Genomic DNA, 57671 nt, shown 5'->3' on the forward strand with positions numbered 1-57671 from the left:
ATTACCGAGTGATTTAATCCTACAGTGTGATGCTTCAAGCTGCATTGCAGATGTTTTAGCACAAGTGGAACTGTTATATCCGCATACGCAAAAAATGCTGGAACGCTGTGCCTGCGCTATTGGTGAAGATATTGTGTCACGGCAAATGCTACTCAATCATGACAGTACCCTTGTCATGCTGTCACCTGTTGCAGGAGGTTGATTATGCAAGCTCTAAAACATTTTGCAAGGATTCAAACCCATGCATTTTCACAGGATATTTTTGATGGCATTCAACATTTTCCTGAATGTGGGGGCATTGGTATATTTATTGGTACGGTACGCAATCATCATGAAGGTAAATCCGTTCAAGCATTGAAATATACTGCTTATGCACCTGTTGCGGAAAAAATGATTCGTCAAATTGAACAGGACATTCAACAAAAATACGGCGTGTCTTATGTACGAGTTGTTCATAGAGTTGGAGCTTTGGGTATTGGTGAAACGGCGATTATTGCCATTGCCTATGCAGCGCATCGCCGTGAAGCATTTCAGGCGTGTGAAGAAGCGGTGGAACGGGTCAAACATGAAGTGCCCGTGTGGAAAGAAGAGTTTTACTGTGATGGGACAAGTCAATATGTGGAAGGTTGTTGTATTCGTCAGGATTTAGATCAAAGTTTAGATCAGCATCACTCACATAGCCATCGTCACATGCATGAACATTGTCATGATACAGCACATTAATAAAGTGATGAATTACATCAACAGCATTCACTTCAACCCTGATTTAAGTGAATGCTCTAAACCTATAAAGTTTTATCAGCACTGAAGGATATTGTCATGAAAAATGTAGGTATGAAGGCGGAAAGCTATCGGACTGCAATTGCATCGGGTATTTTGTACGCACCGCCACATTGCATTGAATTGCTACGCAATGGCAATACCGAAAAAGGCGATGCGCTTAAAACAGCACGTATAGCAGGCATTTTAGCGGCAAAACGAACTGATGAGCTGATTCCATTGTGTCATCCATTACCCATTTATCGTGCAGATGTGGATTTCGAACTATTTGAAAATCATGTAAAAATTATTGCAACTGTTGAAACGATTGGCCCAACGGGCGTAGAAATGGAGGCATTGACAGCAGTCAGCCTTGCAGGTCTAACTCTCTATGACATGCTGAAACCACATTGTGATCCTGAAGATCTAAGTTTGGATCAGTGCAAATTAGACAAGAAAAAAGGCGGTAAGTCGCATTTTACCCGTGCGCTGAAAGAGGCGTTATCTGCATCGGTGATTGTACTGTCAGATACAGTCGCTTCAGGTAAAAAACCCGATACCGCAGGACAAAATGTTTTGGAAATTTTACAGGAAGCGAATTTTAGCAATATTAGCTATCAAGTGATTGCAGATAGCCATGAACAATTATTGGCTTTAATTGAACAGCAAAAAAATCAATATCCGCTAATTTTAACCGTGGGTGGTACTGGTTTAGGGCCAAAAGATTTAACCGTGGAAACTATTCAACCCTTATTGAAGCGTGAAATTCCCGGTTTAATGGAAGCTTCTCGTAGTTTTGGACAGAAACGCACGCCTTATGCTGCACTCAGTCGCGGAGTTGCAGGTTATATTGATAACAGTTTAGTGATTACTTTGCCGGGAAGTCGTCAGGGTGCCAAAGAGTCCTTAATCGCAATTTTACCTGCGTTGGTTCATTTATTTGATGTGCAAAAAAATATTCCACATCAAGGTGGTTATGAATGAGTGGAAGCATCAATGAAATAATTTCGTTTCAAGCAGAGTCTGCCACACATTCTAGCTGTGGAACGGAATCAGGACTGATTTCGATTGATCAGGCTTTAGCTTTGATTTTGGAAAAAATACAACCTTTAGGTACTGAAACACTTGCATTGAATGCTGCCTTAAACCGTTATTTAGCCGAAGATATTTTTTCAACTATACAGTTACCTTTATTTTCACAAAGTGCTGTCGATGGCTATGCGCTTAATTCAGCTGATCCTTTAGAAACTCATTTAGAAGATGTTATACAAGCGAATAGCCAATTTACATTAATCGGTGAAATTCGTGCAGGGCAAAGCGCAGAATTAACTTTACAGGCAGGGCAGGCGCTACGGATTTTCACAGGTGCTGAAATTCCACAGGGCACAACGACTGTGGCAAGGCAGGAAATTATTCAAATTATTAATCCTGAATCTATCGAAATAATAGAACATTTAAAAATTCATGCCGATATTCGGGATGCAGGTGAAGAAATTACTGTTGGGCAACTTTTGGCACAAGCAGGACAACAATTATCAGTCGGTGCCGTTGCTTCACTGAGTATGGCAGGCGTGCAACAGGTTCAAGTCTATCAATATCCTAAAATCGCAGTGGTGATTACAGGGGATGAAGTCGCAAAAAGCAGTTCAGATTTTGAAGCAGGGAAAATTTTTGATGCCAATGCACCGCTTATTCAAGCATGGTTTCAACAACAAAATCAAAAAGTTGATATTTTTCATGTCGCAGATACGGCTGAGGTCGTAAACAATTTATTAGGTGATTTAAATCAAAAATACGATCTGATCCTAACCACAGGTGGTGTATCTGTCGGTGACTATGATTTTATTCGACCTGTCGCTTTGGATTTAGGTTTTCAGCAAATATTTTGGAAAGTGAAACAAAAACCTGGCAAGCCGATGTTGTTTGCAGAATTTATCAGAACAGATGGATCTGTTTGTTCTTTATTAGGGTTACCAGGAAACCCTGCTGCGGTGTATGTTGGAATGCACATTTATACTCAAACGATTTTAAATGCTTTGCAGGGGCATCGACACATTCCCAATGGTTTTAAAGCAACATTGACCCACGACTTAAAAGCCGATGCACGAGAACGCATTTTACGCATGAGCGTCAGTTTTGCTCAGGCAACATTGAAAGTCAGTAGTTTGTCCAATCAACAATCACATATGTTGAGCAATTTGATGCACGCCAATGCTTTGGTTCGCATTCCTGCTAGGGAGAAAATACATGCAGGGCAAATTGTGGATGGATTTTTCATCTAATTTAAATCATTTATTACGCTAAATATCAATAATTTGTAATTGGAGAACGCATGAAAAATTTAATGATTGGAGTAGCATTATTCAGTCTATGCAATTTAACTCAAGCTGAAACTGTCAAGGTATATGCCGCTGCGAGTTTGACCAATGTAATTTCAGATATTGCTGTAGTTTATAAAAAGCAACATCCTCAGACCGATATTGTACCTGTTTTCGGTGCATCATCCGCATTGGCTAAACAGATTGAAGCGGGGGCAAAAAGTGATCTTTTCTTTTCTGCGGATGTCGATTGGATGAGTTATTTAATTAAAAAACAAATGATTACTGAAAATAAAAGCAAAGCTTTATTGTCAAATCAATTGGTTCTGATTAGCCCAAAAAAATTAAATATTGCATTTAAAGCACAACCCAATTTTAATTTTGCACAATCCTTTAAAGGACATGTGTGTACAGGACAAATGGAATCTGTTCCTGCGGGTAAATATGCCAAACAAAGTTTAATCAAACTCAATTGGCTCGACAGTTTGAAAGGGAGAATTGTCGGTACAGATGATGTTCGTTCTGCTTTAGCATTTGTAGAACGTGGTGAATGTGATGTTGGTATTGTTTATAAAACCGATGCACTCATCAGCAAAAAGGTAAAAGTGATTGGGACGTTCCCTGAAAACTCACATCATCCGATTCTTTATCCTTTGGCTTTAACCCAACAGGGTGAAAAGAATGGGGATGCTGTACAGTTTGAAAAATTTGTAAAAAGCAGCCCACAAGCTAAAATTATCTATCAAAAATATGGTTTTAGCATTAACCAATAAGATCAAAAAAATTAATAAAATAGGCAAAGAGTGAGAGGGATGTAAGATGCTAAGCCCTGAAGAACTAAGTGCACTCTACCTTTCGGCAAAAGTTGCCTGCTTTGCAACACTGTTTTGCATTCCCTTTGCGATTGCATTGGCGTGGTGTTTAGCACGTTATGAATTCAGACTTAAATTTTTAGTGGAGGCGATTTTACAATTACCCATGGTATTGCCACCTGTGGTTTTAGGTTATTTACTTTTGATTTTATTTGGCAATAAAGGTTGGATTGGACAATATTTACATCAAATGGGTATTGAATTGGCATTTAATTGGAAAGGTGCAGTATTGGCCTCCATGATTGTGGCTTTTCCTTTAATGGTGCAGCCCATCAGACTGTCTTTTCAAATGATGAATCAACAACTTGAACACATTGCAGGCTCTTTAGGAGCAAGTCCAATCAAAGTTTTTTTCAGTATTAATTTGCCTTTGGCACTGCCAGGGATTTTGATTGGTAGTATTTTATGTTTTAGCCGTAGTCTAGGCGAGTTTGGTGCAACCATGACATTTGTTGGCAATATCCCTGATGAAACTAGGACGATACCCATCGCTATTTATTCCTTTTTACAACAACCTGACGGTGAACAAATGGCGATGCGTTTGGTCACTCTTTCTTTAATTCTTGCCTTTTCTGCACTGATAGCCAATTACTTTATCTTGCAGAAATATCAAAGTAAATTAATGGGATAAGCGTATGCTACGTTGCGATTTTCAATATCAGAGGGCAGATTTTAAGTTAAATATTCAGCTTGAAATGCAAGATCAACTATTGGGCATCGTCGGTGCATCGGGTAGTGGAAAAAGTACATTTTTAAAAAATCTTGTCGGTTTATTACATCCAACACAGGGCTCTATTCAGTTTAATCAACAGGTTTTATTTGACCAGCAGAAAAACATTCATGTGCCCATGCATCAACGAAAAATTGCGATGATTTTTCAAAATGCACTATTGTTCCCACACATGAATGTACAGCAAAATTTAATGTATGCAGTAAAACAGGTTAATCAAGAAAATCCTAAATTTCATTTTAATGAGATTGTTGATTTGCTTGAATTAATGCCTTTAATTCATCGTAAAGCACATCAGCTTTCTGGTGGAGAAGCACAACGGGTATCAATTGGCCGTGCCTTGTTGTCTTCACCCCATTTATTACTGCTAGATGAACCACTGACAGGGTTTGATCATCAACTAAAACAGCAAATTTTACCATTCTTCAAAAGGTTAAAAGAGGAGATTGATTTGCCGATGATTTATGTGACGCACCATGTAGATGAGTTAGTATTTTTACACGCTGAAATATTGATGTTAGAACAAGGAAAATTAATGTCTGCAACTTATTAATTTTCATCATAGACAAGGGGGGTCTTTGATATGTGTGATGAATTAACAGCAGAGTTACACATTGGAAACTCTAGATGGTGGATATTTAAAAGCTCTACGGTTTTCGTTTAATTTTAATTAAAACTATTCTATTTATAATTTTTTTTTATTGCCCGTGTTTCTACTCCATATACAATTTTGGATGGTGTTTCAAAAAGTATGCTGGCATTAAATAAATCCATTATTGATATAAAAGAAGGTTAAATCGTAGGTTCTAAAATGATTTTCAAGCTTTTTTGAAAAACAACAGGTTTTAGTTTTTTCTAACAACTCATTTTATTCAATGCCTTACACGACAAATGGATTAGGAAGTAAACATATTTAAATTGTATGAAACTTCCCTGGCAAAGTGAACTTAAAGGCTTTAATAATACGTTTCCAACGGTCACTAGTAATAAACCTAAGTAATATTTAGTCTTCAATTCGATCCTTTAACTTTTGTGCTGTAATGGTGTTTCTATCGCCACATACAAAAGCTACCATTTCTACGCTGCTTCTTTCAAAGGCATACGGCAACCAACGCTTACTTTTCTTATTACTAAAAAACGCCAAAATTCATCTACTTCTGAATCTTTATAGTGTGATTGCTTTGGAGTAAGCTCATCATTTTACTCTGTTAACGTTTTCAGGATATTCCCAATACTAACCCTTTATGATCATTGAAATATCCCGAATTCCGCAACATTAGGCAAGCATAAGTAAAGTCAATTTACATCCTTTACAACGGTAATTCTGCTTATCATCGTGTTTGATACCATTCTTCTTTATATAGGTCTTTCAGTGCTTCTCATTATTCGCAACATACAATTTAGAGTAACACCAATTTTTTCTTCCTTAGATTATTAGAGGGAGTGTAATAGGATTAGTATGAGTATACCCAATATAATCCGATACCAAGCAAATACTCTTAATGTATGTTTTTCTACAAATTTAACTAAAGCTTTGACCACAAATAATGCCGCTATAAATGCAGCGATAAAACCGATTGCAATATTCATCATATTGTCTGTAGTTAATACATTTGCGTTGCGTATAAGATCATAAGTTGCCGCCCCAAGCATGGTTGGCATGGCAAGGAAAAACGAAAACTCTGTAGCAGCTTTACGTGATAAACCCGATAACATACCACCAATAATGGTTGCACCTGAACGAGATGTACCTGGAATCATCGCAAGGCATTGTGCAAAGCCAATCAAAATAGCTTGTTTCAAGTTAATGTCCGTTGCTTCTATTGTCTTGGGTTCAAACTTTCTACCTTCTACCGCAAAAATAATAAAACCACCAATAATTAAAGCAAAGGCGACCACCAGTGGGCTAAACAAGATTTGCTTAATAAAGTCGACTGCTAAAACGCCAATAACCACAGCGGGAAGAAAAGCGATAAAAACATTGATGGCAAAGCGTCTGGCATGTACATCACCCGAGAAAAAGCCTTTGACTAAATTGATAATTTTTTGACGGTAGAGCCAGCACACAGCAAGAATAGCACCAAGCTGAATGACAACTTCAAAAACACGCCCTGTATCTGAATGAAAATCAATTAGATGCCCAAATAAAATTAAATGTCCTGTACTTGAAATTGGTAAAAACTCGGTTAACCCTTCAATAAGCCCTAAAAACAAGGCTTTAAGCAGTTCAAAATTTTCCATAAGTAAACGAACAACGTCATAAAAATAGGCATCTGTTGTAAGGCATTTCACATGATTTATAAATGGTAAAAGACAAATTTTTACGTAATTTTTACGTCATATACTGTTTCGTGAATAGAGAGTTTACGCATACTTTTCTCATACTAAATCGTGGAATATCCCAAAGTTTAGGATGAAAAAGATGAGTGCTACATTCATAGCGCATCAAAAAGTACAGCATCCCCAAATGTGCCTCGTACAAACACTTAAAAATCAAAAATGTATCAATATCAAAAATAGATTTATTGCTCACTGTTTAACGGGGAGTGAGATGCCATGTTAATGCTTATTTTACTCTTGGTCATGGTGACCACTTTGGCATATCCCTTAGGGAAATATCTCGCTGCGATTATGCAAAATCGTGAGATGAAAATTGACCCATTATTTAATTGGATCGAAAAACCAATTTACGCCATTTTAGGGACAAACCCAAAAATTGGCATGAACGTGAAGACCTATACACTGAGTTTTGTACTGAGCTGTTTACTACTTGGTTTAGTGACTTGGCTTTTATTTATGACACAAGCCAGTTTGCCACTGAATCCAAACAATGCACCGAATATGTCATGGGATTTGGCATTGCATACCATGATTTCGTTCTTGACCAATACCAATCAGCAACATTATTCAGGGCAAGCTCAACTGTCTTATTTGTCGCAAATGGTCGGGATTGTGGGTCTGCAAATTATTACCCCAATGATGGGTTTGGCGATGGTTGTCGCAACGATTCGTGCACTATTTTATCAGCAATCGAATGTTGTGTCAGAAGCAGATCAATATGCAAGTTTTAGCACCAAAGTTAAAAAGATTAATATCGGAAACTATTGGGCAGATGTTATTCGTCCAACTTTTCGCTTTCTAATACCGTTGTGTATGGTGTGGTCGCTCTTACTCACTAGCCAAGGTGTGCCATCTACTTTTCAAGGTGGTCCTGAAGTTCAAGTCCGCGACCAAACTGCCGAATTACACACGCAAAAAATTCCTTTAGGTCCTGTTGCACCGATGGTGGCAATCAAGCAATTAGGTAGTAATGGTGGTGGTTGGTATGGACCAAACAGTAGTGTGCCATTGGAAAATCCAACGCCTTTATCTAATTTTTTAGAAATGTTGGCAATTTTACTGATCCCTGTTTCTGTCATTTTTATGTTGGGCTTTTTCACTAAACGTGCCAAATTTGCAGGCTTTGTTTTTGGTTCAATGTTGCTGATGTCAGTGGTTTCCGCAAGCAGTGCGAGTTGGTCTGAAAGCCTTTCTTCTACAGCATCACAGATTTATGCAATGGAAGGAAAGGAGGTTCGTTTTGGTGAGTATTCTTCGGCACTTTGGTCTGCACTGACGACACAAGTCAACAACGGCTCTGTCAATATGATGCATGATTCATCCGCACCACTGACAGGCTTGGTTCAGTTTTCTAATATGCTGATCAATGCCATTTGGGGAGGAATTGGTTGTGGCTTACAGCAATTCATTATCTACCTATTTTTGGCTGTATTTATTGCAGGTTTAATGACAGGACGTACACCTGAGTTGTTTGGTCGAAAAATTGAAGCAGGAGAAATTAAATTACTTGCCGTGGTCATTCTTATACAGCCAATTGTGATTTTAACTTTAACCGCTATAACTTTATTTTTCCCAGAATTGACTGGCAATAGTAATCCGCAATATCACGGCGTTTCCCAAGTGCTATATGAATACGTTTCTGCATTTGCCAACAATGGTTCAGGCTTTGAGGGATTGGCAGATAACACCGTATGGTGGAATGTGACCTGTGGTTTAGCTTTGTTATTGGGACGCTTCCCAACCTTAATTATTCCATTATGGATTGCAACACGTTTAGCAGCTAAACGTCAGGCACCTGAAAGTAGCGGAAGCCTAAAAGTTGAAACACCAACCTTTGCATTAACTTTAATTGCCATCGTGATGATGTTGACCTTATTACAATTTATGCCAGTCCTCGTCTTGGGGCCAATCGCTGACCATTTGTTATTGGTTCAAGGTTAAGGGTGAGTACAATGAAGCATTCAAAACAATCTATTGAAGCACAAAAAAACACATTATCTTCGACTTTATTTCAAGCTGAAGCGTGGAAAAATGCCTGTGTTAAATTATTACCGAAACATATGATTAAGAATCCTGTGATGGCGATTGTTTGGCTTGGAACAAGCATTACATTTATTAGTACTTTAATAGGTGAAGCTAGTTTGGTATTTGGTTTATCGGTGACGTTTATTTTATTGATCACTGTTTTATTTGCCAATTATGCAGAAGCGATTGCAGAAGCCAAAGGACGTGGTCAAGCGTCTTCTTTAAGACAAGCACGGCAGAATTTAACCGCCCGTCGACTCAGTTCTAAGGATAGTTTAGAGGGCGTGCAAGTTGCTGCAACAGAGTTGCAAATGAATGATTTGATTGAAGTCCGTGCAGGCGAGCTGATTCCTGCTGACGGTGAAATTATTCAAGGTTTTGCCACCATTAATGAAGCGGCTGTTACGGGTGAATCTGCACCTGTATTACGTGAAGCAGGTACAGACAAATCAGGTGTGATTGGCGGTACTAAAGTGCTTACCGATCGTATAGTCGTACAAGTGACTGCTGAAGCTGGAAATAGCTTCCTTGACCGAATGATTGCCTTGGTCGAAGGTTCGAACCGCCAAAAAACGCCGAATGAAATTGCATTGGGTATTTTACTGACTGTCATGACCGTGACGTTTATTGTCGTGGTGATGAGTTTGCCTTTTATTGGACATTTCCTGAATATTGAAATTAATCCAATTGTCTTGGTAGCGTTGTTGGTGTGTTTAATTCCAACCACAATTGGTGGCTTATTACCTGCAATTGGGATTGCGGGAATGAATAGAGCTTTAAAAGCCAATATTATTGCCAAATCAGGTAAAGCGGTTGAGGTCGCAGGGGATGTCGATGTATTGCTCCTCGATAAAACAGGAACTATTACCTATGGTGATCGTCAGGCAACGGCATTTTATCCGCTTTCAGGCGTTACCGAGTCTGAACTTCGTCAAGCAGCAGTGTTGACCTCACTTGCAGATCCGACCCCTGAAGGTAAGTCTGTGGTGGCTTTGGCAAAAGATCAAGGTGAGCGAGTCGTAGAACCTGAACATGCTGAATTTATTGCTTTTAATGCTTCAACTCGTATTTCAGGGATTAATTTGTCCGATGGTCATCAAATCCGAAAAGGTGCTTTAGATGCGATTTTGAAATTCGCAACACAAAGTATTGAAAATCATAGTGAGCTTAAAACTCGTGTTAAACAGGTTGCATCGAAAGGGGCTACACCTTTAGTGGTTACAAAAGACCAAAACATTCTTGGTGTAATTGAGCTTTCTGACGTGATTAAACAAGGTATTAAAGAAAAGTTTGCTCGTTTACGTGAAATGGGCATTAAAACGGTCATGGTGACGGGAGATAATCCTTTAACGGCAGCGGCAATTGCAGCAGAAGCAGGGGTAGATGACTATATTGCTGAAGCAAGACCAGAAGATAAACTGAATTGTATTCGAGATGAACAGAATAAAGGGCATTTGGTGGCAATGGTCGGTGATGGCACCAATGATGCACCTGCTTTAGCACAAGCCGATATTGGTTTAGCCATGAATTCAGGTACGCAAGCGGCTAAAGAAGCAGGCAATATGGTGGATTTAGATTCTGATCCAACTAAATTATTGGCTGTGGTTGAAATTGGTAAACAACAGTTGATTACCCGTGGCGCATTGACCACGTTCTCATTGGCAAATGATGTATCGAAATATTTTGCAATTTTACCTGCATTATTCGTGGCTAGCATTCCACAAATGAGTGTTTTAAATGTGATGCAATTGGGTAGTTCTGAAAGTGCAATTCTTTCAGCCTTGATTTTTAACGCCATTATTATTCCCTTACTGATTCCAATTGCCTTACGTGGTGTGAAATTTAAACCCTCTACCTCTACTCAATTGTTGCGCCGTAATATGTTGATTTATGGTGTGGGTGGGGTGTTATTGCCTTTCGTTGCAATCAAAGTGATTGATCTGATGATTAGTCCATTACTGTCCCTTTAATTTTTTGAGGATGATAAAAATGAACATTGAACATTATGCAGATAAGAACGATTCATTGGAAAATCAGCAACTCATGGATTCATCATGGGCAGATTTAACACGTGCATCTGTAGGCTTAAGTATTGTTGCTTTAACACTTTGCGGTTTTGTATACAGTTTAGTTGCCACAGGGCTTGGTCAGGTCATCTTTCCAGATCAAGCCAATGGCAGTTTAATTTTGGAAAATGATCGGGTTGTGGGGTCACGTCTAGTTGCACAACCTTTTATTCAGACCCAATATTTTCAGCCACGTCCATCGGCTGTACATTATGACCCAATGGCAATGGCAGGGAGTAATATGGCAGTCACCAATCCTGCTTTACATCAAGCCATAGATACGCGGTTGAATAAAATTGCTGTAAAGGAACAGATTGAAAAATCAAAAATTCCGGCGGATTTGGTGACCGCTTCTGGCAGTGGAATAGACCCTGAAATCTCTGTGAAGTCTGCATCTATTCAGGTGAAACGTGTTGCGCAAGTAAGGCAGATCTCTGAGCAAGAAGTGACTAAATTGGTACAGCAATATACAGTGCAGCCTACTTTTGGGATATTGGGAGAGGCGCGTGTGAATGTACTTGAATTAAATTTAGCTTTGGATCACATTGGAAAGTGATTTTGAGATTTGAATAAGTTAATTATTCTTTCTCCCTTTGAGGGGCAAGGCTAGAAGAGGTAATTTTAAATAAAAAATCTTTCCCTAGCCCGCTCTTAAAGGGAGGATTAGCTCGAATTTAAGATTCCGATTGTTTAAAATTCAACATACATAAGCAGACATCGATGACCGATCAACGAACGAATAAAGCAGATGTTTTGTTGCAACATACGCAGCGCTATCAATCTGGACGTTTAACAATATTTTTAGGGGCTGCGCCAGGTGTCGGGAAGACTTTTGCGATGCTCGTTCGCGCACATGAATTGGCTTTGCAAGGCAACAACATTGTCATTGGTTATGTCGAAACACATGCGCGCGCAGAAACCGAAAATTTGGTTTCAGGTCTTGCTATTATTCCCCGTAAAATTATTGCATACCAAGGGCATCAACTAGAAGAAATGGATTTGGATGCGGTGCTGGATAAAAAGCCAAGCATTGTTCTTGTTGATGAATTTGCCCATACCAACATGCCAAGCAGTCGTCATGAAAAGCGTTGGCAAGACATCAATGAATTATTAGATGCGGGTATAGATGTTTTTACTACCATGAACATTCAGCACTTGGAAAGTTTGAATGATGTGGTGTATCAAATTACAGGCATTCGTGTGACAGAAACTGTGCCGGATCGTGTGTTTGAAAGGATTCGTGATATTCGCTTAATTGACTTGCCTGTCAATGAGTTGTTGGAGCGTTTAAATCAAGGCAAAGTTTATGTGCCTGAGCAAGCAGAACAGGCTTTGCAACGTTTTTTTAATCATTCTAACTTGACTGCTTTACGTGAGTTAGCAATGCAAACCGTTGCGAGTTATGTCGATAGTGACGTGCGTGAAAATTTTGCCATTCAAGGGCTTGCGCAAATTCCATTGAAAAATCATATTTTAATTATGGTGGATGGCTATGGACATTCTGAGGCTTTGGTGCGTGCAGGCTGTCGAATTGCAGAACATCGTTTGGCGAATTGGACAGTAGTTGCATTTTCACATGATTCTCAAAGCGTTAAAAATAAAGACTATTCGCAAAATCAGTCACAAAGTCGAGAAATCGAACGTGCATTAAATTTAACAAGACAATTGGGTGGAATGACAGAAATCTTACATGGTAAACAGCATGCAAAGACCTTGTTTGATTATGTGATGGATCGAGGTATTTCCACTTTGGTTTTGGCGCAAACTGTTCAGAAAAAATATGCGACTGCTTTTTATTTCAAGCCGAATTTGATTGAACAACTGTTGAGATATCAACCGAGTTTTGAACTCAGTATTGTGCCTATTTTTTCTGAAAATAAACCATTATTTATTCTCAACCAAAGTGCTTTTCTGTCACTGCGAGAAATATGGTATGTACTTGCAACAGTCGTTGTGAGTATTGTGATTGCCAGTTTTGGGGAAAAATATCTTGGTATTGAAGAACTTTCTGTTATTTTTATTACCGCCGTGGTTTTTGTGGCATCAAAAACAAGAATGCTCGCTGCAGTGCTTTCGGCACTTTTATTCTTCTTGGCGTATAACTTCTTTTTTATTTCCCCAAAATTTACGTTGCAAATTTCGGCACATCAAGGGGTGATCACTGTAGTTGCTTTCTTAGGTGCAGCCTTAATTTCTAGTCGTTTGGCTTCTCGACTCAAAGAGCAAGTCACGGCACTAAAAACGGCAAATAGCTATAATAGTATCATGCAAGATTTAGGGCAGAAGTTGTCTACAGCAGTCGATTTAAAACAGGTGCAAGAAATTGCAGAAAATAGCCTAAGCAAAAATTTAAATGCACACGTTTGGATTTATTTTCCTGAAACTTTATCTAGGGAAAACTCACAAAATGCAATTAATCAGAAAGATAAAATTTCAGCAGATTGGACATTTAAAAATCACCTACCTTCAGGGCGATTTACTCAAACTTTAACTAAAAATGAATGGTGGTTTTTACCGTTATTAGCCTCAAAGCAATGTTTAGGTGTGATTGGTTTGAAATTTCCACCTACACAATCTATTTTGAATACTGAACAAAAACAATTAGCCGAAACAATGGTGGAATATATTGCCCAAGCGATTTCTCGTACTCAACTCACCAAAGCCTTAGAAATAGCCAATGTGAATTCTGAAACTGAAAAATTACGTTCAGCATTACTCTCATCTGTTTCGCATGACTTACGTTCGCCTTTGGCTTCAATTATTGGTGCTGCAGACACTTTAAGCAATTATCGTCATTCGATGGATGAAAAAGACCAAGATGATTTATTGGAAGCGATTCATCTGGAGGGTGAGCGTTTAGATCGATATATTCAGAACTTGTTAGATATGACACGTTTAGGACATGAGGGTTTAAGCCTAAAACGGGATTGGATTGGTGTAGATGAGTTGGTTGGTTCAGCGGTACGTCGTTTAAAACGTTATATGCCACAAGCCATTGTCAATGTAAAAATGCCTGCAGAAAGTTTGAGCTTATTTGTGCATGCTGCTTTGATTGAACAGGCGATTTTTAATGTATTGGAAAATGCAGCCAAGTTTTCACCTGAACTTCAGGCAGTCATTATTGATGTTGCAAAATTCAGTGAAAATGAAATCGAAATTGCCATTACTGATCAAGGTCAGGGTATCCCTGAAGATGAAAGAGACCGTATTTTTGATATGTTTTATACCATGCAACGTGGTGATCGTGGGCAGTATGGGACTGGTTTGGGTTTAACTATTGTCAAGGCCATTATTGGTGCGCATATGGGGGAAATCGTGGCATCATCAGCTAAGAAGAATCAAGGGACGTGTATTCGAATGCGGTTGCCGATTCAGCAAATTGCTTAACTCGCTCTATTATCAATGTTTTGAGGGAAAAATGTCAGAGCAAAATGTATCGACCAGTTCTATGACCAATATACTGATCATTGATGATGAAAATCAGATTCGTAAGTTTTTAGACATTGCACTTCGTGCACAAGGTTATAAAACACTTTTGGCTGAAAATGGTCAAAAAGGCTTGGAACTGTTGGCATTACAAGGCGCAGATTTAGTTATTCTAGATTTAGGTTTACCAGATTTAGATGGATTTGAGGTTTTATCTGAGCTTCGTGAGTGGTCAAATGTTCCTGTCATTGTATTATCTGTGCGTTCCGATGAGCTTGAAAAAGTGAAACTTTTAGATGCAGGTGCAAATGATTATGTGACCAAGCCATTTAGCATACAAGAGCTTATGGCTCGAATACGTGTATTGTTACGGCAGTTTCAAAATACGGTCATTGAATCTACAATTTATGATGATGGCTTATTGAAAATCGATTTTTCACACAGGCGAGTATTTTTAAATCAGAAACTTATTTCACTTACACGTAAAGAATATCAGTTGTTGAGTTTGTTGGCACAACACAAAGGGCAATTGATTACACAGCCACAAATTTTGAAAGATTTATGGGGACCTACGCATCAGGAGGATACGCATTATTTAAGGATTCTTGTCGCAAAATTACGAGCGAAATTGAATGATAATGCGATACAACCCAAATATATTATTACGGAACCAGGGGTTGGATTACGGTTTCTTAATATAAACGAGATCTATTAATGAGGTTATTCTGTATCGAATTGGGATTGATATTTGCTGATAGACACAGAAATTTTAATTTGGTCAGCGATATATCCTCATGAGGCATTTTTATTGTCTAAAGTTTTAAAGTATCTTTTTAAATAAGCGCTAAAACATTTTTGGAATTTTAATGAATTTGCATTTCAAAAATTAAAACTTCGGCATAATCGACAGAGCAAAAATGTATATTGCCACAGTCAAGGATACGAGCAGCATCACCTATATTCAAAAATTGCTCATTGACCTGAATATGACCTTTGGCAATATGTAAATAAACATAATACTTTTCAGGAATGGTGGAATTTGCAGTTTCCTCAGTATGGAATTAACCTGTATACATATTGATATCTTTCTGAATAGATAATCTTTTTTTACTAGGGCGTGTCCTCATTTGGCTTTACACCAAATGAACAAGCAAGCGATATAAACCATCGACTGATAATTACGTGCTAGCTTATCAAATCGAGTTGCTATCGCACGGAAGTGTTTTAATCTTGCAAAGGCATTTTCTACTAAATGCCTTAAGCGATATAAGTACTTATCAAAATCAGGATTTAATCTCTTACTATTTGACCTTAGAGGAATAATAGAAATCATCTTTCGATTTCTAGCAGATGCTCTAATATGCTCAGCATCATATCCTTTGTCTGCAATCAAATAATCAGCAGAATCAACTAGATCTATGAGTTGTTCAGCAACTTGGCTGTCATGGACATCACCCCCAGTGATTTTAAAATCAATCGGTAATCCGTTCGCGTCGGTTGCAAGATGAATCTTTGTTGTGGATCCACCACGAGATTTTCCAATTGCTCTTTTGAAACCATGCCGAGCTCCGCTTGCATGCTGATGCACGCGTATGTAGCTTCCGTCAATGAATACCCACTCTTGATCCAAACTGCCTCGTAATTTAAAAAAAACTTATCCCATAATCCCTTTGTTGCCCAACGATTGAAACGGTTGTAAGCTGTTTTCCAAGGACAAAACTCTTCTGGAATATCCCGCCATGTCGCGCCTGTACGGAGTTTCCACAAAATAGCTTCCATAATATTTCTACTGTTTTTTGAACAGTAGCAACCATGAAACCTCATGGTTTCTTGAATCTGTTGCCAGATATCATCTGTGAGAAGAGTGCGTGCCATTGGAAAATATAAGAATATGGATAAATTAATGCTTAATTTTATGCTTTTAAATATCATTCCTCAAATGAGGACACGCCCTAGCATGTTTGGAAATATTCAAATGAATTTTCCCACACTTATCTTCAGTTGAAATATGGATTTGTTGATGTGTAGACGTCGCATCAGCAATATTCAATACCATCCAAATTTGTAAAAGATAAACGTCTTCAGTAGCTGAAGGGTTAAATTCGCAATCTATTACTCCACTGACTGTATTCATTAGCTAAACGTCACCCGAAATAATGACAGAGCCATTGTTCATGGAGTCTTTATCTTCAAGTGATCCTTCGAGTAAATAGGTCATGATTTCCATATTACGATGTGAATGTGTACGCACACCTTTAGAGGGTTTAGTCACATCTTCATTAGTAAGATGGCTCAAACAGCATCATTTTATGTCTGTAAATTTGCTATAGTGTTGATAGAGTTGGGGACATAACAAATGCATTTTAATTTCGAAATTGATACCACATGGTGTTTAGAACAATTATTTAAAGATGGAAGAATCTCTGAACGAGACAAATTATTGGTTCAAACCACGCATAGACAGCGTGAACAATTGCGATGGCATCCATTACAATGGATTGCAAACTTTAATCTCAGTGATTTAGAAAAACCGCAAAATCGAATGACACTCACGGCATTGAGTCAATGGTTATCTGCCAAAGCTGAGTTGCCTTTCTATGTGATTGATCCACTCAAAGCCGATGTATCGGCATTGACTGGCGTGATGTCACAAGAGTTTGCACTTCGCAATAAAATTCTTGCTGTGGAATGTGGCGCAGATAAAATTCTCATCGGTTCAGATCAGCCTTTTGTCACCGATTGGGTGCATAACTTAGAACGTAGTTTAAGCCCGAAAAAAATTGAACGGGTTTTTTTAAGCCCTGAGCAACTACAGCGCTATTTAACTGAATATTATCAAGTGAGTCGTGCAGTTAGCTCTTCACAGAAATCAGGCTTACATGGTAATGAAAATAAAGGTGTAGAAGCACTTTTACAATTAGGTGATACGCAAAGCCCCGATGCTAATGATCAACATATTGTCAAATTAGTCGATTGGGTTTTACAGTTTGCCTTTGAACAGGGTGCAAGTGATATTCATCTTGAGCCACGTAAAGAAAATGGTAAGGTTCGGTTTCGTATCGATGGTGTATTGCACACTATTTATAACATGCCTGCAAATACGCTGACGGCAGTAATTTCACGTATTAAAATTTTAGGTCGCATGAATGTTGCTGAAAAACGTAAACCGCAAGATGGGCGTTTAAAAACTCGCACACCGAAAGGGCTTGAAACAGAATTACGTTTATCGACTTTGCCAACGGCTTTTGGTGAAAAGTTAGTGATGCGTATTTTTGATCCTGAAGTTTTGGTCAGAAGTTTTCAGCAGTTGGGTTTTGATGAGCGTTTACTTAATTCTTGGCATGCACTCACGGCGCACAGTCACGGTATTATTTTGGTCACAGGGCCAACAGGTTCGGGGAAAACCACGACGCTATATTCATCTTTAAAAGCATTGGCAACGGAACAGGTAAATGTCTGTACCATTGAAGACCCGATTGAAATGTTAGAGCCAAGTTTTAACCAAATGCAGGTCAATCAAGGTATTGACCTTGGTTTCGCTGACGGTGTACGTGCCTTAATGCGCCAAGACCCTGACATTATTATGGTTGGGGAAATTCGTGACCATGACACAGCAAACATGGCAATTCAGGCGGCACTTACAGGGCATTTGGTGCTTTCAACGCTACATACCAATGATGCACCATCAAGCTTAACACGTTTACATGATTTAGGAATTCAACCTTTCCTAACTTCAGCAACGATTTTGGGTGTATTGGCACAGCGTTTGGTGCGTAAGTTGTGTCCACAGTGTAAAAAACAAAGTTTGATTAATTCACAAGAATGGGAACATTTAACTTTTGATTATATTATGCAAATGCCTGAGCAAGTCTATATGCCAGTAGGCTGTGAAGCATGTCGGCAAACTGGTTATAAAGGACGTGTTGGGATTTATGAGTTTATGCCAATCAGCCTAGAAGCCAAACAAAAAATTAGTGCGGAATGTACTTTAGATGAACTTCGAGCGCAGACGAAGAAAGAGGGTATTGAACCGTTGAGAATTGCAGGTGCTCGTAAAGTCATGGAAGGTGTGACCACTTTAGAAGAAGTATTACGTGTTGTGCCACTGACTTAATATTTTTTAATGAATTTTTGCTTGAAGATAAAAAACGGTGATGGATAACATCACCGTTTTTTTAATACATGCAACTAAAAATACAATGCATTTGATTTGAATGAATTAATTCTTAGGTTCAGGCGGTGTCATACCAAACTGTAAATATGCTTGATTGGTGGCAATACGTCCACGGGCGGTGCGCATTGCATAACCTTGTTGAATTAAGTAAGGCTCAATCACATCTTCTAATGTTCCTGAATCTTCTGCCATAGCAGCAGCTAAAGCCTCAACACCTGCAGGACCACCATCAAAGCGTTCGAGTAACATCGTTAAATAACGACGATCGAGTGTGTCCAAACCATCTTTATCGACATTGAGCATATCCAAAGCACGCTGTGCCATTTCTTTGGTTACTTCACCTGTACCTTTGACTTGTGCATAGTCACGTACACGACGTAGCAAGCGGTTGACAATACGAGGCGTACCACGAGCACGATGGGCAATTTCAATTGCACCTTCATCGGTCATAAGAACATCCATTAACGATGCTGAACGAGCGACAATATGCGTTAAATCTTCAACTGAATAAAATTCAAGGCGTTGCACAATCCCAAAACGATCACGCAGTGGAGACGTCAGTAAACCTGCACGAGTTGTAGCGGCAACTAAGGTAAATGGGGGTAAATCGAGTTTAATTGAGCGAGCCGCAGGACCTTCGCCAATCATAATATCGAGTTGGTAGTCCTCCATCGCAGGGTAAAGAATTTCTTCAATTACTGGGGAAAGTCGATGGATTTCATCAATAAAGAGCACATCGCCCTCTTCGAGATTGGTTAGCATGGCCGCCAAATCGCCTGCACGTTCGAGTACAGGGCCAGAGGTAGATTTTAAATTCCCACCCATTTCACGGGCAATAATGTTTGCCAATGTCGTTTTACCCAAACCTGGCGGACCAAAGATCAGTGTGTGATCAAGTGCTTCACCACGACCTCGTGCTGCGCCAATAAAAATTTCCATTTGCTCTCGTACCACAGGCTGACCAATATAGTCATCGAGGGAAGTTGGGCGGATGGCACGATCAAAATGATCTTCGGGTTTTTCAGAACCACTGATTAAACGGTCTTGCATTGGATGATTGATCTAACTCTTATAGCGTTAATTTATCAGGATTGGCTTATTTATTCATTGACTTCAAAGCAGCACGAATAATATCACCTGCTTCAGTAAATTCGCCTTTGGCAGCATTTACTAGCTTCTGTGCTTCGGCAGGTTTATAACCTAAAGATTGTAAAGCGGCCTCCGCTTCAGCCACCGCAGAATTACCCATAAATTGGATTTGTGTTGAAGTTGAACCACTTGCCACAGCACTTGTAGTAAAGGCTTTGAAGCGATCACGTAATTCAATCATCAAGCGTTCAGCTGTTTTCGCACCAACACCTGGAACTTTGACTAATGTTTTTACATCGCCATGTTCAACGGTGTGTACCAACATTTCTACACTTAAAGTTGAAAGAATACCTAAAGCCATTTTAGGACCAACGCCGTTGACTTTAAGGAGCGTACGGAAAATATTTTTTTCTTGTGCGTTTAAAAAACCATACAAAAGTTGGGCATCTTCACGGACGGCTAAATGTGTCCATAGCGTGACTTTTTGTCCTTTTTGCAGTTGGCAAAAGGTTGACAATGGGGTGTCGACTTCATAACCCACACCATTTACATTTAAAAGTACAGTTGGCGCTTCCAACGCTAAAACTTCACCAATGAGACATCCGATCATTATGTTTGTTCACTTCTAAGTTCAGCTTACTTTTTATTAAGTAAGCTTTTATTGCGGTTTATTACGATACTTTTAAATGAATGTGTATCGTATTGATATCCAAATTCGTTGAGAGAGTATAACGAAGCAAGGGAAATTACCAATCTTTCAAATATTAAATGGATTAAAAGAAACCAACCTTATTGCCTTGTAACTCTTGTGCCAATTGATAGGCCTGATGATCTGAAAATTTACTGACAATATCTAAAACTTGCATAATATTGTCGTAGTGATCATCACTAAAACGTGCGCCAAAACGTTCTATTATTGACAATAAACGACCATCTTTAAAACTCAAAGTTTTGTTTGGTGTTGTAAGCGGAATAAAGGCATCTAAAATATGTTGTAAACTTTGATGTGCAATAATTTCTAAACCTGACTTTTGTGGATGTTCAAAAATTTTATCACGGGCTAAATTCTTTGCTCGGTCAATACCCATCTCGATATCTTCAGCGCAATATTGCAATAAAGAGCCTTTGAGTTGCCCTGAGATAATTTGCCAATGATGTTTAGCAAATGCTGTAGTTACCTCGTCTACAAGTCGTTTCATCACTCGACCACGTAATGCCGCAATTTTTTGTTGCCATGTGGTATAGGGCATACTGAGTTCGGCAGGAATACTGAACTCACCCAATAGATCTAAGAAAATGGGTTCCACTTCTTCATAAGAGAGCATGTTTAAAATAATGCCATCTTCAAGATCAATCAGCGCATAACAAATATCATCGGCAGCTTCGAGTAAATAAGTGAGCGGATGACGACACCAATGATACTCACCCAACTGAATTAAACCGAGTTGATCAGCAATTTGTTTGAGTATGTCTTTTTCAGCTTGGTAACAACCAAACTTAGCACGCTTACTTGCAGGTGTATCACCTTGAGATTCGATGGTTTTAGATAGCCATGGATACTTTAAGTAAGCCCCTAAGGTTGCGTAAGTAAGACGCATGCCACCATCATTTGGATGATAATCAATTTTAGTGAGTAGTCTTAATCCTTGCGCATTGCCTTCAAACTGACGGACATCGGCTTGTTGTTCTAGACTTAAATTTTTTAAAAAATCGGTATGGGAGGCATCGTCAAACCATTCCCGAATCGCATATTCACCTGCATGACCAAACGGTGGATTACCAATGTCGTGCGCCAAGCATGCTGCTTGAATGATTGCACCAACATCGGCAGGGGAAATCCAAACAGGTAGTTCATCTTTGATTTTTTCGGCTGCAAGCATACCGAGCGAACGTCCAATACAAGACACTTCGAGTGAATGCGTTAAACGTGTGTGAATACCATCATGTTGCGTCAGTGGATGGACTTGGGTTTTTCTGTTGAGCTGTCTAAAACTTTGCGAAAATATAATGCGATCATAATCTTTATGAAATGGGCTGCGAGCCTGTTCTGTACTTTGTTTTTTACTTCCTAAACGAACCGTTGAAAGTAGTTCTAACCAACGCATTTGAGTCATTTATCGTTATTCATATCTTCGTTGGATTCATCATGCCAAATTTATAGTGAATGTACTAGAGGAGGGCGACATCAGTTGTCTTGTTCAATTATTTTTAATTGGATTTTGCAAGTTTTTGAGAATTACACCAAGTTTGAAAGTTTGTAGGATTGAAGTTTGCACAATTATTATGAATTGGCATTTGATAATAAATATTATCTTCAGTTTCAGAAAAATAAAAATAGTTTTGAGAGTCTTTACCGTATCGCCAGTATCCACCAGAACCTTCATCAATTTGAATGGGAGTAAATTGAAAAATATTGCTTTCTTTGGGAATGTAATTGCTATTATCTGTGATCAGCATCCAAAGGTTTGAAGTCGAATATGTAAATATACTGATTAATAAGAAAATAAAAATGCTTATGATTAGTGCAATAGTCTTATTTTTCACGATATTATGTAGCAACCGCACAATTAATAGAGTGATTCGCCATTTAAAATAATTCCTTTACGCATAAGGAAAGAAATCATGGCTGAATCACATATCGTATCAGGATTAACTAAAAAACGTGCGGAATTGCTTGGTCAGATTGAAGCACATCAAAAAGAAATTCAACGTATCTCTGAAATGCTATTGCATGTAGATCACACTATTAAGTTATTTTCACCTGAATTTGATCTAAGAAGCGTTAAATCTAAGCGTACAAATCAAAGAAACCCTTATTTTGGAAGTGGTGAACTACAGTCATTAGTCTTAACTTGCTTGCGTGAAGAAAAAGAGCCAATGAACTACAAAGATTTAATGATGAAAGTTTTGGACATTAAAGGCATAGATTCATCTGTAGGCAATGATATTTCACCTAGCTTCATCAAAGTGCTGAACCGATTAAGAGATAAAGGTATTATTATAGCCCATAGCAATCATCGTCCTCATTTGTGGGGCATAGCGGATTAGCAGACCAAACGCTCTGATTTACGCTTATTGCCCTGCCAATAGCCACACCAATCTTTATGTGTTCGAGTTTGAGCGCATTTCATTAAAATATCAGTAAAGATTTCACCATTCGACCATCTACGAGTATCTTCACGATAAGCAGCTTCATTGGCATAGTTGGCAAGGTACATCACACCAAACTTGTGCATCTGCCCTAACTGCATACGTCTGAACCGACTAAAATAGCTTTCAGCAAGATTATTGGTCACACCATCTTTAGAACGGTATTCATATTGATGATTGACACGCTTAGTCGTGAAACGAGCATTTAGTGTATCGTATGCGGTACTTTCATCTGCATGGATTGTTGAGCCGTGTTTGATATGCTGATTGGCAAGATGATTAATGTCTTTTTGGTTTTCACTATAAACTACATAAGTTTTGGTTTTATCAGCACCTTGTAGATTACTGTCCATTGCTTTTTGGCGTAGTACCACAATGCACCGTTTATTTGGATTTTGATATTCAGCCTTGCGCCGATCTACACGGTCATCCTTGTGGTTTTTAGGGCGTACATAGCCATTTACATACGCACCATCCATGTGAACATCACCTGATAGTAATTCATCGTCACGCTGATCTATAAGGCTTTCACGGATTTTATGTGCCAATACAAAAGCAGTCTTATACTGAACACCTAAATCCCGACCTAACTGCAAAGCAGATAAGCCTTTTACAGCGTTAGAGTAAATGGCAATAGCAGCTAAATAGATTTTGAGTGGTAGTTTGTGAAAGGCAAAGATCGTACCTGATGTTACGCTGAACGTATGATTACAGCACTTGCAACGCCATTGCTTGCGTCCACGTATGAAATAGTGATGATCTTGGGTATCGCAATGAGGGCATATCGGTTGTTCTTTTCCCCACCGCATTTCTTTGAACAATAAGAAAGCTTGTTCATGGGTGATTTGCATAATTTCATATACAGATAAAGTACGAGCCTTTGCTGATAGTAGGAAATGTTGCATAGATTCTTTTTTCATAAAATCACCCATCACAAACAAGATATGCTTAATATATTGTAATAGTTTTAATCATCAAATATAATGATTTAAAATATTATAGCGACATGCTATGTCGTTTATCTTTTATGAGGTCAAACCGTGAGTGATGATGAATGGAAAGACTATGCCAAAGGCTTAATTAAGGCAGAAATTGCCCGAAAAAATGTAAGCCTGATTGATCTAGCAAAGAAATTAGAATCAATGGGTATATCTGAAACACCGCAAAACATTAGCAATAAGATCAATCGTGGTACATTTGGGGCAATATTCATGCTTCAAATACTCAAAGCGATTGATTGTAAAGACATTCGGTTAATTTAATATAAATTTGGATTTCAATATGAACAGCGTTTTGAAAAATACGAATCTCTCAAAAGCAAGATCAGCTAAAAATGATGAATTTTATACTCAATATGTTGATATTGAAAAAGAAATGAATGCTTACTTAGAATTTGATTCAAATGTATTTAGAGATAAAGTAGTTTTATTGCCCTGTGATGACCCTGAATGGAGTAATTTCACATTATATTTTGCTCAAAATTTTAGTCGGTTAGGCTTGAAAAAACTTATAAGCACAAGTTATGCCCCTAAGAACAAACAAGGTGATCAATCTTATCAACCTTCATTATTTGAAGAAAAAAGCCCTCAATTTGATAGTGATAAATCTACTGCTTGTGGCAAGTTTTTTGAACTAGAAAGCGATATAACTAAAGATGGCGTGGTTGATATTAACGATATTCATTGGCAGTACCTCAAAGGTGATGGTGATTTCAGAAGTGATGAAGTCAAAGCGTTGCGTGATCAAGCCGATATAATTGTAACCAACCCCCCATTCTCCCTATTCCGTGATTTTATTGCATGGATTATGGAGGGTGAGAAAAAATTTGCGATTGTTGGGAATATGAACTCCCTTACTTATAAAGATATATTCCCTTTGATTCAAAAGAATATCGTATGGCTTGGTGCGACAATCAGTAGTGGTGATCGTGAATTTAGAGTTCCTGATAGCTACCCTTTAAATGCAGCAGGGTTTAGGGTTGATAGCGAGGGTAATAAATATATTCGAGTAAAAGGTGTTAGATGGTTTACCAACATTGAACATGGACGTAGACACGAACCATTACAACTAATGACAACCGCAGACAATAAGAGATTTAACTCTAAAATTGAAGGTAAAAATGCTTATCAGTTATACGATAATTACAATGCTATTGAAGTGCCTTTTACCAATGCTATTCCTAGTGATTATGATGGTGTTATGGGCGTACCAATTAGTTTTTTAGATAAATACAACCCTGAACAATTTGAAATTTTAGGCATGGATTTTTATGTAAAAGATGATCTATTAGAAAATATTGCTTTAGCAGAATGGCGTGGAAAATTAGATCGTGCATATCTCAATGGAAAACGCTTGTATTCAAGAGTTTTAATTTGTCATAAGAGAATTTAAGCATGGATATTTACTATGTTGATTGTGTGAATAATACACTTCTGAAAACATCCGATAATAATTTTCTTTGTCACTCATTTTCAAATATTCCATTTAGAATACAAAAAATCACTTTAAGTCCTAACAATGAACGTAGCAAAAATATTATTCAGACTGCTAAATCTAGGTTGAGTTCTATACAATTTAATTCAGCTAGTTCATCAGGAGTTGCTAGGGATGAAATTGAGATTAAATTAAAATCATTTTGTGGATTGATAATAGAACAACTATGTTTTTCTATGCTTACTCACTACAACAAAAATCCCAATGTTGTAATTGAATTGGATAGTGGTAATAACTCTATTGATCAAATAGATTTGAAAATTCATAAGAAATGGCTACAGCATGGTTCGGATGATTATAAATCTCTTACCAAGACAGTAGAGATACGCTCATCTTTTCCATTTAAATCAATTGAAAAAGTTGTTTCCCAAGATTTTGACATACTTGGTGGGTACAAGAATGATATTAAAAAAGGAGAAATTGAAAAAGATTTTTACCTTAGATTCTTGTTTGCCTTAGATTATAAGTCTGATTATTACGTGAAAGAAAATGGAAAAATTCATTATGGTAAAACTACAACTAAAACACTAAAGGAATGTTACTTTGATAATGACTTAAACTTAAAAAGAGAGCTTGTGATTTTTTTCATTGGCGGTGCGACAAACGCAATGATGTTGGATGAAAGCATTGCATATCTAGGTTCAATGACTTCATCAAACTTTAACATCAATCAAAATGCTGAATTTAAGAAAATTAAAGTAAGGAATGGACTAGATTGTATCGCAATCATGCAAATGATGCTGAATGTGATAACAACAGAAGCAAGTCAGGGGAAATAAATGCAAACAAATTTAAATACCAAAATCACGATCAAAGACCTATGCGAAGGCTTTATTTATAACGAACTTGAGGGAAAAGGTTTATTTGGCTTGTCGGGTAAATTGACTATTCAGCCTGAATATCAACGGAATTATATATACGCAGATGGTAAAAAAGACGTAGCTGTTATTCAATCCATTTTAAAGGGCTATCCATTAGGATTAATTTACTTTAATCAGACAGGTGATGATACTTTTGAGGTGTTAGATGGTCAGCAAAGAATCACAAGTATTGGACGGTTTTTAACAGGAAAGTTCGCTATATTTTTTGAAGGTAGCAAAACCCCACAATATTTCCATAGTTTACCTAAAGACCAAAAGCAGAAAATACTAGATACAACGATCTTAGTTTACGAATGCAATGGTACTGAAACCGAAATTAAGGAATGGTTTAAAACTATCAATATATCGGGTGTTCCACTTAATGAACAAGAACTACTAAATGCGGTGTATTCAGGCTCATTTGTTACATTGGCGAAAGCCCAATTCAGCAACTCTCAAAACGCTTCAATTCAAAAATGGAGTAGCTTTGTTAGTGGTAGTGCTATTCGTCAGGATTTCTTAGCTACAGCCCTAAATTGGGTGAGTAAAGGCAATGTTAGTGATTACATGGGGCAGCACCGCCACGACAATCATATAAACGAGCTAACTACTTATTTCAACACTGTTATAGATTGGGCGAGTACCATTTTTCTTAATATTGAAAAAGAAATGAAAGGTTTAGAATGGGGTAGCTTGTACGAAAGCTATAAAACCATTGCTTACAACCCGACTAAAATAGCTGATGATGTTAAAAGACTGTATGCAGACCCTTATGTAAAAAACAGAAAAGGAATTTTTGAATACATATTGGGCGGTGAAACTGATACACGCTTATTGGATGTTCGTATATTTGACGATGCAACCAAGCGAAAAGCTTACGCATTACAAACCAATGACGCCAATCAAAAAAGTATCTCAAATTGTCCGTTATGTGCCAATGGTAACAATGCTAATAAGACAAAGATTTACTTACTCAAAGAAATGGATGCAGACCATGTTCAGGCTTGGAGTAAAGGCGGTGCAACAACTTTAGATAATTGTGAAATGCTTTGCATTACACATAATCGAAGTAAAGGTAATCGTTAGTAATATTGGTTTTGTATAGATTGCTGATAGTTATTTTTAAAGAAGCTAAATTTAATTTGGCTTCTTTCTTATTAAATAATTGATTATTATAATTTTGTGCGGTTGCTACATAATATCGATTTTTCATAAAAATAAAGATTTCCTTTTTTTTGTATACCAAGATTTAAATTAGCCATAGCATTTTCAGCATCTTTACCTTTCCCGTTATAGGCTTTGATAACTTTCTTTAAATCATCGTACGATAGAGTACCGTTAAAGCATCGTTTCAATTCACGATCAATTAAAAAGCGAAGATGAGCTGCTGCGTAATATAAATCATTTCTCCAATCATCACCTGAAATTCTAGTATCTGTATTTAAACCTAAAATATCCTTTTTTACAGAAGTAGGTATAGGGGGACGTCCATATTTTTTGATACAATTTTGAACCCCGTCTAATAAAGCTTTATCACTAACATTTGCAATTCCTGATGAACCTTTAGAAACTTTATCAGGAATAATCGAAATAATCAGATCGATAGCATTTGCAGCTGTAGTAATAGATCTTTCACCAAACTGAGCAACTCTTCTCCAATAGGGAGTATTTGGATTATTTTCGTTTTGTAGTATAAGTGCTAATAATATGTGTGGGATTTTGTGATATTCACATGCTTCTTTAACCCATTTTCTTAAATCTGAATCATTTATAAATATAATATTTTCTGCTCTTGGTGCAATCCAATAGAGTTTGATTGGAGATTTAATATCGCCATGGAATGATGGAATTCTATTTTCATCTACAAATTGAGCTACTTCATGTCCCGTACATTCACAAAGTACAATTTTTTTTACTGATTTATCTGCCTGCAGAGTTGTACTTGTACTACGAGCGGTGCAATACGTTAATTCACTCATGAATTTCCCTTATTTTTAATAATCGTGTGTAATTTTAAATGAAATAATTTCAGAAGAGTTTGAGGTTGAAATTAAATGCGTATAGCCATTGCTATCTGTCACCCCTGATTCTTCACTGCCATCGGCTCTTGTAACGATATATTTTGTATTTTTTATCGGTTCGTCTGATTCACTCATAATTTGATATTTATCATCAAAAATTAATTTATTTGTATTTGATAAGAAGGAGGAATGAGTATCGTGAGATTTAACTTGAGAGGGTGTTACATTTTCTCCAATAACTAAAAATTGTTTTTCAATTAAACGAGCACCACAAGTAAAGTGATCACCAGCAAAAGCTACTGTTTTGCCATCAAAAATAATGAAATCATTACTTTTTATTAAGGTTGACCAACACTTGCATTTGGGGCAAAAGAATCCATCCCCTGCTCTTAAAAATAGACTGCCATCAGTAGAACTTCTTTGTTGAGTAGAAATTACAATACCACCATGATTGGTTGTTGAGCCATGTATGCCAAAAGGTTTCACTTTTGTCTCTATAATATTTTATATTTTTTATTGATAGCTACTTTATATTTTCTAATGAATTATTGCAATGAACTTGTTGCTTTAAATTTGATTTTTTCAAATCAGCTAAGCTTTAATTTAAAAGTAATGACTATTGGATTTTAATTGCCAAAGAAAATGCACAGACAGGTGAATTCAGCTATTCAGTCAATTAAATCAATTGTTACGAATCATGTTTGAATTTGAAAGTCAAAGAAAATCGGACATTTAAAAGCATGATTTCAGCATATTTTAAGTCTTATATGACTAGCTGAAAACTTGCATTCGCAGTAGAATATGCGCTCTCTTCAAGTCACATTGCGGTATGGTTGTCTAAACCTGCCCGTGGAGCCAAAATCAGCATGTTTATCGTTGCCGGTGCACCTGCACACTCTTCTTTTAAGCAAACACAACTTTTAACACGCCTTGCGTCTATGAGTTCTGTTCAATCAATAGAAAGCCAATGGGTTTACCTTTTCGACCAAGCGCTTAGCGAGCAACAACAGCAATCTGCACTACAACTTTTAAATGATGGCGCATCGTTTGAAGTTCGTCAGGCTGCGAGTGATGAAGTCCAAATTTTAGTGACACCACGTGTCGGTACAATTTCGCCTTGGTCATCAAAGGCAACTGATATTTTTGCCAACTGTAATACGCCAATACACCGCCTTGAACGCGGTGTTTTGTTTACTTTAAAGGGGATTTCTACAATCTCTGATGAAGTGAAACAAGTTTTACATGATCGTATGACAGAAAGCGTATTCAATCAAATTGATGATGCGGCTGCATTATTTTCTGAAACGGAACCAAAACCTTTAAATAGCATTGATATTTTAGGAAAAGGTAAGGAAGAGTTAGTGAAAGCAAACTCTGAGTTTGGCTTTGCATTGTCTGATGAAGAAATCGATTATTTAACGGCTGCATTTACCAAAATTGGTCGTAATCCACATGACATCGAACTCATGATGTTTGCACAAGCAAATTCTGAACATTGTCGTCATAAAATCTTTGGTTCTGAATGGACAATTGATGGTGAAAAACAACCATTGTCATTGTTCCAAATGATCAAAAATACTTATAAAGAATCACCTACAGATGTCTTGTCAGCATATAAAGACAACGCTTCTGTAATTGTGGGCTTTGACACTCAGCGTTTTTATCCAAAACAAGATGCTGAAACAGGTCATCACGTTTATAAATATAAGAGCCAAGCTGCTCATATTTTAATGAAAGTGGAAACTCACAACCACCCAACTGCAATTGCACCATTTGCTGGTGCTGCGACAGGTTCAGGCGGTGAAATCCGTGATGAAGGCGCAACAGGTCGTGGTGGTAAGCCAAAAGCTGGCTTAACAGGTTTTACTGTTTCTAACTTGAATATTCCAGGCTTTGAACAGCCGTGGGAAGATAATTACGGCAAACCATCTCGTATGGCTTCACCTTTGCAGATCATGATCGACGGTCCTTTGGGCGGTGCTGCATTTAACAATGAATTTGGTCGTCCTGCGCTTAATGGTTATTTCCGTACCTTTGAACAAAACGTCAATGGCGATGTAAAAGGTTTCCATAAACCAATTATGATCGCAGGTGGTTACGGTAACATTCGTCCTGACCACGTTGAAAAAGATCCAATCCAACCGGGCGATTTACTGATTGTTCTCGGTGGTCCTGCAATGTTGATCGGTTTAGGTGGTGGAGCTGCATCTTCTGTAGATAGCGGTAAACTCGGCGAAAACCTAGATTTCGCATCTGTACAACGTGAAAATCCAGAAATGGAACGTCGTTGCCAAGAAGTCATTGATACCTGCTGGCGCATGGAAGATTACAACCCAATCGTGTCTGTACATGATGTAGGGGCAGGTGGTGTGTCGAATGCGATGCCAGAACTTGTGAATGATCATGAACTTGGTGCTATTCTTGACCTGCGTAAAATTCCTTCATTGGAAAAAGGCATGTCGCCAATGGAAATTTGGTCTAATGAGGCGCAAGAGCGTTATGTATTGGCGATTCGTCCAAGCTCATTAGAATTGTTTGAATCAATTTGTGCGCGTGAACGCTGTCCGTTTGCTGTATTAGGTGAAGCGACTGAAGCACGTCAGTTGACTGTAAACGATCCATTGTTTGATAACAAAGCTGTGGATATGCCGATGCAGGTCATGCTTGGCGGAACGCCTCGAATGAGTCGTTCTTACGATTCTATCGAACGTCATGGTGATGATTTTACAGCAGAAACCGTGACTGATTTGAAAGATGCAATTTTCCGTGTTTTGAAAAATCCAACAGTTGCCTCTAAATCATTCCTCATAACCATTGGTGACCGTTCAATCACAGGTATGGTTGTACGTGACCAAATGGTCGGTCGTTGGCAAGTGCCTGTAGCGGATGCTGCAGTAACGACTACAAGCCTTGTGGGTTATACAGGTGAAGCAATGGCAATGGGTGAACGTCCACCTGTAGCATTGCTTAATCCTGCTGCTTCTGCACGTTTATCCGTTGCGGAATCAATCTCGAATATCATGTGTTCTAAAATTGACCAAATCAGTGATATTAAACTCTCTGCAAACTGGATGGCTGCTGCTGGGCAACAAGGTGAAGACCAAGCATTATTCGAAGGTGTAAAAGCCATCGGTATGGAAATGTGTCCTGCACTCGGTATTGCAATTCCAGTCGGTAAAGATTCATTGTCAATGCGTACGACATGGAATGAAGAAGGAGAGGACAAATCAGTTACTTCTCCAATGTCAGGCGTAATTACAGCATTTGCACCTGTAACTGATGTACGTAAAACATTGACACCTGAATTGAAAAATGAAGATTCAGTGCTCGTACGTATAGATTTATCTAAAGGTCAGTTCCGTTTAGGTGGTTCAATCCTTGCTCAAGTGTATAAAGCGATAGGTTCTGTGACACCTGATGTCGATAATTTTGAAGAGTTCAAAGCATTCTTTGACTTGGTTCAAGATTGGAACAATCGTGGTTTGATCAAGGCTTACCATGACATCGGTGATGGTGGTTTACTTGCAACTGTTGCTGAAATGATGTTCGCTTCACGTTTAGGTGTAGCGCTTGAAGACCAATCAACTGCGGCATTATTTGCAGAAGAAATTGGTGCAGTGCTCCAAATTTCTAAAGCAGATTGGGCAACATTGGAAGCTGAAGTTGCAGCATCAACATTGAGCGATGCCATTACGGTTGTGGGTGCTGTAAATGATACAGATACATTAACCATTAATGGTTTGAACTTAGACCGTGCTGAATTACAACAAGCATGGACTGAAGTGTCTTATCAAATTCAGCGCTTACGTGACAACGTAGAAACTGCCAATCAAGAATATAGCTTGATTGCCAATAATGAACACAAGGGCTTAATCGCATTACCAACATTCGATTTGAATGAACCTGTTGAAGCGCCGTACATCAACGAACGTCGTCCAAACATGGTGATTTTACGAGAACAAGGCGTAAATGGTCATGTCGAAATGGCTGCTGCATTTGACAAGGTTGGCTTTAACACTGTCGATGTTCATATGAGCGACTTACTCGCAGGTCGTATTGATCTTGATGAGTTTGAAGGCTTAGTGGCATGTGGCGGTTTCTCATATGGTGACGTATTGGGCGCAGGCGGTGGTTGGGCGAAGTCTGTATTGTTTAACCCACAATTACGTGATCAATTTGAGAAATTCTTTAACCGTGACAATACCTTCTCTGTCGGTATTTGTAATGGTTGTCAAATGTTGTCACAACTTGCACCTTTAATTCCAGGTGCAGAGCATTGGCCACGTTTCCAACGCAATACTTCAGAAATGTTTGAAGCACGTGTGGTGAACGTAAAAGTTGAAAAATCGGCTTCAATCTTGCTAACGGGTATGGAAGGTTCGATTCTTCCGATCGCTGTGGCGCATGGCGAAGGTCGTGCAGAAACTTCGGCTGAAAAATTTGCAGCATTAAATGCAGGCAACCAAGTGGTTCTACGTTATGTGGATAGCTTCGGTAACCCAACGCAACAGTATCCAATGAACCCGAACGGTTCACCTGATGCGATTTCAGGCGTAACGTCTAAAGATGGTCGTGCAACCATTATGATGCCGCACCCTGAACGTAACTTCCGTGCGATTCAGCATTCTTGGAAACCTGAAGAATGGACTGAAGATGGTGCATGGTTACGTATGTTCCGCAATGCTCGTCAGTTTATTGGTTAATTGATTTAATCAAAAATAAAAAAGCCCCGAAAGGGGCTTTTTTATTGATGAATAATTGGAAAGTTGAAATTGTGAAGTTGGGCACATAAATTTTAATTGCTTACAATTTAAACATTGGCTTATTTTTTGCTTCATATACATTGTCTAAATAAGACTCGTATTTTGTTCCGAAATGTTCAAAAAAAATGCAAAAATGAGGAGTTAAAAATGATAAAAGTAGCTAACTATAACAATGTCACCTCCATTGCCCTACGCCAAAAAGGATGGAAACTTTTTGGTGCAGTCTTATTATTACAAATTATGATGGTGAGTGCAGGATATCTATTTCGTTTATATGGATAATAAACTCAAAATATTTTAAATTGGATTAATTGGATTAATTGGATTAATTGGATTAATTGGATTAATTGGATTAATTGGATAACAGCAGAAAAGGAGTATTTTGAAAATTATAAATGATGAAATAATTTTGATTATATTTAAAAAATTTCTTTTTATAAGGAGCTATGGTGTTACCGTCAAATGATTGAACTTAATCTTTTATTAAATTAAAAAGCAGTATGCGCTGATTCATACTGCTTATTCCCACTTTTTTATTGTTAAGTTTTTTCTTGTTATTTTGTCAAGATTAAACGGTTATTACGTGTTAAGCGTAAACGATATTCTTCACCTGCATGCATAATGCGGATTTCACGACCCAAAGCAAATAAATTGTTTGAGTGCAACATTGGTAGAGCGTGAGTTGATTCTGTACGTGTAAATAGGCTAAAAGGTGCATTCATTGTTGTAACTCCGTTTTTGTGGGGTGTCTTTGAGTGATTTAAATGATAATCATTATCGAATAGAGCTGTCAATGCAATTTTTATCATTTTTAAAAAAAGTTACAATAGGACAATGAAGTAAAAATAGCACTGAGGTCAATGATGGCAAACCCTTCTATTCATGTAGCAATCGCACTACTTTTTCATCGTGGAAAAGTTTTGGTGGGTTGGCGAAATGCAGAGCAACATCAGGGGAATAAGCATGAATTTCCAGGCGGTAAATTTGAAGAAAAAGAAACGCCCATCCAAGCTTGTCGTCGTGAAGTTATGGAAGAAGTTGGAATTGATCTGACCGATTGGCACAATTTTGATTTTGTACAGCATAATTATGATGATCTTCAAGTTAATCTGCACTTTTTCCATACCTATGTTGATGATACGCAATTGGCTACAATAGTAGAGCCGTGGACGTGGTTTAAGCGTGAAGAATTAGACGGTTTAAACTTTCCTAAAGCCAATCAAGATATAGTTAATCGTTTAGTATTGCCACAACACATTAAAATTACGACAGACCTTTCAGATATCGTTCAGCTTGCTGAAAATACGTTGTTGTATTGGCGTATGCAGTTAAAAGTGCATGAACTTGAAACAGCGTTATCCGCATTGCCAAATGAACAATTAGCAAAAATTATGCTGAACGTTGTGCAATGGCAACAGCTTTCAAAGGATTTACAACAACGGATAGGCTTTATCCATTTTAAACAAAATCAACTGATAGAGTATCAATCTAAAGATCGTCCGCAAGGCGTTATATGTATAGCTGCATGTCATGATTTGAGCTCATTACAGCAAGCTCAACAGATTGGAGTTGATGCTGCAATTTTAAGTCCTGTACAAGCAACGAATACGCATCCTGATGTTCAACCCCTTGGATGGACTCAATTTTCTGAATTTACTAAAGCAATGGATATTCCTGTTTATGCCTTAGGTGGAATGAAACCAAGCGATTTGGAGCAAATTCAACAACATCAAGGTTATGGTGTCGCAGGCATATCAAATTTTTAATTTGAATGGCTGATTGAAGAGCTATAGTGCTTTTAAACGTGTTTGTGCTTCCTGAATCAGGGTTGTATTTTTTTGAACTTGCCCTGATTTAAGAATAACCTGCCAAAGTTGCTTTTTAGAAGATTGGGTTTGTGCATAACTCAGCCCACGGCGTGCTAAAGATTCTGCATTGCTGGCTTTATTTTGCTTCAATGCAATTTCAGAAAGCCAATAGTAGCTTTCGTCAGATTGTGGCGCGAGCCGTTGTACGTGTAGAGCATATTTCTCAGCTTCTGCCCATTTTCCTTGCTGAAATGCTGTCTTTGTTGCTTGAAGCAAATGTTTAACGGCAGGCGTTTCACGACCATCGTCAAACTTTTGTGGAGTAGGTAGTACTTTCGGTTGTGAGGTGACAATAGGCACTTTAGGTGCTTTTTCCCGAATAATTTCAGGATAGTCATACGTGGTAATTTTTACTCCATCGGATGTTGTGATTGAGGGCTTTGTTGGTGTAGGTGGAGTATGGGGCGTGACTTTTTGAGGTACAGGTGTAGATTGACATGCCGTTAATCCAACGATAATACCTACACCCAATAGCACACAACGAAGTATTTGAGATTGCATCAATACCGTATTCTCCATTAATTTTGGTAGCTACCACTCGAAATTATATGACCACTGGAATTACTATCCTCAGATGAGTTACTTTCACTTTCGCGAATGTAATTTTCAATGCTGTCATTGCTTATAGTTTGTGAACTTGAAGGCTGTTGATCTGGAACATAATCAGGTTCGACATTGTAGTGTGACGAGCCACATGCAGTTGCGCGGTTCGGTACAGTATGGCGTAGCATTGGAATATACATCGCATCACCACAACCTTGTGCGGATAATTCACCACTTGCGATATCAATCCATTGCCATTGCACATCATCGGTTTGACGCAAGTTGACAGGTTTTTGACGTAGTTGTTTCATAACATTGATCCAGACGGGTAGTGCCCCTGTAGAACCTGTTAATCCTGTAACTTTGTTATCATCAAGCCCAAGCCAAACGACAGCTAAATTGTTGCCTGAGTAGCCTGCAAACCAAGAGTCACGAGTATCATTGGTTGTACCTGATTTTCCTGCCAATTTAAGTTCAGATGAGAAGGTATTGTAGGCAGATTTACCTGTACCTGATGACATGACCTGTTGTAAGCCATAATTCAAAATATACGCCGAAGAAGGTTCAATGGTTTGTTGTACATTCAAACCATAACGATCAAGTAAACGACCATTAGAGTCTGCAACAGTACGAATGGCTTTGACTGGATACTTAAAGCCACCTGTTGCAAAATTACCATAAATACTCATCATTTCCATAGGTGACATATCTACAGCACCCAAGAAAATAGAAGGATAGTTTGGGATTTTTGAGGTTACACCAAATTTAACTAGATTATTTTTAAATGTAGATAATCCAAACTCCTGTCCCAAGCGAACTGCAGACAAATTGTATGAATTTGCTAATGCTTGAGCGAGTGGAACATAACCATGACCCGATCCACTATAGTTTTTAGGCGTCCAAGATTTATTATTTTCAACGGGTATACTAATGGGTGAGTCTTCAATTTGAGTCGCCCAATTATAACGTCCCGATTCAATTGCACTTAAATAAATCACAGGTTTAAGCAATGAGCCGACTTGGCGTTTGGCATCAATTGTGCGGTTAAAGCCAGTAAAATCTTGTGTAGAACCGACAGCAGCAATTAGCTCACCATTTTCAGGGCGTGAAATGAGTACTGCACCTTGTAAATCTTTTAAGCGTTTCGGATTTGCACCTGCTAGACGTGCCACACTTTCACGGAAACTATTTTGCACACGTGTCTGTGCAACAGGATCAAGTGTAGTAAAAATACGTAAACCTTGATTGGTTAAATCGGTTTCTTGATATTCGGTTTTAAGTTGACGGCGTACAATATCAAGGAAATCTGGGAAGCGAGCAGTTCCAAGACTCGGTTTATCAACTATATTTAGTGCACGATTACTTTCTTTTTCAAACTGTTCAGGCGTCAAATATCCCATCACTAGCATATTATTGAGGACGACATTGCGACGTTTTTTAGCAAGTTCAGGGTTTTTCCATGGATTGTATAGGGTAGGACCTTGGACTAAACCAACAAGGAATGCTTGTTGGGAAATATTCAGTTCACTGAGCGGTAATCCAAAATAAAACTGTGAAGCCAAACCATAACCATTGACTGAATAGTTACCGCTTTGACCTAAATTTACTTCGTTTAAATACGCTTCTAAAATTTCATCTTTACTGTAATGCAATTCAAGTAATAAAGACATAAAGGCTTCGTTAACTTTACGTTTTAATGTTTTTTCAGGAGTGAGATAGAAGTTTTTAATAAGCTGTTGCGTAAGTGTAGAACCACCTTGACGCTTACCACCAGTGACGTTACTCACTAAAGCACGGGCAGTCCCACGAAAGGAAATGCCATGGTGGTGATAAAAATTACGATCTTCAGTTGCAATAAGTGCTTCAATTAAAGGCTTAGGGACTTTATCTAGCTTAATGAGGACACGATCTTCATTGTGTTGAGGGTAGATGCCACCAATCAACATAGGTTCAAGGCGTGCAATCCCTGTATTTGTTGGCTTTGTCGCTTTGACATCGGCAATCACATCATTGGCAAAAGTGACTTGTAAAATTTGTTCAGGGTCTACACTGTCACCAAAGTCAAAACCTCGGGTATGGACATAAAATGAATTGGCTTGTGCAACATAGCTACCTGGTTTGGCATAGCTATCACTGCCTTTATAGCCAAGTAATTTGAGTTCTTGTTCAAAATCATCTTGTGCTACTGGTGCATTGGCATAGACTTCAAGGGGGCGTGCAAAAACTTTAGCAGGAATATCCCAACGATTACCTTCAAATTTATCACGAATGAGATTGTCGAGCCGAATCAAATACACACTGAAAGCCAAAAATGCGCCAATGATAAGCACACAAAAAATCAATGCAATAATGCCAATACCACGTTCAGACTTCATAAAGACAGATAAAACTCATATTTAATATGCTAATCATGCGAAGCTTTTTGTCATTTTGCAATAATAAAACTGTGAAATCATTTAAATTGGAGTTGTAAATAACAAGAATAGGTATGATATTTTTCTTGTGTCTTTTTAAAAATAATCCTGTTAGTGCTACTATAGTCATAATCACAGTGGAGTCTGAGCATACGTGCAAATATCAGCAAAGTCATTTCGCAATATTGGTTTAATTGGGCGACCTGATAAAACTTCTGTCGTCGATACCTTGTCATTGATTCATGATCATCTGCTCAGTCTAGGGTTACATCCTGTTTTTGATACTGAAACTGCTGCATTGGTGCCTTATCCAAATACGCAAGCCGTGAGTAAAAGTTTACTCGGAGAAGTGGTAGATTTGGTCATTGTGGTCGGTGGAGACGGTTCGTTACTTCATGCAGCGCGTGCGTTGGTCAAATACAATACGCCTGTATTGGGCGTGAACCGTGGTCGGCTTGGATTTCTGACAGATATTAAACCTGCTGAAGTTTTGTTTAAACTCGATCAGGTGTTAAAGGGAGATTTTCAGCTAGATCGTCGGTTTTTATTAGAAATGGAAGTTCGTAGCAATAATCAAACGATTTATGATGCCATCGCACTAAATGATGTTGTATTGCATTCAGGTCGATCTGTACATATGATTGATTTTGAACTCAATATTGATGGTCAGTATGTTTATAGACAACACAGTGATGGCTTGATTGTATCAACGCCGACAGGTTCGACAGCGTATGCATTGTCAGGTGGTGGACCTATTTTACACCCAAGTATGGATGCAATTGCATTAGTACCAATGCATCCACACACTCTATCTTCACGCCCAATTGTGGTGGGTGGACACAGTGAAATTAAAATCCAAATTCGTGAAAATCGTGTCTTACCCATGGTCAGTGCAGACGGGCAACATAGTATTTCTTTAAATGTTGGAGATAGTTTGCATATTCGTAAACATCCCTTCAAACTTATATTATTACATCCACCGGGTTATGACTTTTATATGGCATGTCGTACTAAACTCGGTTGGAACCAAGATTTTGACTCTTTTCAACAGCAGGATTGAACATGAATATTGAACAAATGCTTTCTATTTTGGATGCTGATATTGTTGAGCGTTTAAAAACCGCCGTTGAAATTGGTAAATGGCCAAATGGCGTGGTTTTAACTGCGGAACAACGTCAGATTTGTATGCAAGCGGTAATTGCTTGGGAACATCAAAATGTGGATGCCAAAGAACGCACAGGTTATATCGATAAAGGGCATAAGGAAGAAGATGAAGAGTGTGATTCTCATGTTCCAGAGCCTGAGTTTAAACCAATTCGTTTTGTATAATGTATTAAGTAAAAAGAATCATAGTATCATTCAAATGCTATGATTCTTTTGTAAGATCAAGCAATAAGATTAAAATCGATTCTTCCAGAGTTCTTTGGCCCTTGCCATTGCTTCATCAAATGAATTTACAGCACCCATCGTATACAGTGCTATTCCCATCGTTTCAGGCACAGCAATTTCACCATATTCATGGTTTTGCTTACCTTCCCAAACTGCTTTGAATACTGCTAAATCGAGTTCTTCTTCCGAAGGTGAACGGTTTTCGGTAAGTTTTGGTAATTCATGCTCATATTTTTCTCCATTTTGAATCCCACAAATTAACGTCTTTGCATCAGGATTGCGCTCAAACTCACCCCCTTCACCTTTAATCACAGCACTATTTTGATAACCCAATTGGAAAGCAGCTTGTTGATGTGAACTTCTGTAAGCAGGGTGGAAAATGGCTTGCATGGTGGCTTTGGCGTTAAAGGGATTAATGAGGCGAGCAAGCGTATGGATAGGGGAGCGTAAACCCATAACATTGCGAAGATTAATCAGATCACTTAAAGTTGGTGAAATAGCTTCTAAAGGCAAATAAGCAAAATTACGTTGCTTAAGTTGTTCCATAACTTCTTTTTCATTTTGGCAAATAGGAAAACCTAAATATTCTAAAACTTGTTCGGTATATAATCGATTAATTGTATGCCCTGAAGCGCCGTGCATTACTACTTTATAACCATGTTTTGCCAAGGTTAGTGCGGCAAGTAAAAACCATGGATAATGTTTACGCTTGCCAGCATATGATGACCAATCAAGATCGACATTAAGTGTTTGGAAATTCAATTGGTCTTTAGTTGCCTGTACAAATCCATGTAATTCATCTACAGACTCTTCTTTGACCCGAAGCAACATAAGAAATGCGCCTAGCTGGACATCAAGAACTTCATCTTTTAAAATCATACGAAAAGCCTGATATGCTTCATCATAACTTAGTGATCTTGCACCATTTTTACCTTTTCCAACAATGCGAACGTATTGGGCAAAAGGGTGTTCAAAGTCTTTGTAAAGATTACGTTTTGTAGGCATAGGGAAATCTAAATTTTGAAAAAATAACTGTACTAACACTATGACATAAAAGTATGCAGAATAAATTGGATTGATTAATGTTCGACTAATGTCTAATAAGGAAATGTTTTATTTTTAAGCGATTTTAACAATTTCATGGGGTGTGGTTAGAAAAAATTCATTAAACTAATCACATTAATTTCTATTATTCATCTCCTATTCCCACTTTTTAGTTTTTTCTTTGTAGAAAAACTGAAATAAAGTCGATGACATTAGTCTCTATGTAGTTGTGATGTTTCGGAATACTTTGATTTTTCGAGTGTATTTTTGTTTTAAAAAAATGTTTGCCTTTGTGTTTTACAAAGGTTTTAGGGCTACGTATCTTATAGATATGTGAAATTTTTGAATATTTATTTCTGTGCTGAGCAGCAATAAATATATAATGATGAAACTCTTATGGCTAAACAACCTTTGTATAAGTCACTATATTTTCAAGTGATTGTTGCCATTATTGCTGGTGTGTTGGTTGGACATTTTTATCCAAGTAGTACGCAGATAATTAATGGTGTAGAAAAAAATATCCCAGGTTTAGGTGAGCAACTTTATCCATTGGGTAAGGCATTCATTAATCTGATTAAAATGATTATTGCTCCTGTAATCTTCTGTACTGTCGTGAGCGGTATTGCGGGTATGGAAAGCATGAAATCTGTAGGTAAAACAGGCGGTATCGCTTTGCTTTACTTCGAGATTGTATCAACAATTGCACTGCTCATTGGTTTGTTAGTGATTAACATTGCCAAACCAGGTGTAGGTATGAATGTTGATCCAAGTAAATTGGATACTTCAGGTATTTCTAAATTTGTAGAAAGTGGTGCATCACAGTCAACGCTTGATTTCTTTATGAATATCATTCCAAACACAGTGGTTGGTGCATTTGCAGAAGGTGAAATTCTGCAAGTATTACTTTTTGCTATTTTATTTGGTTTTGCTTTGCATAAACTCGGTGAAGCAGGTAAACCTGTACTGAAGTTTATTGATCAAGTTTCACATGTGTTCTTTAACATTGTAAATATGATCATGAAGCTTGCTCCGATTGGCGCTTTTGGTGCAATGGCTTATACCATTGGCAAATATGGTATTGGCAGTTTGGCTCAATTAGCTCAGCTAATTATTTGCTTCTATATCACGTGTTTGCTCTTTATTTTCTTAGTATTAGGTACTATTAGTCGTATTTGTGGTTTTAGTATTTTAAAAATGATTCGCATGATTCGTGAAGAGTTACTTATTGTATTGGGTACGTCTTCATCAGAATCAGTGTTGCCACGCATGTTGAAAAAACTTGAAATTGCGGGTTGTGAAAAGTCTGTTGTAGGTTTAGTTATTCCAACAGGGTATTCATTTAACTTAGACGGTACATCAATTTACTTAACAATGGCGGCAATCTTTATTGCCCAAGCGACCAATACTCAACTTGATTTATCACATCAAGTGACTTTACTTTTGGTGTTATTAATTTCATCTAAAGGTGCGGCAGGTGTAACAGGTTCAGGTTTTATTGTTATGGCGGCAACTTTATCAGCTGTGGGACATATTCCTGTTGCAGGTTTGGCGTTGATTTTAGGTATTGACCGTTTCATGTCAGAAGCACGCGCTTTGACTAATTTGGTTGGTAACTCTTTAGCAACTATCGTTGTTGCGAAATGGGTTGGACAGTTAGACACTGAAAAACTTCAACACGCATTGAATAATCCTGAAGAAGTGGATCGTAAAATGCTTGAAGAAAATAACCAAGCCCATGCTTAAAATTTAAAATTCAAAGCGATTTTATAGATGAAAAAATTAAGGAAGCTGCTGCTTCCTTTTTTTATGCTGAAATTTGAATAGAAAATGAGTCTAGATTTTATTTTATCAGATAAGAAAACAGGACGTATCAGCTCTTTCTAGTCGAAAGTGTATAAAATGAAAGAAAGATGTAAGGTTTTAATCTTGTGGAATAGATTGATGTTTTTTCAATGTACGATCAAGCTGTTCTTTATTTAAAGCATTGTCCCAACGCGCCACTACAATTGTTGCACAAGCATTACCGACAAAGTTAGTCAGTGCTCGACATTCCGACATGAAACGATCAATACCTAAAATTAATGCCATACCTGCAACAGGTACAGCAGGAACAACCGATAACGTCGCTGCAAGTGTGATGAAACCTGCACCTGTAACACCCGCGGCACCTTTAGAGCTAATCATGGCGACAAGAAGCAATAAAATCTGATCCTGTAGATTTAAATCAATATTACAAGCCTGTGCAATAAATAGTGCAGCCATGGTCATATAAATGTTTGTTCCATCTAAGTTAAATGAATAACCTGTAGGAACGACCAAGCCGACGACTGATTTTTCACAACCCGCTTTTTCCATTTTACGCATGAGTGATGGAAGTGCAGCTTCAGATGAAGACGTACCCAATACAAGCCATAATTCATCTTTAATATAACGAATCAAATCAATAATAGAGAAGCCATTATAACGAGCAACTGCACCTAAAATGACGAGAACAAAGAGTAGTGCAGTAAAGTAGAATGTCAAAATGAGCATGAATAAATTACCAATACTATCAATTCCATATTTACCTATTGTGAATGCCATCGCACCAAAAGCACCAATAGGTGCAAACTTCATTAGCATGCCAACAAGGTGGAAAATTGGTGCAGTTAAATGATTAAGGAAATCGATAATCGGCTTGCCTTTTTCACCAATTGAAGCAAGTGATAAGCCAAACAGAACGGCAACAAACAGCACTTGTAAAATGTCTCCACTTGTCAGTGGGCTTGCAAGGGTGGTTGGTAGAATATTCATCAGGAAGTCTACGATTGATGCATCGTGTGCTTTCTCAGCATATTCGGTAATTTTATCGGTTTTTAATGTTGCAGGGTCAATGTTCAAGCCTTTACCAGGTTGAACCAAGTTTGCAACAGTCATACCAACAATCAATGCAAGCGTCGAGAAGGTCAGAAAGTACAGCATGGCCTTACCTGCTACACGTCCCACACTTGTCATATGGGTCATACCTGAAATTCCTGTCACAACAGTTAGGAAAATTACAGGCGCAATAATCATTTTAACAAGTTTAATAAATGCGTCACCAAGTGGTTTGAGGCTTGTCCCGACATCGGGATAGAAGTGACCGAGTAAAATACCAAGTACAATCGCTGCAATTACTTGTACATAAAGTACTTGGTAGAATTTTTGTGGCTTTTTGGAATGTTCACTTTGAGTATCTGTTTGTATTTCCATGTTGATTCCTTTCACCAAATTGATTCTATTTGGTATTTATTTAAAAAATATCACTTAAGACTTAATCAATTAAATGAATATTGCTTGTTGTTTTAACGTATTGATTTTAAATAGATGTACTTAAACAACAAATACATTGTTTAGATTAATTAAAGAATTAAGTTAGATATTATTTATTAAAAAAATATTAGGTATTTGTATTTGATATGATTTGTATATTATTTTTATTTATATGAATTTTATTTATTTTTGATTTGACTTGTTTATTTTGATACATGCATTTTTAGAAAAAAATTGAATAAACTGTCCTAAAATGCTTTTGACCTATTTTGATTTTCAATTTCTGTTATATATTTTAGGTCTTAATTTGAGTTTTATTGGTGAAAATGTGATATACGGCGCATTTTTATATATTAGGCTACATCGAGATTAAAAATGACCACAGGTTTCATGTTTTTCATTTCAAAAATGATTAGGATGGCTGTGATAACAATCAAAAATCTCGTGATACAAGGAAAATGTAATGCTGGCTTATGATGCTGATTTGGAACTATTCAAAGACAATTTTAAACGTTTTATGAATGAGCACATTGCTCCTCATTATGAGCAATGGGAACGTGAAGGAATCATGCCTCGTTCAGTGTGGACACTGTTGGGTGAAAATGGCTACCTCTGTGTTGATGTGCCAGAAGAATACGGTGGTTATGGTGTTCCAACAGAATATTCGCTTATGTTGGTCGAAGAATCGGCACGTGCAGGCTATGGCTCATTATCGACAGCAATTTCGTGTCACTCTGAAATTGCAGGACCGTATATTTTAAATATTGCCAATGAAGAACAAAAGCAATATTGGTTGCCAAAAATGGTATCGGGTGAAGTGGTTGGTGCAATTGGTATGACTGAGCCAGGTGCAGGTTCTGACTTACAAGGCATGCGTTCATCTGCTATTTTAAATGGTGATCATTATATTTTAAATGGTTCTAAAACTTTTATTTCTAATGGTCAGCATGCGGATTTAGTGGTTTTAGCGTGTAAAACAGATCCACAAGCACGTGCAAAAGGTGTGTCATTACTACTTGTAGATACGCATTTAGATGGTTTTAAAAAGGGTACAAACTTAGACAAAATCGGTCTGCATTCTCAAGATACATCTGAATTATTCTTTGATAATGTCAAAGTGCCTGCCAACCAATTATTAGGAAATGCAGGGCAAGGTTTTGCTTATTTGATGCAAGAGCTTCCACGTGAACGTACAGCAATTGCAGCAACTGCATTGGGTGCAATTCGTGGTGCGATTGATGTGACAAGTAAATATGTGAAAGAACGTCAAGCTTTTGGTCAGGCGATTGGTAACTTCCAAAATACACGTTTTGTTCTTGCTCAAGCGAAAATTGATGAGCTTGCAACGGCGGCATTTTATAACCAAAACTTGGCTTTATATAAAGAAAATAAATTGGATGTTGAAACAGCAGCAGCATTGAAAAGCTTTAGTTCAGATATGCAGATGAAAGTGGCAGATAGTTTACTGCAACTTTTCGGTGGTTATGGCTATATGGTTGAATACCCAATTTCACGCTTCTTTGTTGATGCACGTATCCAACGCATTTATGGTGGAACAAATGAAATTATGAAAGAAATTGTGGCACGTGGCATGATTGGTCGATAATTTCGATACTTGATCTAGACTCCAAAAATAAAGATCAAGCTATCCAAAGGTAGCTTGATCTTTTTACATATATACAGGCTGATCCATCAAAAAAAAGCAGAAACTTGATTCTCAATAAAAAAATTAAAAAACAATGTAGTAAATGATTAATTCCTTAAAACACTTAAACATTCATCAATAAAAATAGGTAGCTCAAAGGTCGAACGTGAGGATATATATAGATTATTGTCATTGACCACTTCATGATCAAAAATGACAGCCCCTGCATCTTTGAGTTCTTTAATCGTTTCATGAATAGAGGTTAAGCGTCTACCAATAGCAATCTGTGCATCGATGAGTAAATGCGGACTATGACAACACAATAAAATAGGTTTTTGTGCGTTTGCAAAACTGCGCAAAAAATCGATAAAGCGCTGATCTTTTTTCAGGTGATAGGGTGAGTGCCCACCAGGAATCATCAGTGCATCAAAGTCTTGGACTGAAATGTCATCAATACCTAAATCAATACTCACAGAGGATTTTCGTTGCTGACTATAAATGATATTGCCAGCCTGCTTTTCAATGTTGCGTACACTATGACTTGCTGCACGAAAGGCTTCTACAGGAGCATGATATTCAATATCTTCAAAGTCTTGGGTGACGAGAACAGCAATACGTTTATTCATTTTTTTTCTCGCACTACTTTTATTTTAATAAGCATACGAAATTTTGAGCAAAAATTATTATATGCATTTGTTGTTGAATCGTTATGTAACGTAATTTTAACCAAGTCTATGTATTTTTGTGCAAATTTTTCTGATTTTACGAATTTTTATAGAGAGAACTGCTAAAAAGTAAAAAATGATTTTGTTCATCTGTTTTGGGGTGATGAATTATTGTTTTATTGCAATAAGCTGTTGGATAAAAGGCGTATTGCACAACAAATCGTACTGAACTATTGTTATACTATTTAAACTTAAAACCTCGGGTAATCTCGATTTTCATAGGGCGATATAACAATGATCAACGATGATCAACAAGCAACCTCTCTCGATCTTTCTCAAATCCGTGACGATATTGATTCTGTCGACCAACAGATTCAACAACTGATCAACCGCCGTGCCAAATTGGCTGAAGCTGTCGCAAAAGCGAAATTTGCAGCAGAAGAGAATCCGTTGTTTTATCGCCCTGAACGTGAAGCTCAAGTTCTACGAAATGTGATGGAGCGTAATGAAGGCCCGTTGTCCGATACAACTATGGCTCGTTTGTTTCGTGAAATTATGTCGGCATGTTTGGCACTTGAAGCACCGCAAAGCATTGCATTTTTGGGCCCTGTTGGAACATATACGCATTCAGCCGTATTGAAACATTTCGGTCAAGATGCAGTGGTTCGTCCATTGCCAACCATTGATGAAGTGTTCCGTGAAGTGGAAGCGGGTAGCGCGCACTACGGTTTAGTGCCTGTAGAAAACTCGTCTGAAGGCGTTGTGAATCATACTTTAGATTGTTTTAAAGCATCACATTTGAATGTCATTGGTGAAGTTGAATTGCGTATTCATCACCAATTTTTAGTGTCTTCAAATACGCGTAAAGATAGTATTAAACAGATTTATGCTCATCAACAAACTTTGGCACAGTGTCGTGGTTGGTTGGATGCACATTATCCAGGTGTAGAGCGAGTTGCACTCAGTTCAAATGCAGAAGCTGCTCGTCGTATTCGTAATGAGTGGCATTCAGCAGCGATTGCATCAGATGTGGCTGCAAGTATTTATGATCTTGAAATTTTGCATGGCAATATTGAAGACAATCCTGAAAATACGACACGTTTCCTTGTGATTGGCCGTGAAAAAGTGCCACAAAGTGGTAATGATAAATCATCATTACTCATTTCTGCACATGACCGTGCAGGAGCGTTACTTGAGATTCTTGCACCATTTGCTAAACATAACATTAGCTTGACCAGTATTGAAACTCGTCCTGCGTTACCTGAAAAATGGGCTTACGTGTTCTTTATTGATCTTGAAGGTCATGTAGAACAGGACAATGTAAAAGCTGCGATTGAAGAAATTCGCCCATTAGTGAAAGAAGTGCGTGTATTGGGTTCATACCCAATTGCTGTACTTTAAGTTTAGGTTGAAGGTCTGAAATAGCATCATGTCACAACCTATGTTTAAAAAAGTTGCGTTTATTGGGCTTGGGCTAATAGGTTCAAGTCTTGCTCGGGTAATTCTTGCGGAAAATTTAGCAAATACTATTGTTGCTTCAACACGTTCGAAAAAAACCTTGGAAGATGCCAAAGCTTTAGGATTGATTTCTGAAGGTTTTACCGATCCTGCCGATGCAGTGAAAGATGCTGATTTAGTGGTTTTAGCCTTGCCTGTTCGTGCAACGCAAAAAGCACTTGCAAGTATTCAGCCTTATTTGTCAGAAAACTGCATTATTACTGATGTTGGAAGTACCAAAGGTAATGTGGTTGATGCAGCTAAAGCTGTGTTTGGTGATGTACTACCTGTTGGGTTTGTTCCGGGACACCCAATTGCTGGTGCAGAACATACAGGTGTGCATGCAGGTAAAGTCGATTTATTTGCCAATCATAAAGTGATTCTCACGCCATTACCAAGTAGTGCAGATTGGGCAGTGAATAAATTGATTCAGCTCTGGCAAGCAGCGAAAGCCGAAGTTATTTGTATGGATGTGGAAAAGCATGATGAAGTGCTTGCGCATACGAGTCATTTACCACATTTAATGGCATTCAACTTGGTTGAACAACTTGCAAATCGTGAAGATAATTTCGATATTTTTCGTTATGCAGCAGGTGGTTTTCGTGATTTCTCACGGATTGCAGCGAGTGATCCACAAATGTGGCATGACATCTTTTTTGCTAATAAAAAAGCAATACTCAATGCTGTAGATGGATTTGAAGCTCAACTTAAAACATTACGCCAACTCATTGAAAATGAAAATTCACAGGCATTGATGGGATTGCTCGGACATGCTCAAGCAGCACGTCAACATTTCAATCATATGCTCGCTCAAAAACCTTTGATGGAGAAAAATAAGGTGACACAACAATTTACCATTTTGCCAGGTGATAAGACATTTAAAGGTAAATTTACCGTGCCGGGTGACAAATCAGTGTCACATCGCTCCATCATGTTTGGTGCGATTGCAGAAGGCACAACGCATGTGACAGGTTTCCTTGAAGGTGAAGATGCACTTGCAACTTTACAAGCATTCCGTGATATGGGCGTGAGTATTGAAGGTCCTAAGAATGGTGAAGTAACCATTCATGGTGCTGGTATGAATGGTCTAAAAGCACCGAAAACTGCACTATATATGGGGAACTCAGGTACATCAATGCGCTTGCTTTCAGGCATGTTGTCGGCTCAAGCTTTTGACTCTGTGATGACAGGTGATGCATCACTTTCTCAACGCCCAATGGAGCGTATAGCGAAGCCTTTACGTGAAATGGGTGCACAAATTCAAACGACGGGTGAGCGTGGTACGCCACCGATTTCGATTACAGGTGCACAAGCTCTAAAAGGTATTCACTATGATTTGCCAATGGCATCTGCACAAGTGAAATCAGGGATTCTATTGGCAGGTTTATGGGCTGAGGGCGAAACTTCAGTGACTGAACCTGAACCTACTCGTGACCATTCAGAACGTATGCTTCGTGCTTTTGGTTATGATGTAAAAACTGAAGGCAATCGTATTTCGCTACAAGGTGGTGGAAAATTAGTGGGGACTGATATTCAAGTACCCTCTGATATTTCTTCTGCTGCGTTCTTTATGGTCGGCGCTGCCATTACCAAAGGTTCGGATGTAACGCTTGAAGCAGTGGGTATTAACCCGACACGTACTGGTGTAATTGAAATCCTAAAACAAATGGGTGCAGATTTAACCGTTGAAAATGAGCGTATTGCAGGCGGTGAGCCAATTGCAGACATTCGTATTCGCGGAACACGTACACTCAAAGGCATTCATATGCCAGAAGATCAAGTACCATTGGCAATTGATGAATTTCCATCACTATTTATTGCGGCTGCATGTGCAGAAGGGCAAACGATTTTGACGGGTGCTGCTGAACTTCGTGTAAAAGAGTCCGACCGTATCCAAGTGATGGCAGATGGGTTAAAAACCATGGGGATCGATTGTACACCAACTGACGATGGTATTATTATTGAAGGAAAAGGCAAATCAGGTGAGTGGGGTGCAATCTTCACAGGTGGGGAAATTGAATCACACCACGATCATCGTATTGCCATGAGCTTCTCAATGGCGGGTTTGCGTAATTCGGGTGAAATCAAAATTGTTGGTACAGAAACAGTTGCAACGAGCTTTCCAACATTTACGCAATTGACCAATCAAGCGGGTTTGCAGATTCAGGTGACTGAATAAGTTTCAAACCAATTTAATCGCTAATCTTTGGTCTAGTTTTTGTATATTTGTTCGACAACAGCCAAGCAAACGCTTGGCTGTTTTGTTTTTATTGCTTATTCTAAAACCATACAACTATAAAGTCTTTTGGATGAAGCGATGAGAACATTACAATTTACTGCAAACTGTGAAAATCATATCAAAAGTGAAGCTCAGGGCAATGCATGTCATGTCACTCAGGAATATGTAACTGATCTATTGTCTCAATCGCTTAAAGAATATGGTTTTAAGACTGAAACTGCGCATTCAGAAGAAAATATTGCGGTAAGTGTAGAAAATCATCCAATTGGCTTAGGTGTATATTGTCAATTAAATGATAAAGGTTTGTTGACCTGTCAAATTTCTGCTCATGCAGATGAAGAACAAGTCTGGTTTAAGAAAATTGCTACGCAAAGTATGATTAAGCAGCTTGCTAATGCTGTTGAAAATACTTTGAAAAAAGATGATGCGTTTAGTGGTTTTGAGTGGAAAAGTTAAGATTTAAGTGAGTTGAGTATATATAAAAATGCTGAATAGTGTAGGCTGATTCAGCATTTTTATTGTGTAGTAATTTAAAAGCTATTCTACTCTCAACCAAGTTTGGCTACGCCCCACAGCTGAAACACCAATATAGCCACGTAAAAATAGTTTCTTACCATTTGGACTGACTTTACCTTTTAGGCTATAGAGTTTGCCTGAGACAGGATCAATAATTTTGCCATTGGTATAATTTATTTGATCTTCAGTTTTTAAACCTGAAATGACTTGCATGCCAATAATTGGCTTATTGGTGTAAGGTGCAGGGCAGTTGGTACAAAATTCTTTTGGTGTATAACCAGGTCGAGGAGTTGCTTTGAGTGCGGTTCCTGCGTACGTGCCATTGGCTTGTTTTTCCATTTTAACTAAACCTTTTGGTTCACCTGTTTTGTCATCAATATAGCGCCATGTTCCTGTAATATCTTGAGAAAATACGCTTGTACTGATCAGTGTAATAAAGATTGCCCCAAAAACTTTTTTCATAATATCCCTATATAAAAATATAATTAGCAAAACTAGCTAAAGACTTGATTGTATAATAAATAATGAAAATTAATATTTACATATTGCGCCAAAATTAAGTGAAAAATAAAGCATAATCACCAATCTAGGTTATTTATTCCTCATATTATTGTTGTTTGAGTGTATTGATTGGCATTTATTCTTTTAGGTGTTGAATGAGCTGATTAAGCGCTATTTCAATATTTTCATCTATTTCAAATGAGCAATTGATACGAATGTGATGGTATTCTTTTTCCATTTGATAAAATAATGTACCAGGTGCAACACCAATATTTTGCTCCAATAACTGCTGATAAATCAGATGACTATTTAGATATTTAGGTAAACTAATCCAAAGAAAATAGCCTGAAGGATAGAGTTTTATTTTAAATGAGTCAGGTAAATGCGTAGATAAGTATTGATAATATTGTAGTTTTAAACGTTTCATCGTACTACGAAGCATTTTTAAATGCTTTTCATAATGTCGATGAGATAAATATTCTGCCAAAGCATTTTGAATCAGTGAATTGACTGAAATGGTACTCATCAATTGCAAATGTTGGATATGTTCAGAAAATTTTCCTGCATAGACCCAACCAATACGAAAACCAGCACCAAGCGTTTTTGAAAAAGATGAACAGTGTAGTACCCAATTTTGTTGATCAAAATATTTCATAGATAAGGGTTTTTTATGCCCATGATAAAGTTCTTCATAAACATCATCTTCAATTAAGTAAATTTGATGCTCATGTAAAAGCTGTGCTAATTGCAGCTTAATTTCATCGCTGACAGTAAAGCCAACAGGGTTGTGACTGTTTAACATGAGTAGGCAGACTTTAATTGGGTAGCGTGTAATGGCATCTTTAAAGGCTTCTACATCAAACCCATATTCAGGATGCTCTGGAATGCTAATGACTTTTAGACCCAAGTGTTCTGCAGCTTGCCATGCACCATAGAAAATAGTTTCCTGCAATAAAATATAATCTCCTGCTTGGGTTAGAGCTTTGAGTGAGAGATTTAAAGCATCCAATCCTCCAGAGGTAATGACAATATCAGAAGGATCGGTTTGAATGCCTTGCATACTATAACGTTGTGCAATTAATTTTCTTAGTTCAATATTCCCAGGAGGAAGGCTTGGCATTTGTTCATAGTTTTGACGATATTTAGATTGTTGTGCCAATGTTTGCATCAATTTTGCTGAAAACAACAATTGGCTATTTGGGAATGCACTCCCAAAAGGAGTAATATTTTCATTTTGAATCGATTTTAAATAGCGAAAAATTAAAGAATTAATCTCAATCTGTTCATTCAATATAACATTGGTTTTATAAGCATTTGTGATGGGTACTTCGGCAACAAAGTAACCGAGCTTTGTCCGTGAATAGATCAGACCCTGTGCTTCTAAATCTTGATAAGCATTCATCACTGTCATTAAGCTAAAACCTGAAGTATTGGCTTGCTGACGTAAAGAAGGGAGTTTTTCATGCGCTTTCCAAAAACCACTTTCAATGAGATGTTTCAAACTGAGTGCAAGTTGTTCTGATTTATACATAAAAAGGAATGCTCTATGGTATGGAAATGCAATGCGTTATAGATTCTGTCAATCATCGACTATATTTATGCGATACAGTGGAACTCAAAATAAATATTCCAGTTTAATTTTAACATGAGCTGTGTATTTTTTTGAAAAATAGCGAAATGTATATTGAATAGTGAATTTTATAAAAAATGATATAAAATATAGTATTAACATATGCATATATAGATGAGCATTAAACGTGCTGTTATCATCTGTTATAGTATTTTTGATCAAAACTGTATATTTTATTTCGAATCAGAAATCTTCAAAATAATGACATCTGCTCAAGTGAGATGAATGTATGAATTTTTTTAACACCAAAAACAAAGCATGGTTTGTTTTTTTCATTATTACTTCGTATTCATTTTTAGGCTTTTTCCTTGGTTTTATTATTTGGAAATACGTGCTCTAAATCAGATACAACGTGATAAAAGTCTAAGATCAAACTTTTTGAAGTTATTGATCTTATATTGAGGCTTATTCAATACTATTTTTGCACTGAAAATATGTGCGAGTGAATAAGCCAAAGTCCTTATATGTCAACGATTAATATCATTCAATCGTACTACTCTATTCTCAGATCTATTTCATTAAAATAAAAATTTCAAATTGTTAGGACAGCTTCTATCTATAAAACGATGAGGGACGTTTTTTTCATTTTTGAAACATTATTTCATTATTGTAAACTAATAATATTTTTAACTAATTGATATTTAATAAAAATAAAATTGGCATACTCCTTGCAAACCTATTACTGAAAAGGAGATGTGTTATGGATGACGTGCAATTTCAGGATTTAAAAAATCTGCTTGTACAGCGACTGGATTTTGATCGAAATACAGACATGAGTATCAAAAAACTCAGTGGTGGTGCAATTCAAGAAAACTGGGCAATTTTAGGTCAGAAAAATCATGAAAATTTTGAAATTGTACTGAGAAAAAATTCTGAAACAAGCGTAGAAGTTAGTTCTGACCGTGAGCAGGAATATCGTTTACTCGAACGTTTACATGCGTTAAATATTTGTGTGCCACAGCCCTTATTATTTGAAAAAAAAGATAATTTTTTAAATAGTGATTTTTTTATAATGGAAAAAATTTCAGGGAGTGCAGAAGGTCATAAATTGGTTCGTTTGAAAGATGAGACATTACAACAAAAAATCTTAAAAGATATTGGGCAGCGTTTAGCAGATTTGCATCAGATTGAAACTGATGCCGAGATTGAAAAAATTTTACCAAAACCACAAAAAGAGACGTATCTAAGCGACTTAATTGCTGACTTATATGCACAACTCGATAAATTACAAAGACATCGTCCTGTACTTGAGTTTGCATTGAGTTGGATGTTGCATGAAAAGCCTGTAATTGATGATTTAGTCTTGATCCATGGCGATTATCGCATAGGAAATATCATGATTAATCAAGATCATGTGTCGGGTATTTTAGATTGGGAATTTAGCCATTGGGGGGATCGCCGTGAAGATATTGGTTGGTTTACTGCAAAATGTTGGCGTTTTGGTCAAGACAATCAAATTGCAGGCGGAATTGGTGCATATAAGAATTTCATGCAAGCCTATGCTGAGCGCACTGAGATATATATCCCTGAATTTGAATTGAAATTTTGGCATATTTTATCGCATGTGCGTTGGGCAATTATTGCAATGCAACAGTCCAACCGTAATCAAAATAATACCCAAGCTTCTTTAGAATTAGCACTCACTGAGTTTTTAGTACCACAGCTTGAGAAAAACATTTTGGATATCATTGGAGAAAAAGAATGACTCAACAAAAAATTCTAGAATTGATCCAAGCGAGTCAAGCCACACTGAAACATGAGTTGATGCCTAAACATCCAGAATCTCGTTATAACCTATTGATGTTACAGCGTAGTTTTGAAATTCTGAAAAATTATATTGAATCGTCTGAACGTGCACAGACCAAACAACTTGATTTGTTTCAGCAACATTTTCAGTTTCCTGTGCAGGATGTGGAACAAAGTATGGAGCAGCTTTCACAGGATATGCGTACAGCTTTTCAGTCTGATGCGTTAGCTATTTTACAACAACTCAATGAACTTGAAATGAGCCTGATTAAAACAGGAAAATCAACATGATAAAAAGGGTTCGTGTTTATTTGATACGTCATGGTCATGTGCAATATTTTGATAAGCAACATCAACCTGTGAATCCTAAATATGCACCATTGTCTGCAACGGGTATAGCACAAATCAGTCAGTTGGCTGAACAATTAAAAGCAGTGCAGATGGATCAAATTTATTCATCGACCATGCCACGTTCTATTCAAACAGCTGAAATTTTGGCGAGTACGCAGCGTAACTCAACAATTCAGTCTTGTGATGATATTCGTGAAATTAAGTCTGGACGTTTAAAAGAGCTTGATTCGACTCAGGCACATATTGTCATTAAAAAAGCCTATCAACATAGGCGTTATGCTTTAGATACTTTTATGCAAGGTGAACGTTGGCATGAATTTGAAGCGCGCACAACCCATTGGTTAGAAAAAATACTGCTACAACAAGCAGATTTACAGCATCAACATATTTTAGTGTCCTCACATGATGCGGTGAATCGTATTTTTCTCAATCATGCGCATGGCTTAAATGAAAAGGATATTCAGGTACAAGAACAGAATTATGCTTGTCTTAATATATTGGATTATTTTATTGAAAATGATCAGATCATAGAAACCCGAATTTTGCTGCAAAACTTTACAGCTCATAATGTTCTAAAGATTAATGAAACACACAATGCACTTGATGATGTGTATCAAATATATATGAAAACAAATGGATTTAAACGAGAAATGATATGAAAACACTGAGTCCTGAATTACTCGAATTACAAAAACGTGTCCGTACGTTTATTCGTGATGTGGTGATTCCCTATGAAAATGATCCTCGTCAAGACAGTCATGGACCAAGTGATGAATTACGTGCTGAATTAATTGAAAAGGCACGTGAACATCATCTATTAACCCCGCATGCAAGTGTGGAAATGGGGGGGCAGGGATGGACGCATATTCAAAAAGCAGTAGCTTTTGAAGAAGCGGGTTATTCCCCATTAGGACCAACAGCAATGAATGTTCATGCTCCTGATGAAGGCAATATCCACTTGATGGATATTGTAGCGAGTGAAGCGCAGAAAAAACGTTGGTTAAAGCCGATGGTTGAGGGGAAAATTCGTTCTTGCTTTGCAATGACTGAACCTGCACCTGGTGCAGGTTCAGATCCAACAATGCTGCTTACCACAGCAACATTGGATGGAGATGATTATGTCATTAATGGGCGTAAGTGGCTTATTACGGGTGCCGATGGTGCTAAAGTTGCCATTATTATGGCAAAAATGGAAGACGGCACGGCATCGATGTTCTTAACTGAAACTGATGCAGAAGGCTTCATTTTAGAAAAAAATATGAATGCCATGGATTCATGTTTTAGTGGTGGGCATGGCATTTTACGTTTTGAGAATTTGCGTATTCCAAAAGAAAATGTACTTGGTGAAATTGGCAAAGGCTTTAAATATGCACAAGTTCGTCTTGCACCTGCTCGCTTAACACATTGTATGCGTTGGTTAGGACAAGCTCGCCGTGCGCATGATCTTGCGACTCAATATGCACGTGAACGTGAAACCTTTGGTAAGCGCTTGGGTGATCATCAAGGCGTAGGCTTTATGCTCGCTGATAATGAAATGGATTTGCTCAGTACCCGTTTAGCCGTGCATTACTGTGCACAAGTACTTGATCTAAATGAAAAAGGAAATTATGAGTCGAGTCTTGTCAAAGTCATTAGCTCAGAAAATATTTGGAAGGTGATTGATCGTAGTTTGCAAATGCTCGGTGGGCAGGCAATTACCGATGAAAATCTAGTTTGTAAAATCTTCAAAGATGCACGAGGATTCCGTATTTATGATGGTGCCAATGAGGTACATCGCATGAGTATTTCACAAAAACTATTGAACGGTAAAACCTAAAACAAAAGTGTATTACCGCTAAATTGAAATCATAGATTATGGAGAATCTTAAAATGTTTAATATTAAAGATAAAAATATTATTGTGACTGGTGCATCGAGCGGTTTAGGGCAACATATTGCAGAGTTTTTTGCTTCACATGGTGCAAATATTATTATTTGCGCAAGACGGGCAGAACGACTAGAGCAATTACAACAAAAAATTGCACTGCAATATGCAGTCAAAATTTATTCATATCAGTTTGATATTAATGATCGTCAAGCAGTGCAAGCGATGTTGAGTGATTTGGAATCAAAGCAGGTTCAGGTCGATGTACTCATCAATAATGCAGGCGTGGGCAACAGTAAACGCTTTCTAGAGAACACCGATGATGATTGGGATTTGGTACTTGGAACAAATCTTAAAGCACCTTGGATGTGTTCGCAAGAAGTTGTTAAACACATGGGAAAACATAAAGTTAAAGGTTCTATTGTCAATATAACCTCTATTTTATCTCAATCGATTAATCTAGGTGTTTCACCTTATTGTGCATCAAAAGCAGGTTTACGACATTTAACCGAAGTGATGGCAGCAGAATTGGCTCGCTACAATGTACGTGTCAATGCGATTGCACCGGGTTATATGGTGACTGAAATTAATGAAGATTATTTACTCAGCGATGTAGGGCAAGCAATTTTAAAACGTATTCCTATGCGCCGTTTTGTTGAATTTTCCGATTTAAATGGAGCGCTATTGTTGTTAGCATCAGAGGCAGGTCGTGGAATGACCGGTGTAGAAATTAAAGTGGATTGTGGGCACAGTTGTGGTGCACTCGTATAAGGAAGAAAAATCATGCTGAATCAGAAACCGATTAATATTTTGGTGAGTTATATTAAAACGCCAAGTATGAATGGGTTTCGTCAGCTTGCTGAGCAAACTTTAGCACAGATGCATTCGGAACAAGTTGGTTTTGTTGAATGCCATATTTCCGATGTACTTGAAGTGGCACAGCAACTCGTTGAAAATGGTAGTCAAATTTTACTGTGTACGGGTGCAACGGCGCACTATTTACAAAAAAAATTGCCTATAGAATTACATCCTATTCGAACAGGGGCTTTTGATGTCATTCAAGCCATCTCCAATTTAAAGCAATACCGTAAAATTGCCTTATTGGGCAATGCTTCTAGCGTTAACTTGACGCAATATTCTGACGTTTTTGCATTGCAAATAGAACAATTCAGCTACGATTCATTTTTAGCTGCGAAAAAAACGGTCGAGCAGGTGCGTAAACAGCAGTTTGATGCAGTGATTGGTTCACCTGTTGCAGTCGAAATGGCACTTAATTTAGGTCTAGCGGCACAGCTTGCTATTAGTCAAAATTCTTTACAAGATCATATTTATAGTGCATTACAGCGACTCGAAAAAATCCGAGAAGAAAAACAGCAAAATCAG

The 57671-nt window shown here is 37.7% G+C and carries 54 protein-coding genes and 1 pseudogene (2 of these 55 only partly in view); 35 read left to right on the plus strand and 20 right to left on the minus strand.

Annotated elements, in window-relative coordinates; all coding sequences use genetic code 11:
- The 7 genes from ACK2M2_RS02230 to ACK2M2_RS02260 all read left to right on the plus strand — a co-directional run.
- Positions 1–202: the 3' portion of a MoaD/ThiS family protein gene (locus ACK2M2_RS02230; protein ID WP_409511700.1), read on the plus strand. The gene continues 50 nt to the left of window position 1, outside the view; only the last 202 of its 252 coding nucleotides appear in the window; its start codon lies beyond the left edge, outside the window; its stop codon occupies positions 200–202.
- Positions 203–204: 2 nt separating this feature from the next.
- The gene (locus ACK2M2_RS02235) at positions 205–723 is read left to right on the plus strand and encodes a molybdenum cofactor biosynthesis protein MoaE (protein WP_419345980.1); all 519 of its coding nucleotides are present in this window, start codon (positions 205–207) and stop codon (positions 721–723) included.
- A 96-nt stretch (positions 724–819) separates the two neighbouring features.
- Positions 820–1743 carry a bifunctional molybdenum cofactor biosynthesis protein MoaC/MoaB gene (gene moaCB / locus ACK2M2_RS02240; RefSeq protein ID WP_419345981.1) on the plus strand — a complete coding sequence of 308 codons (924 nt, stop codon included), beginning with the start codon at positions 820–822 and terminating at the stop codon, positions 1741–1743.
- Positions 1740–3041, plus strand: a complete 1302-nt coding sequence (locus ACK2M2_RS02245; RefSeq protein ID WP_419345982.1) for a molybdopterin molybdotransferase MoeA — start codon at positions 1740–1742, stop codon at positions 3039–3041. Before moaCB ends, ACK2M2_RS02245 begins: the two co-directional genes overlap by 4 nt.
- 50 nt (positions 3042–3091) lie before the next feature.
- Positions 3092–3850, plus strand: coding sequence for a molybdate ABC transporter substrate-binding protein (modA, locus tag ACK2M2_RS02250; protein ID WP_419345983.1), 759 nt, complete (start codon positions 3092–3094; stop codon positions 3848–3850).
- Between the two features lie 46 nt (positions 3851–3896).
- Positions 3897–4580, plus strand: coding sequence for a molybdate ABC transporter permease subunit (gene modB, locus ACK2M2_RS02255; RefSeq protein ID WP_419345984.1), 684 nt, complete (start codon positions 3897–3899; stop codon positions 4578–4580).
- A gap of 4 nt (positions 4581–4584) precedes the next feature.
- Positions 4585–5232, plus strand: coding sequence for an ATP-binding cassette domain-containing protein (locus ACK2M2_RS02260; RefSeq protein ID WP_409511706.1), 648 nt, complete (start codon positions 4585–4587; stop codon positions 5230–5232).
- A gap of 723 nt (positions 5233–5955) precedes the next feature.
- Here the strand turns inward: ACK2M2_RS02260 and ACK2M2_RS02265 are convergent.
- Positions 5956–6039: a transposase-like zinc-binding domain-containing protein gene (locus ACK2M2_RS02265; protein WP_419346028.1), complete on the minus strand. Its 84-nt coding sequence runs from the start codon at positions 6037–6039 to the stop codon at positions 5956–5958.
- Between the two features lie 74 nt (positions 6040–6113).
- Positions 6114–6920 carry an undecaprenyl-diphosphate phosphatase gene (locus ACK2M2_RS02270; protein WP_419346029.1) on the minus strand — a complete coding sequence of 269 codons (807 nt, stop codon included), beginning with the start codon at positions 6918–6920 and terminating at the stop codon, positions 6114–6116.
- Positions 6921–7235: 315 nt separating this feature from the next.
- Between ACK2M2_RS02270 and kdpA the strand changes: the two genes are divergently transcribed.
- From kdpA to ACK2M2_RS02295, 5 genes are all read left to right on the plus strand, one after another.
- Positions 7236–8960 (plus strand): potassium-transporting ATPase subunit KdpA, encoded by a 1725-nt coding sequence (gene kdpA, locus ACK2M2_RS02275; RefSeq protein WP_419345985.1) that lies wholly within the window; start codon positions 7236–7238, stop codon positions 8958–8960.
- A gap of 11 nt (positions 8961–8971) precedes the next feature.
- Positions 8972–11014 carry a potassium-transporting ATPase subunit KdpB gene (kdpB, locus tag ACK2M2_RS02280; protein ID WP_419345986.1) on the plus strand — a complete coding sequence of 681 codons (2043 nt, stop codon included), beginning with the start codon at positions 8972–8974 and terminating at the stop codon, positions 11012–11014.
- 19 nt (positions 11015–11033) lie between these two features.
- Positions 11034–11666, plus strand: a complete 633-nt coding sequence (gene kdpC / locus ACK2M2_RS02285) for a potassium-transporting ATPase subunit KdpC (RefSeq protein WP_419345987.1) — start codon at positions 11034–11036, stop codon at positions 11664–11666.
- 164 nt (positions 11667–11830) lie between these two features.
- Positions 11831–14497, plus strand: a complete 2667-nt coding sequence (locus ACK2M2_RS02290) for an ATP-binding protein (protein ID WP_419345988.1) — start codon at positions 11831–11833, stop codon at positions 14495–14497.
- Positions 14498–14528: 31 nt separating this feature from the next.
- On the plus strand, positions 14529–15251 hold the full coding sequence (locus tag ACK2M2_RS02295) for a response regulator (RefSeq protein WP_419345989.1): 723 nt from the start codon (positions 14529–14531) through the stop codon (positions 15249–15251).
- Positions 15252–15399: 148 nt separating this feature from the next.
- Here ACK2M2_RS02295 and ACK2M2_RS02300 read toward each other — a convergent pair.
- The 3 genes and pseudogenes from ACK2M2_RS02300 to ACK2M2_RS02310 form a co-directional block, all read right to left on the minus strand.
- Positions 15400–15582, minus strand: a pseudogene (locus ACK2M2_RS02300) (hypothetical protein); the annotation flags it as partial.
- A gap of 77 nt (positions 15583–15659) precedes the next feature.
- Positions 15660–16411 (minus strand): IS5 family transposase gene (locus ACK2M2_RS02305; RefSeq protein ID WP_419345990.1). Its coding sequence is split into 2 segments (ribosomal slippage): positions 15660–16180 and positions 16180–16411, totalling 753 coding nucleotides; the frame shifts between segments, so codons are not numbered across the junction.
- A gap of 262 nt (positions 16412–16673) precedes the next feature.
- Entirely contained in the window at positions 16674–16832 is a 159-nt protein-coding gene (locus ACK2M2_RS02310) for a pirin family protein (protein WP_419345991.1), read from the minus strand.
- Positions 16833–16892: 60 nt separating this feature from the next.
- Here ACK2M2_RS02310 and ACK2M2_RS02315 point away from each other — a divergent pair, with 60 nt between their 5' ends.
- Complete coding sequence (locus tag ACK2M2_RS02315; protein WP_419345992.1) at positions 16893–18650, plus strand: GspE/PulE family protein; 1758 nt, start codon at positions 16893–16895, stop codon at positions 18648–18650.
- A 105-nt stretch (positions 18651–18755) separates the two neighbouring features.
- On the opposite strand, the gene ruvB is transcribed toward ACK2M2_RS02315, so the two are convergent.
- The 4 genes from ruvB to ACK2M2_RS02335 all read right to left on the minus strand — a co-directional run bounded on the left by ruvB (position 18756) and on the right by ACK2M2_RS02335 (position 22256).
- Entirely contained in the window at positions 18756–19760 is a 1005-nt protein-coding gene (gene ruvB / locus ACK2M2_RS02320; RefSeq protein WP_409511713.1) for a Holliday junction branch migration DNA helicase RuvB, read from the minus strand.
- Between the two features lie 46 nt (positions 19761–19806).
- Positions 19807–20409, minus strand: coding sequence for a Holliday junction branch migration protein RuvA (gene ruvA, locus ACK2M2_RS02325; RefSeq protein WP_419345993.1), 603 nt, complete (start codon positions 20407–20409; stop codon positions 19807–19809).
- Between the two features lie 163 nt (positions 20410–20572).
- Positions 20573–21913 carry a deoxyguanosinetriphosphate triphosphohydrolase gene (locus ACK2M2_RS02330; protein ID WP_419345994.1) on the minus strand — a complete coding sequence of 447 codons (1341 nt, stop codon included), beginning with the start codon at positions 21911–21913 and terminating at the stop codon, positions 20573–20575.
- 94 nt (positions 21914–22007) lie between these two features.
- A complete protein-coding gene (locus ACK2M2_RS02335) occupies positions 22008–22256 on the minus strand; it encodes a hypothetical protein (RefSeq protein WP_419345995.1) in 249 nt (82 codons plus the stop codon).
- Between the two features lie 165 nt (positions 22257–22421).
- Here ACK2M2_RS02335 and ACK2M2_RS02340 point away from each other — a divergent pair, with 165 nt between their 5' ends.
- Entirely contained in the window at positions 22422–22847 is a 426-nt protein-coding gene (locus ACK2M2_RS02340; protein ID WP_419345996.1) for a hypothetical protein, read from the plus strand.
- Here ACK2M2_RS02340 and ACK2M2_RS02345 read toward each other — a convergent pair.
- Positions 22844–23869: an IS1595 family transposase gene (locus ACK2M2_RS02345; RefSeq protein ID WP_419345997.1), complete on the minus strand. Its 1026-nt coding sequence runs from the start codon at positions 23867–23869 to the stop codon at positions 22844–22846. The two genes, ACK2M2_RS02340 and ACK2M2_RS02345, sit on opposite strands and share 4 nt — an antisense overlap.
- A gap of 120 nt (positions 23870–23989) precedes the next feature.
- Here ACK2M2_RS02345 and ACK2M2_RS02350 point away from each other — a divergent pair, with 120 nt between their 5' ends.
- From ACK2M2_RS02350 to ACK2M2_RS02365, 4 genes are read left to right on the plus strand one after another with little or no spacing between them, the layout of a single operon-like run.
- Complete coding sequence (locus ACK2M2_RS02350) at positions 23990–24211, plus strand: DUF6471 domain-containing protein (RefSeq protein ID WP_419345998.1); 222 nt, start codon at positions 23990–23992, stop codon at positions 24209–24211.
- A gap of 19 nt (positions 24212–24230) precedes the next feature.
- Complete coding sequence (locus ACK2M2_RS02355) at positions 24231–25340, plus strand: adenine-specific methyltransferase EcoRI family protein (protein WP_120384337.1); 1110 nt, start codon at positions 24231–24233, stop codon at positions 25338–25340.
- 2 nt (positions 25341–25342) lie between these two features.
- Positions 25343–26221 carry a hypothetical protein gene (locus tag ACK2M2_RS02360; protein WP_120384336.1) on the plus strand — a complete coding sequence of 293 codons (879 nt, stop codon included), beginning with the start codon at positions 25343–25345 and terminating at the stop codon, positions 26219–26221.
- A complete protein-coding gene (locus ACK2M2_RS02365) occupies positions 26222–27388 on the plus strand; it encodes an HNH endonuclease family protein (RefSeq protein WP_419345999.1) in 1167 nt (388 codons plus the stop codon).
- An 86-nt stretch (positions 27389–27474) separates the two neighbouring features.
- On the opposite strand, the gene ACK2M2_RS02370 is transcribed toward ACK2M2_RS02365, so the two are convergent.
- Together ACK2M2_RS02370 and ACK2M2_RS02375 are read right to left on the minus strand one after the other, a co-directional pair.
- Entirely contained in the window at positions 27475–28281 is an 807-nt protein-coding gene (locus ACK2M2_RS02370) for a hypothetical protein (RefSeq protein WP_419346000.1), read from the minus strand.
- A 15-nt stretch (positions 28282–28296) separates the two neighbouring features.
- Entirely contained in the window at positions 28297–28809 is a 513-nt protein-coding gene (locus tag ACK2M2_RS02375) for a PAAR domain-containing protein (RefSeq protein ID WP_419346001.1), read from the minus strand.
- Between the two features lie 380 nt (positions 28810–29189).
- Here ACK2M2_RS02375 and purL point away from each other — a divergent pair, with 380 nt between their 5' ends.
- Entirely contained in the window at positions 29190–33026 is a 3837-nt protein-coding gene (gene purL, locus ACK2M2_RS02380) for a phosphoribosylformylglycinamidine synthase (protein WP_419346002.1), read from the plus strand.
- 207 nt (positions 33027–33233) lie between these two features.
- Positions 33234–33368, plus strand: coding sequence for a KGW motif small protein (locus ACK2M2_RS02385; protein ID WP_409511720.1), 135 nt, complete (start codon positions 33234–33236; stop codon positions 33366–33368).
- Between the two features lie 272 nt (positions 33369–33640).
- Here ACK2M2_RS02385 and hemP read toward each other — a convergent pair whose 3' ends face one another.
- Positions 33641–33808 (minus strand): hemin uptake protein HemP, encoded by a 168-nt coding sequence (hemP, locus tag ACK2M2_RS02390; RefSeq protein ID WP_409511721.1) that lies wholly within the window; start codon positions 33806–33808, stop codon positions 33641–33643.
- Between the two features lie 141 nt (positions 33809–33949).
- On the opposite strand from hemP, the gene ACK2M2_RS02395 reads away from it, so the two are divergent.
- Positions 33950–34852: an NUDIX domain-containing protein gene (locus tag ACK2M2_RS02395; protein WP_419346003.1), complete on the plus strand. Its 903-nt coding sequence runs from the start codon at positions 33950–33952 to the stop codon at positions 34850–34852.
- Positions 34853–34873: 21 nt separating this feature from the next.
- Here the strand turns inward: ACK2M2_RS02395 and ACK2M2_RS02400 are convergent, their stop codons facing one another.
- The gene (locus ACK2M2_RS02400) at positions 34874–35455 is read right to left on the minus strand and encodes a tetratricopeptide repeat protein (protein ID WP_419346004.1); all 582 of its coding nucleotides are present in this window, start codon (positions 35453–35455) and stop codon (positions 34874–34876) included.
- Between the two features lie 17 nt (positions 35456–35472).
- The gene (gene mrcB / locus ACK2M2_RS02405) at positions 35473–37872 is read right to left on the minus strand and encodes a penicillin-binding protein 1B (protein WP_419346005.1); all 2400 of its coding nucleotides are present in this window, start codon (positions 37870–37872) and stop codon (positions 35473–35475) included.
- Positions 37873–38065: 193 nt separating this feature from the next.
- On the opposite strand from mrcB, the gene ACK2M2_RS02410 reads away from it, so the two are divergent.
- A complete protein-coding gene (locus ACK2M2_RS02410; RefSeq protein ID WP_409511725.1) occupies positions 38066–38971 on the plus strand; it encodes an NAD(+) kinase in 906 nt (301 codons plus the stop codon).
- A gap of 2 nt (positions 38972–38973) precedes the next feature.
- Positions 38974–39240, plus strand: a complete 267-nt coding sequence (locus ACK2M2_RS02415; RefSeq protein ID WP_409511726.1) for a YeaC family protein — start codon at positions 38974–38976, stop codon at positions 39238–39240.
- Positions 39241–39309: 69 nt separating this feature from the next.
- On the opposite strand, the gene ACK2M2_RS02420 is transcribed toward ACK2M2_RS02415, so the two are convergent.
- Positions 39310–40305: a glycosyl transferase family protein gene (locus ACK2M2_RS02420; RefSeq protein ID WP_419346006.1), complete on the minus strand. Its 996-nt coding sequence runs from the start codon at positions 40303–40305 to the stop codon at positions 39310–39312.
- Between the two features lie 435 nt (positions 40306–40740).
- Between ACK2M2_RS02420 and ACK2M2_RS02425 the strand changes: the two genes are divergently transcribed.
- Positions 40741–42087, plus strand: coding sequence for a dicarboxylate/amino acid:cation symporter (locus tag ACK2M2_RS02425; protein ID WP_409511728.1), 1347 nt, complete (start codon positions 40741–40743; stop codon positions 42085–42087).
- Between the two features lie 177 nt (positions 42088–42264).
- Here the strand turns inward: ACK2M2_RS02425 and ACK2M2_RS02430 are convergent, their stop codons facing one another.
- Positions 42265–43575, minus strand: a complete 1311-nt coding sequence (locus ACK2M2_RS02430) for a dicarboxylate/amino acid:cation symporter (RefSeq protein ID WP_419346007.1) — start codon at positions 43573–43575, stop codon at positions 42265–42267.
- Between the two features lie 523 nt (positions 43576–44098).
- On the opposite strand from ACK2M2_RS02430, the gene ACK2M2_RS02435 reads away from it, so the two are divergent.
- A complete protein-coding gene (locus tag ACK2M2_RS02435; protein WP_419346008.1) occupies positions 44099–45241 on the plus strand; it encodes an acyl-CoA dehydrogenase family protein in 1143 nt (380 codons plus the stop codon).
- Between the two features lie 146 nt (positions 45242–45387).
- On the opposite strand, the gene ACK2M2_RS02440 is transcribed toward ACK2M2_RS02435, so the two are convergent.
- The gene (locus tag ACK2M2_RS02440; protein ID WP_409511730.1) at positions 45388–45906 is read right to left on the minus strand and encodes a DJ-1/PfpI/YhbO family deglycase/protease; all 519 of its coding nucleotides are present in this window, start codon (positions 45904–45906) and stop codon (positions 45388–45390) included.
- Positions 45907–46239: 333 nt separating this feature from the next.
- Between ACK2M2_RS02440 and pheA the strand changes: the two genes are divergently transcribed.
- From pheA to ACK2M2_RS02455, 3 genes are all read left to right on the plus strand, one after another.
- Complete coding sequence (gene pheA / locus ACK2M2_RS02445) at positions 46240–47346, plus strand: prephenate dehydratase (protein WP_419346009.1); 1107 nt, start codon at positions 46240–46242, stop codon at positions 47344–47346.
- A gap of 28 nt (positions 47347–47374) precedes the next feature.
- A complete protein-coding gene (locus ACK2M2_RS02450; RefSeq protein WP_419346010.1) occupies positions 47375–49621 on the plus strand; it encodes a bifunctional prephenate dehydrogenase/3-phosphoshikimate 1-carboxyvinyltransferase in 2247 nt (748 codons plus the stop codon).
- Positions 49622–49759: 138 nt separating this feature from the next.
- A complete protein-coding gene (locus tag ACK2M2_RS02455; protein ID WP_409511733.1) occupies positions 49760–50137 on the plus strand; it encodes a hypothetical protein in 378 nt (125 codons plus the stop codon).
- An 81-nt stretch (positions 50138–50218) separates the two neighbouring features.
- Here ACK2M2_RS02455 and ACK2M2_RS02460 read toward each other — a convergent pair whose 3' ends face one another.
- The gene (locus tag ACK2M2_RS02460) at positions 50219–50659 is read right to left on the minus strand and encodes a DUF2147 domain-containing protein (RefSeq protein ID WP_409511734.1); all 441 of its coding nucleotides are present in this window, start codon (positions 50657–50659) and stop codon (positions 50219–50221) included.
- 175 nt (positions 50660–50834) lie between these two features.
- Positions 50835–52229 carry a PLP-dependent aminotransferase family protein gene (locus ACK2M2_RS02465; protein ID WP_419346011.1) on the minus strand — a complete coding sequence of 465 codons (1395 nt, stop codon included), beginning with the start codon at positions 52227–52229 and terminating at the stop codon, positions 50835–50837.
- A gap of 328 nt (positions 52230–52557) precedes the next feature.
- On the opposite strand from ACK2M2_RS02465, the gene ACK2M2_RS02470 reads away from it, so the two are divergent.
- The 7 genes from ACK2M2_RS02470 to ACK2M2_RS02500 all read left to right on the plus strand — a co-directional run.
- Positions 52558–52668 (plus strand): hypothetical protein, encoded by a 111-nt coding sequence (locus ACK2M2_RS02470; protein ID WP_409511736.1) that lies wholly within the window; start codon positions 52558–52560, stop codon positions 52666–52668.
- A 360-nt stretch (positions 52669–53028) separates the two neighbouring features.
- Complete coding sequence (locus tag ACK2M2_RS02475; protein ID WP_419346012.1) at positions 53029–54033, plus strand: phosphotransferase family protein; 1005 nt, start codon at positions 53029–53031, stop codon at positions 54031–54033.
- Positions 54030–54365 (plus strand): hypothetical protein, encoded by a 336-nt coding sequence (locus tag ACK2M2_RS02480; RefSeq protein WP_419346013.1) that lies wholly within the window; start codon positions 54030–54032, stop codon positions 54363–54365. The genes ACK2M2_RS02475 and ACK2M2_RS02480 overlap by 4 nt, the downstream gene beginning before the upstream one ends.
- Entirely contained in the window at positions 54362–55084 is a 723-nt protein-coding gene (locus ACK2M2_RS02485) for a histidine phosphatase family protein (RefSeq protein WP_419346014.1), read from the plus strand. The genes ACK2M2_RS02480 and ACK2M2_RS02485 overlap by 4 nt, the downstream gene beginning before the upstream one ends.
- Positions 55081–56241: an acyl-CoA dehydrogenase family protein gene (locus ACK2M2_RS02490; RefSeq protein ID WP_409511740.1), complete on the plus strand. Its 1161-nt coding sequence runs from the start codon at positions 55081–55083 to the stop codon at positions 56239–56241. Before ACK2M2_RS02485 ends, ACK2M2_RS02490 begins: the two co-directional genes overlap by 4 nt.
- A gap of 53 nt (positions 56242–56294) precedes the next feature.
- The gene (locus tag ACK2M2_RS02495; protein WP_409511741.1) at positions 56295–57059 is read left to right on the plus strand and encodes an SDR family NAD(P)-dependent oxidoreductase; all 765 of its coding nucleotides are present in this window, start codon (positions 56295–56297) and stop codon (positions 57057–57059) included.
- A 12-nt stretch (positions 57060–57071) separates the two neighbouring features.
- Positions 57072–57671, plus strand: the 5' end (the start) of a protein-coding gene (locus ACK2M2_RS02500; protein ID WP_419346015.1) for a sigma 54-interacting transcriptional regulator. 1290 nt of this gene lie beyond the right edge of the window; only the first 600 of its 1890 coding nucleotides appear in the window; the start codon lies at positions 57072–57074; its stop codon lies off the right edge, out of view.

Origin of the sequence: Acinetobacter sp. TY1 (assembly GCF_048551395.1) — a bacterium.
Taxonomy (GTDB): domain Bacteria; phylum Pseudomonadota; class Gammaproteobacteria; order Pseudomonadales; family Moraxellaceae; genus Acinetobacter.

Coding starts and splice junctions, on each gene's coding strand:
- ACK2M2_RS02235 (WP_419345980.1), top strand. CDS start 205: ATGCAAGCTCTAAAACATTTTGCAAGGATTCAAACCCATGCATTTTCA.
- moaCB (WP_419345981.1), top strand. CDS start 820: ATGAAAAATGTAGGTATGAAGGCGGAAAGCTATCGGACTGCAATTGCA.
- ACK2M2_RS02245 (WP_419345982.1), top strand. CDS start 1,740: ATGAGTGGAAGCATCAATGAAATAATTTCGTTTCAAGCAGAGTCTGCC.
- modA (WP_419345983.1), top strand. CDS start 3,092: ATGAAAAATTTAATGATTGGAGTAGCATTATTCAGTCTATGCAATTTA.
- modB (WP_419345984.1), top strand. CDS start 3,897: ATGCTAAGCCCTGAAGAACTAAGTGCACTCTACCTTTCGGCAAAAGTT.
- ACK2M2_RS02260 (WP_409511706.1), top strand. CDS start 4,585: ATGCTACGTTGCGATTTTCAATATCAGAGGGCAGATTTTAAGTTAAAT.
- ACK2M2_RS02270 (WP_419346029.1), bottom strand. CDS start 6,920: ATGGAAAATTTTGAACTGCTTAAAGCCTTGTTTTTAGGGCTTATTGAA.
- kdpA (WP_419345985.1), top strand. CDS start 7,236: ATGTTAATGCTTATTTTACTCTTGGTCATGGTGACCACTTTGGCATAT.
- kdpB (WP_419345986.1), top strand. CDS start 8,972: ATGAAGCATTCAAAACAATCTATTGAAGCACAAAAAAACACATTATCT.
- kdpC (WP_419345987.1), top strand. CDS start 11,034: ATGAACATTGAACATTATGCAGATAAGAACGATTCATTGGAAAATCAG.
- ACK2M2_RS02290 (WP_419345988.1), top strand. CDS start 11,831: ATGACCGATCAACGAACGAATAAAGCAGATGTTTTGTTGCAACATACG.
- ACK2M2_RS02295 (WP_419345989.1), top strand. CDS start 14,529: ATGTCAGAGCAAAATGTATCGACCAGTTCTATGACCAATATACTGATC.
- ACK2M2_RS02315 (WP_419345992.1), top strand. CDS start 16,893: ATGCATTTTAATTTCGAAATTGATACCACATGGTGTTTAGAACAATTA.
- ruvB (WP_409511713.1), bottom strand. CDS start 19,760: ATGCAAGACCGTTTAATCAGTGGTTCTGAAAAACCCGAAGATCATTTT.
- ruvA (WP_419345993.1), bottom strand. CDS start 20,409: ATGATCGGATGTCTCATTGGTGAAGTTTTAGCGTTGGAAGCGCCAACT.
- ACK2M2_RS02330 (WP_419345994.1), bottom strand. CDS start 21,913: ATGACTCAAATGCGTTGGTTAGAACTACTTTCAACGGTTCGTTTAGGA.
- ACK2M2_RS02335 (WP_419345995.1), bottom strand. CDS start 22,256: ATGCTGATCACAGATAATAGCAATTACATTCCCAAAGAAAGCAATATT.
- ACK2M2_RS02340 (WP_419345996.1), top strand. CDS start 22,422: ATGGCTGAATCACATATCGTATCAGGATTAACTAAAAAACGTGCGGAA.
- ACK2M2_RS02345 (WP_419345997.1), bottom strand. CDS start 23,869: ATGAAAAAAGAATCTATGCAACATTTCCTACTATCAGCAAAGGCTCGT.
- ACK2M2_RS02355 (WP_120384337.1), top strand. CDS start 24,231: ATGAACAGCGTTTTGAAAAATACGAATCTCTCAAAAGCAAGATCAGCT.
- ACK2M2_RS02360 (WP_120384336.1), top strand. CDS start 25,343: ATGGATATTTACTATGTTGATTGTGTGAATAATACACTTCTGAAAACA.
- ACK2M2_RS02365 (WP_419345999.1), top strand. CDS start 26,222: ATGCAAACAAATTTAAATACCAAAATCACGATCAAAGACCTATGCGAA.
- ACK2M2_RS02370 (WP_419346000.1), bottom strand. CDS start 28,281: ATGAGTGAATTAACGTATTGCACCGCTCGTAGTACAAGTACAACTCTG.
- purL (WP_419346002.1), top strand. CDS start 29,190: ATGTTTATCGTTGCCGGTGCACCTGCACACTCTTCTTTTAAGCAAACA.
- ACK2M2_RS02385 (WP_409511720.1), top strand. CDS start 33,234: ATGATAAAAGTAGCTAACTATAACAATGTCACCTCCATTGCCCTACGC.
- hemP (WP_409511721.1), bottom strand. CDS start 33,808: ATGAATGCACCTTTTAGCCTATTTACACGTACAGAATCAACTCACGCT.
- ACK2M2_RS02395 (WP_419346003.1), top strand. CDS start 33,950: ATGGCAAACCCTTCTATTCATGTAGCAATCGCACTACTTTTTCATCGT.
- ACK2M2_RS02400 (WP_419346004.1), bottom strand. CDS start 35,455: ATGCAATCTCAAATACTTCGTTGTGTGCTATTGGGTGTAGGTATTATC.
- mrcB (WP_419346005.1), bottom strand. CDS start 37,872: ATGAAGTCTGAACGTGGTATTGGCATTATTGCATTGATTTTTTGTGTG.
- ACK2M2_RS02415 (WP_409511726.1), top strand. CDS start 38,974: ATGAATATTGAACAAATGCTTTCTATTTTGGATGCTGATATTGTTGAG.
- ACK2M2_RS02420 (WP_419346006.1), bottom strand. CDS start 40,305: ATGCCTACAAAACGTAATCTTTACAAAGACTTTGAACACCCTTTTGCC.
- ACK2M2_RS02425 (WP_409511728.1), top strand. CDS start 40,741: ATGGCTAAACAACCTTTGTATAAGTCACTATATTTTCAAGTGATTGTT.
- ACK2M2_RS02430 (WP_419346007.1), bottom strand. CDS start 43,575: ATGGAAATACAAACAGATACTCAAAGTGAACATTCCAAAAAGCCACAA.
- ACK2M2_RS02435 (WP_419346008.1), top strand. CDS start 44,099: ATGCTGGCTTATGATGCTGATTTGGAACTATTCAAAGACAATTTTAAA.
- ACK2M2_RS02440 (WP_409511730.1), bottom strand. CDS start 45,906: ATGAATAAACGTATTGCTGTTCTCGTCACCCAAGACTTTGAAGATATT.
- pheA (WP_419346009.1), top strand. CDS start 46,240: ATGATCAACGATGATCAACAAGCAACCTCTCTCGATCTTTCTCAAATC.
- ACK2M2_RS02450 (WP_419346010.1), top strand. CDS start 47,375: ATGTCACAACCTATGTTTAAAAAAGTTGCGTTTATTGGGCTTGGGCTA.
- ACK2M2_RS02455 (WP_409511733.1), top strand. CDS start 49,760: ATGAGAACATTACAATTTACTGCAAACTGTGAAAATCATATCAAAAGT.
- ACK2M2_RS02460 (WP_409511734.1), bottom strand. CDS start 50,659: ATGAAAAAAGTTTTTGGGGCAATCTTTATTACACTGATCAGTACAAGC.
- ACK2M2_RS02465 (WP_419346011.1), bottom strand. CDS start 52,229: ATGTATAAATCAGAACAACTTGCACTCAGTTTGAAACATCTCATTGAA.
- ACK2M2_RS02470 (WP_409511736.1), top strand. CDS start 52,558: ATGAATTTTTTTAACACCAAAAACAAAGCATGGTTTGTTTTTTTCATT.
- ACK2M2_RS02475 (WP_419346012.1), top strand. CDS start 53,029: ATGGATGACGTGCAATTTCAGGATTTAAAAAATCTGCTTGTACAGCGA.
- ACK2M2_RS02480 (WP_419346013.1), top strand. CDS start 54,030: ATGACTCAACAAAAAATTCTAGAATTGATCCAAGCGAGTCAAGCCACA.
- ACK2M2_RS02485 (WP_419346014.1), top strand. CDS start 54,362: ATGATAAAAAGGGTTCGTGTTTATTTGATACGTCATGGTCATGTGCAA.
- ACK2M2_RS02490 (WP_409511740.1), top strand. CDS start 55,081: ATGAAAACACTGAGTCCTGAATTACTCGAATTACAAAAACGTGTCCGT.
- ACK2M2_RS02495 (WP_409511741.1), top strand. CDS start 56,295: ATGTTTAATATTAAAGATAAAAATATTATTGTGACTGGTGCATCGAGC.